This window comes from Pseudarthrobacter sp. NCCP-2145 (genome assembly GCF_023708005.1).
Classification (GTDB): Bacteria; Actinomycetota; Actinomycetes; order Actinomycetales; family Micrococcaceae; genus Arthrobacter; species Arthrobacter oxydans.
On record NZ_BRCG01000011.1, the window covers coordinates 1 to 57,671 of the forward strand.

The window sequence follows — 57,671 nt, forward strand, 5'->3', positions numbered from 1 at the left end:
GGGCCATGGTGTGTGCGTCGTAGGGGTGCCAGGTGGGGGCAGGGCTAGGGCAGCGTGAGGATTTCCGCGCCGGAGTCCATCACCAGCAGCGTGTGCTCGAACTGGGCAGTGCGCTTCCGGTCCTTGGTGACAACGGTCCAGTCATCGGCCCACATGTCCCATTCCACGGTGCCGAGGGTGAGCATCGGTTCAATGGTGAAGACCATGCCGGCCTCGATCACCGTGTTGTAGGCCGGTGCAGCGTCGTAGTGCGGAATGATGAGCCCGGTATGGAAGGCTTCGCCCACGCCGTGCCCGGTGAAATCACGGACAACACCATAGCCGAAGCGCTTGGCGTAGGACTGGATGGCCCTGCCGATGACATTGATTTCCCGTCCGGGAGCCACAGCCTTGATGGCCCGGTTCAGGGACTCCCGGGTGCGTTCCACCAGCAGCCGGGATTCCTCGTCCACGTCGCCCACCAGGAAGGTGTAGTTGGTGTCCCCGTGGACTCCGTTGATGAAGGCGGTGATGTCGATGTTGAGGATGTCCCCGTCCCGGACCACTGTGCTGTCCGGGATGCCATGGCAAATGACCTCGTTCAGGGAGGAGCACAGCGACTTGGGGAAGCCCCGGTAACCGAGGGTGGACGGGTAGGCGTGGTGGTCAAGGAGGAACTCGTGGCCCACTTTGTCCAGCTGGTCGGTGGTGACGCCGGGCTGGATGTGCTTGCCCACCTCCACGATGGCCTGTGCTGCGATCTTCCCCGCGATCCGGATCTTCTCGATTGTTTCCGGGGACTTGACCTCCGAACCGGTGAATTTCGCCGGTGCGGGCCTGCCGACGTACTCCGGCCGGGGGATGGACGCCGGGACGGGACGCTGCGGACCTATGGTTCCCGGGGTGAGGGTGCCGATGGGTGCAGTCGAGGCAAGGGAAGGCATAGATTGATCATATAAGGCAGTGCAGAACGCCTAACAACCGGAAGCCGCGCAGGGCCTGCGTAAGAATTTAAGTTACGCGGGTCACGCCGCAGCTTTCCCGCCGCCGGAACGAGGAGCAACGATGACTGAGTACTGGTACAACGTCAATACGCATGAGATCGAAGAGGACCGGCTGTCCGACTGGAGCCAGCTGATCGGACCGTACAAAACGCGGGAGGAAGCCGAACACGCGCTGGAGAAGGTGCGGGCCCGCAATGAGGCCTGGGAAAAGGACGACGACGACTGACCGTCGGGCGGGCAGGCCGGCCGGGTGCCGGCCCGCCTGTTCCGTCGGCGCCTTTTAGAACGAGTGTTCCGGCCCGGGGAACTGTCCTGACCTGACGTCATTGCCATACTGCGTGGCAGCGTCCAGCAGCGTGCTGCGCAGGTCTGCGTACTGCTTGACGAACTTGGCCATCCGCCCGCCCCGCAGCCCGGCCATGTCCTGCCACACGAGCACCTGTCCGGTTGTTTCCTTGCCCGCGCCGATGCCCACGGTGGGGACGGGAACAGCCGCGTCCACGGCAGCTGCCGTCCCGGCGGGGACCATCTCCATCAGCACGCAGAACGCGCCCGCCTCAGCGAGGGCGACTGCGTCGTCGATAAGGCGCTGCGCATCGTCGCCGCGGCCCTGCACGCGGTAACCGCCCAGGGCGTGCTCGCTCTGCGGGGTGAAACCGATATGTGCCATGACCGGAATGCCGGCCTGGACCATGGCCTTCACCGTGGGCGCATAGTAGGCGCCGCCCTCGATCTTGACGGCGTGCGCCAGGCCTTCCTTGAGGAACCTGACGCCGGCCCCGACTGCCTGTTCCGCGGACACCTCATAGCTGCCGAACGGCAGGTCGGCCACGATGAGAGCGCGCTTGGCGCTGCGTGCTACGGCACGGCAGAGAGGCAGCAGTTCGTCCACCGTGACGGGAAGGCTGGTCTCGTTGCCGAACACGTTGTTCGAGGCCGAGTCGCCGACCAGGAGAACCTCGATTCCGGCGGCGTCAAAGATTTCAGCCGTGTACTGCTCGTAGGCAGTCAGCATGGCGAACTTGGTACCGTCCCTCTTGGCCTGCTGCAGGTGGTGGATGCGCACCTTGGCCGGCTTCGGCTCTGCCGCAGCCGCAGGCGCAGCTGCCTGGCCCGGCCCGGTGCCGTAGGGGGCGGGGACGTCGGCGGACATGCTGGAATCGGAGCTGGTGCTTGAGGCCATGGCATGAGCGTAGTGGGGGAGCCGCTGTCCTAGCTACCGCGGACCGGAGGCTCCCCTGGTGATAAGGGTCATAGGGACCGGCCTGCGGCGGGTCCGGACGGTGCGCACAGCCCGGTTGCGCGGCTCAAATCCGGTGGCGGGGCGTTAACGCTGTGTTACGCGCGGCGCAGGCTTCAGCATCGGCGCCGAATGCTTAGTACAGTGTTGGTGAACTGCTGCCGGCTTCCCTTTACTGCGGGCCCGGAGCATGGACGTTGACCGGAGAAGAGGCCATCATGGACCGCCAGCAAGAGTTTGTCCTGCGCACAATCGAAGAGCGCGACGTACGTTTCGTGCGCCTGTGGTTCACCGACGTCGTGGGTTCGCTCAAGTCCGTGGCACTGGCCCCCGCAGAGGTTGAGGGTGCGTTCGAGGAAGGCCTGGGCTTCGACGGCTCCGCCATTGAAGGCCTGGCCCGGGTATTCGAGTCAGACATGCTGGCCCAGCCCGATCCCTCCACCTTCCAGATCCTGCCGTGGCGCGGGGAGACGGAACAGACCTCGCGCATGTTCTGCGATATCCTCACGCCGGACGGCGAACCGTCTGCCGCGGATCCCCGCAACGTCCTGAAGCGGACCCTCGCCAAGGCCGCCGACATGGGCTTCACCTGCTACACCCACCCCGAAATCGAGTTCTACCTCCTCAAGTCCCAGGAACCCGGCCCGGACGGCGCCCCCGTGCCCGTGGACGAGGGCGGCTATTTTGACCATGTTCCTGGCGGCGTGGCCCAGGACTTCCGCCGGACAGCTGTCACCATGCTCGAATCCGTGGGCATCTCCGTGGAATTCAGCCACCACGAGGCAGGCCCCGGCCAGAATGAAATCGACCTGCGCTACGCGGACGCCCTGCAGACCGCGGACAACATCATGACCTTCCGCACCGTCATCAAGGAGGTGGCTCTGCAGCAGGGCACCTATGCCACCTTCATGCCCAAGCCGTTCACCGCCCACCCGGGCTCCGGCATGCACACGCACTTCTCGCTGTTCGAAGGCGACACCAACGCGTTCTATGAGGCCGGCGCCGAATTCCAGCTCTCAAAGACCGCCCGCCAGTTCATCGCCGGCATCCTCAAGCACGCGCCCGAATTCACCGCAGTGACCAACCAGTTCGTTAACTCCTACAAGCGCCTCTGGGGCGGCGGAGAGGCTCCGAGCTACCTGAGCTGGGGCCACAACAACCGCTCAGCCCTGGTTCGGGTTCCGCTGTACAAGCCGGGCAAGGGCCAGTCCGCACGGATCGAGTACCGCGGCATCGACTCCGCGGCCAACCCCTACCTGGCCTACGCGGTCCTGCTCGGGGCCGGCCTGAAAGGCATCGAGGAAGGCTACGACCTCCCGGCCGCCGCCGAGGACGACGTATGGTCGCTGAGCTCGGCCGAACGTCGCGCCATGGGACACGATCCCCTCCCTGCCAGCCTGCATGACGCCATCCGGACCATGGAAGACTCTGAGCTCATGCCCCAGATCCTGGGAGAGCAGGTGTTTGAGCACTTCCTGCGCAACAAGCGTGCCGAGTGGCAGGACTACCGCCTGCAGGTGACGCCCTACGAGCTGCAGCGCAACCTCGGCATCCTCTAGGCTGCCGGCGTGAGCCTGGCACGCCGCCTCATTGCGGCCGGATTCAGCGACCTCGACAAGGGGGAGCGGTTCCTTGCTGCGCCGGAACTGGAAGGGCTGGACCAGGACAGGCTGTTTGCGGGCCTGCAGCTGGCAGCCAGCCCGGACACCGCGCTGCAGTCCCTGGTCCGCCTGATCGAAAAGCACCCGGCGCTCCGGGAACTGGCCGCCGCCGACCCCGACGCCAGCGAACCGATGTACCGCGTGCTGGGCGCATCCGAAGCCCTGGGGGAGTTCCTGATCCGGCATCCGGAACACCTGGAGGCCTTCCATGTCCGCGCCAGCCCCGAGCCGATGCAGGCCGATCCCGCCGCCCTGCGCGGGGTCCTCCTGCAGTCTGTGGGAGCCGACCCCCGCGCCGTCCGGCCCGTGGCAGCAAGCACCGGGAATGACGCCTATGCGGCGCTTCGCACGGCGTACCGCAGGGGCGTAGTGGACCTGGCCGTCAAGGACCTGTGCGCAGCCGATCCCCTGGACTTCCTCCCGTCAGCGGGGGCGGAGCTCGCGGACCTTGCCGGCGCAGCCATCGAAGCCGCGCTTGCCGTCTCGCGCGCAGAGGCGGTCGAGCAGTACGGCTCCGGGGACGTTGCCGACGTCGGCCTTGCCGTGATCGGGATGGGCAAGTGCGGCGCCCGCGAACTGAACTACATTTCCGACGTCGACGTCATCTACGTGGTGGACCCCGGCGCCCTCGATGACGCGAAGGCGAACACCATAGGAACAGCGCTGGCGAGCGGAATTTCCCGTGCCATTTCCTCCGTTGCCCGTGAACCGGGCCTGTGGGAGGTGGACGCGAACCTCCGGCCGGAAGGAAAGTCCGGGCCACTGGTCCGTACCCTGGCCTCGCACCAGACGTACTATGCCCGCTGGGCTGAAAGCTGGGAGTTCCAGGCGCTGCTGAAGGCCCGGACCATTGCCGGCGACGCCGACCTCGGCCGCCGCTACGAGGAAGCCGTGGCGCCGCTGATCTGGAGTTCGGCCAGCCGGGACGGATTCGTGGAATCGGTGCAGGCCATGCGCCGCCGGGTGACCGAACACATTCCGGCTGCGGAGGAGCAGCGGCAGATCAAGCTTGGCCGCGGCGGGCTGCGTGACGTCGAATTCACCGTGCAGCTGCTCCAGCTGGTCCACGGCAAGGCAGACGAAACATTACGGCGCCGGGACACCACCTCCGCCATCGCGGCCCTGTCCGCGGGGGGCTATATCGGCCGCTCGGACGCGGCCGCCTTCGACAACGCCTACCGCTACCTGCGCCTGCTGGAACACCGCATCCAGCTCTTCCAGCTGCGCAGGACGCACTTGATGCCCGTTGCCGAACCGGCGCTCAGGTCGCTGGCAAAAGCCGTGCTGGGCCCGTTCTCCAACGAGCGGCCCCATCCGGACGCCCTGCTGTCCACCTGGCAGAAGACCAAGCGCTCCGTCCGGGAATTGCACGAGCGCATCTTCTACCGCCCGCTGCTCAACACGGCGGCCAAGCTCAGCAGCGAAGACGCAAGGCTGACGCCGGAAGCAGCCGAGGGCCGCCTGGCTGCGCTGGGGTACCGGGACCCGAAGGGCGCCATGCGCCATATCGAGGCGCTGACCGCCGGGGTCAGCCGGCGCGCAGCCCTCCAGCGGCAGCTGCTGCCGATCCTGCTCGACTGGCTGGCTGAAGGCGTGGACGCGGACGCCGGGCTCCTTGCGTTCCGGCGCGTCAGCGAAGCCCTGGGAACCACGCACTGGTACCTGGGGATGCTCCGGGACTCCAATGCTGCCGCAGAGCGGCTGTGCCACATGCTGTCCAACTCACGGCTCATCGCGGATCTGCTGGAGGTTTCGCCCGAGTCCGTGGCCTGGCTGGGCCAGGACAAGGACCTGGCACCTGTGGGGTTCGATGCCCAGTGGCAGGAAATCACCTCCAAGATGTCTCGGCATGCGGATCCGGAAAGCGCCATGCGCCTCATCCGGCTGATCCGGCGTCGTGAAATCCTTCGGATCGCCATCGCCGATTCGGCCGGCCTGCTGGACCAGGACCAGGTGGGGAGGGCCCTGGCGGACACGGACAGGGCCGCGGTCCTGGGCGCCCTGCGCGTGGCGGAGGGCATCGTCTCCGCCAACGGGCCGCTGAAGACCACCGTGCTGGTGGTTGCCATGGGACGCCAGGGCGGCCGCGAGATCGGCTACGGTTCGGACGCGGATGTGATGTACGTGCACAGGGCCCTGCCCGGGTTCAGCCCCGAAGAAGCACAGGAGCAGGCCACCCGGATCGTCAACAAGGTTTCCACCCTGCTGACGCAGCCGTTGAAGCCGGCCATCATGGCCGAGCGGGTGCTCCAGATGGATGCGGACCTGCGCCCCGAGGGGAAGAACGGTGCCATGGTCCGTTCCCTCGACTCCTTTGCGGAATACTACCGGCGCTGGTCCCTTATCTGGGAGGCGCAGGCACTGCTCAGGGCCCGTCCCATGGCCGGCAATGACGACCTGGCCAAGGACTTCCTGGAACTCATCGACCCCATCAGGTATCCGGAATCGGTTGCGGAGACCGACGTGCGGGAAATCAGGCGGATCAAGGCGCGCGTGGAGTCCGAACGACTGCCCCGCGGCGCGGACCCCGCCCGCCACCTCAAGCTGGGCCGGGGCGGACTGAGCGACGTCGAATGGCTTGTGCAGCTCCTGCAGTTGCAGCACGCCGGCAGCCACCCGGAGCTGCGGACCACGTCCACCCTGGAAGCGCTGGATGCTGCCGCCCGGTCCGGCCTGCTCGCACGGGACGACGCCGGCCTGCTGGCCGCCGCCTGGCGTCTTGCAAGCCGGATCCGGTCCGCGAACGTCATCTGGAGCGGCAAGGCGTCGGACCTTCTGCCGTCGTCCCGGCGGGACCTGGAAGCTGTGGCCCGCTGGTGCGGGTACGAACCGGGACAGGCAGCGGCGCTGGAGGAGGATTACCTGCGGGTCAGCCGGCGGGCGAGGGCTGTCTTCGAGCGGGTCTTCTACGGCCAGTAGCCGGCAGGGGGCGGCAGGAAGCGGCTGACGCCTGTCAGGGTCCGGTGCTAGGTTGAGCGCATGGCAAGCCAACTCTTCCTCAACCTGCCCGTCCAGGACCTCCAACGCTCGGTCCGGTTCTTCACGGCCCTGGGCTTCACCTTCAACCCTGATTTCACGGACGAGAAGGCCACGTGCATGGTGGTCAACGAGAACGCGTACGTGATGCTCCTGGTGGAGGCGTACTTCAAGACCTTCACCACCAAGGAGGTCGCCGGCACCAGCGGTTCAGCGGAGGCAATCATCGCCTACTCCGTGGACAGCAGGGAGGCCGTGGACCAGGCAGTGCAGACTGCCCTGGCCAACGGCGGCTCGGCGTCCCAGGGTGCCCAGGACTACGGCTTCATGTACAACCACAGCTTCCAGGATCCGGACGGTCACCTTTGGGAGGTTTTCTGGATGGACCCGGCAGGCCCGCCGGCCGGCTCCCCTTCAGGCGAAGATCCTGCCGGACCGCAGTCCTGAACAGCATGGGCACGGGGGTCTGGCTGATTTCGCTCCAGGACCTCGACGACGACGCCCGCGCCATCCACCTCGAGGCAGTTGCCGGACTCGAAACGGGGCCGGGGCAGGACAGGTTTGTTGGCGATCCGCTCCGCATGGCACTGGCCGGACTCGCCGAGGAATCACGCCGGCCCTATGTGATCGAGTCCGCAGGCCGGGCCGTTGGTGTCCTGACCCTGCAGGCCGGGGCGGCGCGCCTGGCAGGCTGGCCGGACGACCACTCTGCGTGGCTCCTCAGGGGCTTCCTGATCGACAGGCGCGAACAGGGCAGGGGGCTCGGGCCGCTCGCGGCGGCCGCCGCTGTGTCCGCCGCCCAAAAACTCACCGCCAGGCACCAAACGGGGGAGGCCGGCGTCGTTCTTTCCGTCAATGAAGCGAACGCTGCGGGCCTGTCCGCCTACAACCGCGCCGGGTTCGTGGACCGGGGACAGTACATTGGCGGGCAGGCGGGTCCGCAGCGGATCATGTTCCACAGTTTTTGACCACAATGGCATAACAGGCGGCGGGCCGCATTGCGCTGAGAAAGCGATTGCCCGATCATGTGGAATGGCGGTGTTCTTCAACCTTGTTGGGGGGAGGGCTGAAACTGGTCTTCGTCCCGGGGGGCATTCGTCAGGGGGTCCGGCTCCCGGTCTCAGCACGTCTGGAGCCGGGCTCCCACCTTCGGGCCACACGCAAAAGGCGGCCACCGGTGAAGCGGTGGCCGCCTTTGGTGTCTCAGGAGACGGTGATGCTAGACGCCGTAGTAGAGCTCGAACTCGTAGGGGTTCGGGCGCAGGGACAGCGGGCGGATCTCGTTCTCGTACTTGTACTCGATCCAGGTGTCGATCAGGTCCTGGGTGAACACGCCACCGGCCTGCAGGAACTCGTTGTCCTCGCGCAGGGCCTCCAGTGCTTCCTCGAGGGTGCCCGGAGCCTTGGGAATGTCCTTGGCCTCTTCGGCGGGGAGCTCGTAGAGGTCCTTGTCGATCGGGGCCGGGGGCTCAATGCGGTTGCGGATGCCGTCGATGCCGGCCATCAGCTGGGCAGCGAACGCCAGGTACGGGTTGGAGGAGGGGTCCGGAGCGCGGAACTCGATGCGCTTGGCCTTGGGGTTGGAGCCCGTGATCGGGATGCGGATACCTGCGGAGCGGTTGCCCTGCGAGTAAACCATGTTGACCGGAGCTTCGAAGCCCTTGACCAGGCGGCGGTAGGAGTTCACCGTCGGGTTGGTGAAGGCCAGGACGGCGGAGGCGTGCTTGAGCAGGCCGCCAATGTACCAGCGGGCGGTGTCGGACAGGCCGGCGTAGCCCTTCTCGTCGTAGAACAGCGGCTCGCCGCCGTTCCACAGCGACTGGTGGCAGTGCATGCCGGAGCCGTTGTCGCCAAAGACCGGCTTGGGCATGAACGTTACGGACTTGCCCCAGGCGTCTGCGGTGTTCTTGATGACGTACTTGAACTTCTGCAGGTCATCGGCAGCGTGCGTCAGGGTGGTGAACTTGTAGTTGATCTCTGCCTGGCCGGCGGATCCAACTTCGTGGTGGCTGCGCTCGACCTCAAGGCCGGCCTCGTCCAGGGCGACACACATGGCGTCGCGCAGGTCAGCCTGCTTGTCGGTGGGGGAAACCGGGAAGTAACCGCCCTTGACGGGGGTCTTGTAACCCAGGTTTCCGCCTTCTTCCTCGCGGCCCGTGTTCCAGTGGGCTTCCTCGGAGTCGATCTTGTAGAAGCTGCCCTGGGGGGAGGACTGGTACTGCACATTGTCGAACACGAAGAACTCAGCTTCGGGAGCGAAGAACGCGGTATCGGCAATGCCGGTGGAGGCCAGGTAGGCTTCGGCCTTCTCGGCAACGCCGCGGGGGTCGCGGTGGTACGGATCGCCCGTACGGGGGTTGACGATGGAGAAGTTCAGCGCCAGCGTCTTCTCCATGCGGAAGGTGTCCAGGAACGCAGTGGTGACGTCCGGGATCAGCTGCATGTCAGATTCTGCAATGCCCTGGAAGCCGCGGATGGAGGATCCGTCGAAGAGCTGGCCGTTGACGAAGAAGTCAGCGTCAACGCTCTTGGCCGGCACGTTGAAGTGCTGCTGGACGCCGGGGAGGTCGGTGAAGCGGATATCGACGAATTTAATATCTTCGTCCTTGATGAACTTGAGGACTTCGTCCGCAGTCTTGAACATCTATGCTCCTAACGCATATGTAATATCTGGCTGGCAAGCCAGCTGATCCAGCGCAATCCGAAGCGCAGGGAAACGCAGTTTCCCTGCTGTAAGTACCCTGCTGGTGTTACCTGCCCTGTACTGCCCGCCGGCGGATTGCTTGAAACTGGTAACAGCCTATGGACGCGGCATTTCCCGTCCGTGTCCGCATTGTTTCGGGCAGGTTACATAGTGCCCTGATATGGCAACGCTATCTTCCGTCCACTCTGTGGTCTAACTCCATCCACAGTGTGGTCGGCGGGAAGTCGCTAAGCTTGGACCGTGGTAGATCGCAAAGACATCGGCTCCTGGCTCTCCGGCCCCGATACATCGGGCATTTCGAAATATCCGGGGGAGCGGCTGGGACTGCCCGAGTCGGGACCAGGCTCCATTGCGCGGGCGGGCCGCAGGATCGCGGCCATCATGATCGACTGGGGCGTCGCGCTCCTGATCAGCAACTTCGCTTTCGGAGGAGATCCGTGGGCCACCCTGGCGATCTTCGCCGTTGAACAGACCCTGCTGATAGGAACCCTGGGCTACAGCATCGGACACCGTGCCATGGGGATCCACGTGGTGAAGGCCGGCGGCGGGCCGGCCGGGCCGCTGGCGGCGCTGGTGAGGTCCCTGCTGCTTTGCCTGGTCATCCCCGCGGTAATTTTCGACCCCGACCACCGGGGCCTCCACGACAAGGCCATGGATACGCTGCTGGTGCGGCGCTAACGGCCGCAGCCCCGGACTTCCGGGCCCGAAGCGCCGCTAGACGGAGCTGGCTTCCCGGACTGCCGTGGTGTCCGGTGTCGGCGGGGTGGCGTCCAGGTAGTTCCGCTTGTCCGCCCAGCGCTCGAACAGGACCGTGGCGAACGGGAAAACGGCGGAGATGCCTGCGAACAGCGCCACGACGAAGGGCCACCGCTGCAGCCTCCAAAGCGCAAGGGCGGCAATGCCGTAGCCCACAAACAGTGCACCATGTATTGGTCCGGCAACCTGGACGCCTATTTCAGTGGTGCCGGCAATCCACTTGAAGTACATGCCGATAAGGAGCGCCGCCCAGCTGAAGGCTTCGGCGATGGCCAGGATCCGGAATGCGCGGATCACCGCTGTTTTCTTGAAGGTCACAATAACGTCCTCTCCTGCCGTGAAAGCGGCAAAGAAACGCCCCGGCTGCCGGCCGGAGCCGGAACCGGGGCAGGTTCAAAAACTAGCGTCCGCGGTTGGGACGCGCCTTGTAGGGGTCGATGCCCTTGGGGATCGGGAGGCGGTTGCCCAGTGAGGAGATGCGCTTGGACACTGCGTTCACCTCAAGCTTGGTCAGTTCCTTCTTGAGCTTGCCCATCTTCTTGGCCACCTCGCTGATGGGCACCTGGCCCTCGCCCCGGCCGCTTTCGATGACGTGGACGGTGACGTTCGGCAGGATGCGCGCAAGCCGTTTGCGTTCCGCGTCCAGAAGAGGCTTTACCCGGTGCGTAGGGCCTTCGCTGACAAGGACGACGCCGGGACGGCCGATGGCGCGGAAGACGGCGTCCTGCGTCCTTGGGTTGACGGCAACAGGCTGTTCCTCGGTGATCCAGCCGCGGCGGAGCGTTCCCAGTGCGGCGCCGGAAGCGCCGGGCTGGTTCTCGATCTGGGCGAATGCGGCGCGTTCTGCCCTGCGGGACAGGATGAACGTGGCGCCAAGCAGGCCCAGGGGGATGCCGATGATCAGGCCGGTGATCCAGTTTTCCAGCCAGAAGCCCACCAGGAAGCTGACAGCCACGACGCCAAGGAAAACCAGCAGCATCAGCCACGGGACCATGGGGTCATGACGGCGGGTCATGGTGAAGACTTCGCGGATCTGCTTGAGCCGGCTGGGCTTCTTGGCCTTCGCTTCTTTCGGCTTGCGGGAGAAGAGGCCACGCTTGACTGCGCTGGAGCCAGACGGAGTGGAGTTGCTGGAATCAGGGGATTTCGCCATAGTGCCTTAATTCTACGTGACCAAAGCCGCAGGGCCGGCACCGGATTATTCCTGTGCCGGCCCTGCGGGGACGCTGCGTTTTTTGGGGAACTGCAGATCAGTGGTGTGCTGCGATGAGTGAGCTGGCTTCCTGGCGGGTGCTGCCGGAGGACTCGATGTGGGCGAGTTCGGCGGGGATCTCCCAACCTTTCTTCCGCATCGCGGTGGCCCAGAGCCGCCCGGCGCGGTAGGAGGAACGGACCAGCGGCCCGGACATCACGCCGAGGAACCCGATCTCGGTGGCCTCGTCCTGGAGGTCCACGAATTCCTGCGGCTTGACCCACCGGTCCACCGGCAGGTGCCGCTCACTCGGGCGCAGGTACTGGGTGATGGTGATCAGGTCGCACCCGGCCTCGTGCAGGTCCCGCAGGGCCTCGGAGATCTCCTCGCGGGTTTCGCCCATGCCCAGGATCAGGTTGGACTTGGTGACCATGCCCAGGTTCCGGCCCTGCGTGATCACGTCCAGGGACCGCTCGTACCGGAACGCGGGCCGGATCCGCTTGAAGATCCGGGGCACGGTCTCGACGTTGTGCGCGAACACCTCGGGCCTGGAATCGCAGATGGCTTTGATGTGCCCGGGTTTGCCGGAGAAGTCCGGGATCAGCAGTTCCACCCCGGTGCCGGGGTTCAGTTCGTGGATCTTCCGGACCGTCTCGGCGTACAGCCACACGCCCTCGTCTTCGAGGTCGTCCCGGGCCACGCCGGTGACGGTGGCGTAACGCAGCTGCATCGCCTGCACGGACCGGGCCACCTTGGTGGGTTCGAACATGTCCACCGGGGAGGGCTTGCCGGTATCGATCTGGCAGAAATCACAGCGCCGGGTGCACTCGGACCCGCCGATCAGGAACGTGGCTTCCTTGTCCTCCCAGCACTCGAAAATGTTGGGGCAACCGGCCTCCTCACACACCGTGTGCAGGCCTTCTTTCTTGACCAGGTTCTTGAGCTGGACAAACTCCGGGCCCATCTGGACCTTCGCCTTGATCCACTCCGGCTTACGCTCCACCGGAACAGCAGAATTGCGCTGTTCAACGCGCAAAAGCTTCCGGCCTTCAGGTGCCAATGTCACAGTAGTGCTCCTTCGGGGGTAGCGACCAGGGCGTCTTCATTCTTGCGCAGTTCTTCTGTAATGCGGGCCACGAGGTCAGCCGGGGCGACGTCACGGCCCGTTTCCTGGGCGATGGTTGTCACGCCGGCGTCAGTGATGCCGCAGGCGATGATCTGGGAATAGGGGGCGAGGTCGTTGTTGCAGTTGATGGCGAACCCGTGCATGGTCACGCCCTCATGCACCCGAATGCCGATGGCGGCAATCTTCCGGTCCGGGCCCTTGCTGTCCGCGGTGATCCAGACTCCGGCCCTGCCCTTGATGCGGACTGCGGTGATTCCGTAATCGGCCAGCACCGCGATGATCACGGCTTCCAGGCGTTCCACATAGTCGCGGATGCCTGCCCGGTTTTTCAGTTTGATGATGGGGTATCCCACCAGCTGGCCGGGCCCGTGCCAGGTCAGCTTTCCGCCCCGGTCCACGGGGACCACCGGAGTGCCGTCGAAGGGCCGTTCATGATCCTCGGTCCGTTTGCCTGCGGTGTAGACCGCAGCGTGTTCCAGGAGGAGGACAGTGCTGGGGGCCATCCCCGCGACCACTTTGTCGTGGAGTTCGCTCTGGATCTGCCAGCCACGGGTGTAGTCGACAAAATCGGGAGCAAGACCCAGCTGTGAAAACTCAAGAGTCATGGCATCCAGCTTAGACCCCGCGGCGTCCCGTGCCCGGTTTAGTGTTGAAGCTCACCCACCTGCCGGAGGGACGTCACACGGAGCCTCCAGCGTGGCCGGGCGCTGCCGTGAAGCCTGTGGATAACTTCTGCACGGCGAAGAGGATTCGGCTAGACATGTCGTATGGAAATTTCGCAGGTGCCCGAGGTGCCGCCCGGGGTGCCCGGCTTCGCCGTGGGACGCATGCTGGGGCGCGGAGGGTGCGCGACGGTCTGGCTGGCCAGGGAAAACCGGACCGGGCGGGACTTTGCCCTCAAGTGCTTCCACCCCGGCACGGCCGGCCCAGCCGGTGGTGAACCGCTGACTGAGGACGCGGTCCGGCGCGAGGTCCGCATCCTGTCAGTCCTGGACCACCCGCACCTGGTCAAGGCACATGATGCCGTCCGGTTTCCAGGACAGCCCGAAGGCGGCACGGCCCTGGTGATGGATTATGCGCCGGGCGGGTCCCTGGCCGGCCTCATGGCCAGCCGCGGAAAGTTGAGCGTTGGCGAAACGGTCACGGTGCTGACACCCATCGCCCAGGCGCTGGGATACCTGCACAGCAAGGGATTCACCCATGCGGACGTCTCGCCGGGAAACGTCCTGTTCACCGGGCAGGGAAAACCCTTGCTGTCAGACGTCGGCATCGCGCGGATGCTGGGCGACCCCGGCCATGCAGCAGCGTCAGGAACACCGGGCTTCGTGGACCCGTCACCGGTGGACGCCGTGCGTGGCCTGCAGCCCGAAAGGGATGTCTATTCGACGGCGGCGCTGGGCTGGTTCTGCCTCACGGGCCAGGCTCCGCCCAGGACGTCGGGCCGGCCGCCGCTGCCGCTCCTGGTTCCGGATGTTCCGCGGGAGCTGGCCGCTGCACTGGAAGCAGGCCTGAACGAGGACCGGCGTGCCCGGCCCACCGCGGCGGCGCTGGCTACCGCCGTCTACCGCAGCGCGTCGCCCCGGCCACTGGACCTCGCCGCCTCCGTCCATCCCACGGTGATTCCGGAGCTGTTGACCCGCCGGCAGGACCCGGCACCATCCCGGCCCAGGGCAGCTGCGGAAAAGTACAAGGCCGCAGGAAGGTGGATCGCCACTGCCAGATGGTCCGGCCATTCCTTCGCCGGCCCGCGCATGCCGTTTCCACAGCCCGTCAACGAACGCCGCCCTTCCGGCGGGAAGCACGCCGGCCGAGCGGACGTTGGCAGCGCCCAAGCTGGCCCGGCAGATGTTGGCACAGCAGAAGTTGGCACAGCAGATACCGGCACGGCACGATCCAGCCCAACAGGTGGAGGTCCAGTACGATCCAGCCCGGCAGATGCGGGCGTGGCACATCCTGGCCCAACCCACCTCAGCAGGGGACGGCGCCGCTCACCCCTGCAGCGCCGCGCGCCACTGCTGCGAGGCTTCCTCCCTGCGGCCGCCGTGGTGGCGGCGGCCGTGGCATGGTGGCTTGCAGGGGCCGCAGAACTGCCTTTTAAGCCAGGTCCTGCGCCGGAGTCCGTCACGGTCCGGGAGTCCAGTGTTGGTCAGGAATCCGGCGGCGGATGGGCGCCCGACACTCCCTCGGGTGGGGCTGCGGAAAGTGAAGATGCAGCAAGTGGACCTGCTGCCAGCCCAGCAGCCCAGGACATCTCCGGCGCTCCCACCGAAATCGGCGGGAGCGAACAGGGAGCAGTGAAAAACGGCGGGGGCGACAACAGCGGTGGCCCTGCGGCTGCGGCCAGGCAGCAGGCGCGGGCGTCGGATCCCATCCAGGCTGTCCAGGGCCTCGCTGCCCTGCGGGACCTGGCCTTCAGCACGGGAGAGCTCGGGCTGCTCGACGAGGTTAACGCGGGAGGCTCCCCGGCAGCTGCCGCCGATGGGCGGACAGCCGAACGGCTTCGAAGCTCCGGCCACGTCCTCGCCGGGTTTTCCAGCACCCTTGCCGAGTTGCATCTGGAGGACGAAGCCACTGCCGCCCGCGCCCTGGTGCGGGTGCGCTCCAGTTCCTCCGCATATGAGGAGAAGGATGCCGGGGGCTCCGTCGTCGGGACGGGCCCGGCCACCACCAGCCGCCAGCTCCGACTGGTCCTCGTGACCGTGGGCGGCGCGTGGCGCATCAGCGAGATCCTTCCAGGGGACTGATCCCCACCTAGTCCTTGCCGGCAACCCACTGGGCGGCCTCTGCCACCGTGGGGTGCTGCCACGCGAAACCGGCCCCGAGGAGCACCGCCGGTTCCATGCGCTGGCTGGAAAGCAGGAGTTCCTCCGCCAGATCCCGCATCAGCAGCCGCAGCACAGGGGCGGGGACCCGCAGGGCCGCGGGCCGGTGCAGTGCACGCGCAATTTCCCCCACCAGCGTGCCCACGTCAGCCTGCTCGGGAGCGCACAGGTTCACTGGCCCGCTGACCCGTGACTCGAGCAGAAAGAGGAATGCCGCCGATACGTCCGGCAGGGTGACCCAGGGCCAGTACTGCCGGCCGCTCCCCAGCGGCCCGCCCAGGCCCAGCCGGATCAGGGGCAGCAGCCTGCCCAGCGCCCCGCCTGACCGGCTGAGGACAACGCCTGTCCGCGTTGTCACCACCCGCACCCCGTCCGGGGCCGAACGGGCTGCGTCCTCCCACTCAACGCAGATCCGCGACAAGGTTCCCGATCCCGGCGGTGCGGACTCACGGAGTACGGTGTTGCCGGCGTCGCCGTAATAGTTCGAGCCGGACTGGCTGATAAAGGCCGCCGGCGGGGAATCCAAGTGCCGCATCGCCTGCGTGAGGGTCCGCGTTGATCCAATCCGCGAGCTGAACAGCTCCTCCACCCGTTTGCGGGTCCAGGGCCGGTCCCCGATGCCGGCGCCGGAAAGGTTAACCACGGCATCCGCCCCGGCCAGGGCCTGCGGATCCAGGTCACCGGCCGCGGGATCCCACCTGACCTCGGACGCGGAGGCGGGGTCCCCCCTGACCAGGGACACGACGTCGTGGCCTGCCTTGGTGAAGGTTTCTGACATGGAAGTGCCGAGGAGCCCGGAGGCGCCGGCCATGACGATGCGCATGGTCCATCTCACCACGCCGCAGCGCCGGCGGCACCTCCCGACAGGCCGCAGGAGGGTTGACTATGATCGAACGATGACCTTTTCCAGCTACTTCCGTTTCCCGCATCTGCACGGCGATCTGGTCACTTTCGTGGCCGAGGACGACGTGTGGATCGCGCCCTTGGGCGGCGGCCGCGCCTGGCGCGTCTCGGCCCTCCAACTGCCCGCCCGCAACCCCCGGTTCACCCCCGACGGGAAGCGGCTGGTGTGGACGGTGGTCCAGGGAACGGCGCCGGAAGTGGTGTCGGCAGAAGTCGACGGCGGCGGGTACAGGCAGCTGACCTTCTTCGGCCACACCACAACGCGGGTCAAGGGATTCACTGCCAGCGGTTCAGTGGTGGTCACCAGCGCGTTCCGCCAGGCCGAAAGCAGGCACACGCACGCCTACAGCGTCCCGCTAGAGGGCGGCTGGGCCGAGGAACTCCCGTACGGGCCGGTTGAGTCCGTAGCCTTTGGTCCGGAGGTGGGCGACGAGCGGCCCGTGGTGGTGGGCAGCGTGCTGTCCCGCGAACCCGCCTGGTGGAAACGCTACCGCGGCGGCACCGCGGGGAAGCTGTGGATCGACGCCGACGGCAACGGGGAGTTTGAACGCCTGGTGCCGGAGCTTGACGGCAACCTTGCCGATCCCATGTGGGTGGACGGCCGGATCGCCTTCCTTTCGGACCACGAGGGCTACGGCAACCTCTATTCGGTCCTTCCCAGCGGAAAGGACCTGCGCCGCCACACGGACCACGAGGACTTCTACGTCCGGCATGCCGCCACCGACGGCAAACGGGTCATTTTCGAATCCGCCGGCGAGCTGTGGGTACTGCACGATCTCGGCTCCGACGCCGTTCGGCTGGACATCACCCTTGGCTCCGCCTCGCAGTCCAGGCGTCCTGCCCTGCTCAAGACCGCCAGGCACCTCGGTGCGGCAGTACCTGACACGACCGGTTCCGCCAGTGCAATCGAAGCCCACGGCACCATCCACTGGCTGCGCCACAAGGACGGGCCGTCCCGCATCATCGAGGCGACGCCGGGTGTCCGCGCCCGCCTGCCCCGGCCCCTGGGGGACGGTCGGATCGCCTACCTCGCAGACCACGGCAACGTCGAGGCGTTGTACATCAAGGACATCGCGGCTCCGGTGCCGCATGCCGGGCTTGGCGGCACGGAAGGGAGCGCGGGCCCGGGTGGCGCCGCAACCCGCAGCACGGCGGACGTTCCCACGCCGGTGGCCGCAGGAAAGGAAGAGACCGTAGTCCTGCCGCAGCCGGTCCCCGCTGCCGGTGCTGCCGCGCTGGCCGGGAACCCTGCGCTGGCCGGGAACGCCGTGCCGGCCCACGCCTCTGATGAGCAGGCCGACGTTGCTCCTGAAGCCGGCTCCTCCGCCGAAGCACAGGCACTTCCGGCAGCAACCCGCATCGACTTTCCCCGTCCGTCGCGTGCCAGCGCCCTGGAAGCCAGTCCTGACGGGCAACGGCTCGCCCTCGGCACGTCCTTCGGCGAGGTTTATGTGGCGGACACCCGCACAGGTGAACTGACGCTGGTGTCCAGCATTGGCGAGGGCACGGTTGCCGACCTCTCGTGGTCGGCGGACTCGCAGTGGCTCGTGTGGTCGGAACCGGTCACGTCCTTCGGTTCCCGCAGCCGGCTGCGGATGGCCAGCGTGGCAAAGCCGGGATCCGTCCCGGTGGATGTCACGGACGGCCGCTTCGGAGACAAGTCCCCGGTCTTTACCCCGGACGGGAAGTTCCTGGCGTTCCTGTCGAACCGCAGCTTCGACCCGGTGTACGACGGACATTCCTTCGACCTCTCCTTCCCCAGCCCCATCAAGCCGTACCTTGTGGCACTCGCGGCGGACACGCCGTCGCCCTTTGGTCCCGCGGTGGACTCCGATGCAGGGGAAGCTGCCGCCGCAGGGGGAGACGGGCAGGGCCCGGACGGGGAATCGGCAGCACCGGACGTTCGGGTGGACGCCGAGGGCCTGGCCCACCGGGTCATCACCGTTCCCGTGCCGCAGGGGAACTACACCTCACTGAAGGCAACTGAGGGGGCCCTGCTGTGGCTCGACTGGGCCCTCGCCGGGGTCACCGGCGACGGCAAGGCCAGCCAGGACGACAAGGACGCCCGCCCCAGCCTGGTCCGGTTCGACCTTGGACGGCGAAAGCAGGCCACCCTGGTGGACGCGCTGGACAGCTACCGGCTGTCAGGGGACCGCAGCAAGGTGGTGCTGGTCTCGGACAAGCAGGTCACCGTGGTGCCCGCAGATGCCAAGGCGGATGAGGAATCCGGGAAGCTGGTCAAGGTTGACCTCGGCCGGATCCGGGTCATGATGGAACCGCTCAGCGTATGGGGCCAGGCCTTCGACGAGGCGTGGCGGCTGCAGCGCGACTTCTTCTGGACCGAGGACATGGCCGGCCAGGACTGGGAATCCATCCACAAGCGCTACCGTCCCCTGGTGGAGCGCCTGGGCTCCCACGATGACCTGGTGGACCTCCTCTGGGAACTGCACGGCGAGCTGGGAACCTCGCACGCCTACGTCCGGCCGGCACTTGTCACGGAGAACGGCAGCCACGGCCAGGGCAGGCTGGGCGCCGACCTGGCCTACACGTCCGCCGGCTGGGAAATCACGCGGATCCTTGCCGGCGAGTCCTCCGACCCGCTGGCGACGTCGCCCCTGACCCGGCCCGGCGTCGGCGGCAAGGCGGGGGATATCCTGCTCGCCATCGACGGCGTGCCGCTCTCGGAAAGCGTCACCCCGGCCATGCAGCTTGTCGGAGCCGCAGGGCGCGCCGTCGAGCTGACCCTCCTGAACGGTGCTGCGCACGGAGCCGCAGCGGGCACCCAGCGCCGCGTCGCCGTCGTGCCCGTCAAGGACGAGGAGCGCCTCCGGTACCAGGAATGGGTGGCTTCGAACCGGCGGACCGTCCGTGAAGCGTCAGCGGGCACATTCGGCTACCTCCACATCCCGGACATGATGGCGAACGGCTGGGCACAGCTGCACCGGGACCTGGACACCGAAACTGCCCTGGACGGACTGATCGTCGATGTGCGGCGCAACCGCGGCGGGCACACCTCGCAGCTGGTGGCAGAGCTCATTGGACGCAAGGTCACGGGCTGGAGCATGCCCCGCGGCGAAAAGCCCCGGACATACCCCCACCATGCGCCGCGCGGTCCGGTGATCATCCTGGCCGATGAGTTTGCCGGCTCGGACGGGGACATCATCACGCAGGTGTCCAAGCTGAGGGGGATCGGGCCGGTCATCGGAACGCGCACGTGGGGCGGGGTGGTGGGCATCGACAACCGCTTCGCCCTGGCCGACGGCACCGGCGTGACGCAGCCGCGGTACGCCACCTGGTTCGGCGGCGGTGTGGGCTGGAGCGTGGAGAACTACGGGGTGGACCCGGACATCGAGGTCACGTTCCCGCCCCATGCCTATGCCGCGGGCCGGGACCCCCAGCTGGAGTACGGCATTGGTGCGCTGAAGGAAATGATCCAGGAACTGCCCACCGACCGTCCGCCGGCCCGCGAAGGCTACCGCCGGCTGCGTCCCGCCCCGCTGCCGGCACGCCGCCAGGGGAAGTAGCCCCAGCGGCAGAAGCCGCATCGGCAGTAGAACCGCAGCGCAGCAAAAAGCCCTGCCTGGCCGGAATGGCCAGGCAGGGCTTTTTTACTTTTGCCGGATCAGGACTCCAGGGTCGCATCCAGGGTGATGTCGATGCTGGCCAGGGCGCCGGACACGGGGCAGCCCACCTTGGCCTCGCCCGCGATCTTCTGGAACTCCTCCTCGGAAATGCCGGGGACCCGCGCTGACATGGTGAGGTGGCTGCCAGTGATTCCCGTGCCGGGAACAAACGTCACGTCTGCCTTGGTGCGGACTTCCTCAGGTGTGTGGCCCGCCTTATCGAGCTCGTTGCTGAAGGCCATGGAGAAGCACGCGGCGTGGGCTGCGGCGATGAGTTCCTCCGGGCTGGTCTTGCCGTTGGCCGCTTCGGTGCGGGCCTTCCAGGTGACATCGAACGTGCCCAGGCCTGAGGTGGCCAGGCTGGTGGTGCCGGCACCTTCCGTCAGGTTGCCGTTCCATACTGCGTTTGCCGAACGTGTTGCTGCCATGTTCACTCCTCAGGTCGATGTGTACCGGGGCAGGCCGCTGCCTGGACCCCGCCGTGTCCCATCCTAGGGACAACACCCGCGGCATGCACCGGCTGTCCGCTGTCAGAGGATTATGACCGGGGCATGAAACAACGACGGCGGCGCTCCCCGGGAGGGGAACGCCGCCGTCGTGGTTTTGGCCGGGGCTGCTACTGCCAGAGCGTCGCGATGGCGATGTTCAGCAGCGCGAGTCCGCCTACGCCGTGCGCCAGGCCTGCGCTGATCTCCTCGCCCTTCTTGTACTTGCGGCGGCCGATGAAGGCGAGCACGCCAACGGCCAGCGCCACAGCGAACTTAATGCCGAGCTTGAAATAGTTGGCGTCCATGTCCAGGGCCGGGATAAGCCCCATCAGTGCCACTCCGGTCAGCAGCTGGAGCATGGCGCCGTCGAACTGGCGGGGGTGGACGGTGGGCTTCTTCATCTGGCCGATCCAGATGCCGACGATCATGGCGGCGCCGACGATATGCAGGAAGACCACGATGTTATAGACGATGTTCATGGGACCAGTGTAGCCATTCGTTCTACCGGGCGTAGTAGCGGTTCGGGTGCGTGGTGCCCCGTCCGCATACTTTCCGGGCGGGAGCCTGAGCGTTAAACGACGACGGCGGTGCAGGCCGTCCGGGAGGTATCCCGCCGTTGCCTGCACCGCCGTCGTGTGCGTCCGGGTGTTACAGCCCCAGGTCCGCTTCGAAGGCGCCTTCTTCAAGGCGTGCCTTCAGGGTCTGGAGGAAACGGCCGGCGTCCGCGCCGTCCACCAGGCGGTGGTCGTACGTCAGGGAGAGGTACATCATGGAGCGGATGGCGATCGAATCGTCACCGTTCTCATCGGCCACCACCACGGCGCGCTTGACGATGGCGCCGGTGCCGAGGATGCCCACCTGCGGCTGGTTGATGATCGGGGTGTCGAACAGGGCCCCGACGGAGCCGATGTTGGTGATGCTGAATGTGCCGCCGGACAGCTCGTCCGGGCCGATCTTGCCGTCGCGGGTGCGGCCGGCAACGTCGGCGATCTTGCCCGCCAGTCCCGCAAGGTTCAGGCTGCCGGCGTCGGAGATGACCGGAACCAGCAGGCCCTTGTCAGTGTCGACGGCGATCGCCAGGTGCTCGGCGTTGTGGTAGGTGATCTCCTGCTTGTCCTCGTCGTAGGCAGCGTTCAGCTTGGGGTGCTGCTTGAGGGCCTCGGCGACAGCCTTGGCGATGAACGGCAGGAAGGTCAGCTTGACGCCGTTCTGTGCCTGGAAGGAGTTCTTGGCGCGGGCACGGAGCTTGGCGACCTTGGTCATGTCCACTTCGTGGACCTGGGTCAGCTGCGTGGAGACCTCGAGGGACTCGCGCATGCGGCGGGCGATGACCTGGCGGATGCGCGGGGCCTTCTGGGTGGTGCCGCGCAGCGAGGAAGCGGCCTGGCCCGCGGATGCGGAGGCTGCCGGGGCGGACGCTGCCGGAGCTGCGGGCGCGGCTGCGGGAGCTGCCTTTGCCTCGGCTGCGGCGATGACGTCCTGCTTGCGGATGCGGCCGCCGACGCCGGTGCCGGAGAGGGCGGTGATGTCCACGCCGTGCTGGTTGGCGAGCTTCCGGACCAGGGGAGTCACATAACCCGACTCGGATCCGCCTGCTGACGGTGCAGCTTCTTCGGACGCCGGTGCAGCAGCCTGGGGAGCCGGGGCAGCCTTGGGGGCTTCCTCCTTGGGTGCTTCCTGGGCGGGAGCGGCCTGCGGTGCGGGTGCTTCAGCCTTCGGTGCTTCGGCCTTGGGCTCTTCCTTGGCCGGTGCCTCGGTGGAGGGGGCCTCGGCCGGGGCGGCAGCAGCGCCTGAACCGATGACGGCAAGGACGGATCCAACCTCGGCGGTCTCATCCTCGTTGACGCGGATTTCCTGGAGGGTGCCGGCCACGGGGGAGGGAATTTCGGTGTCGACCTTGTCGGTGGAAACCTCCAGCAGGGGTTCGTCCACCTCCACGGCGTCGCCAACAGCCTTGAGCCAGCGGGTGACGGTACCTTCCGTGACGCTCTCACCGAGGGCCGGCAGGGTGACGTCGTGGCTTTCGCCGCCGGCGGCCGGCGCCTCAGGTGCGGACTTTTCCTGCGCAGGTGCCTCTGCGGGAGCGGGCGCCTCGGTGGACGGCGCTTCGGCGGGAGCCGGCGCTTCCTCGGCAGCAGGGGCCTCCTCGGCGGGAGCCTCTTCGGCGGGTGCGCCGCCCCCGGAGCCGTCCCCGATGCGGACCAGGGGAGCGCCGACCTCGGCGGTCTCGTCCTCGGCCACCAGGATTTCCTCAATCACGCCAGCTACAGGAGAGGGGATTTCAGTGTCTACTTTGTCGGTGGAGACTTCGAGCAGCGGCTCGTCCACCTCTACCCGGTCACCTACCTGCTTGAGCCAGCGGGTGACGGTTCCTTCGGTGACGCTCTCACCGAGGGCGGGCAAGTTAACGGATTCAGACATGTCGTCCCCGTTCTCCTTATTGATCTTTAGTGCGGATGATTGCTGCCGTTTGGCCAGCCTAGTGCACCCGGCATTCCGTGCCGGGTGCACCAGGCCCTTGGGTTTTGGGGAGACTAGCCGTGAAGCGGCTTGCCGGCGAGTGCCAGGTGGGCTTCGCCCAGGGACTCGTTCTGGGTGGGGTGGGCGTGGAGCAGCTGGGCCACATCCTCCGGGTAAGCTTCCCAGTTCACGATCAGCTGGGCCTCGCCCACCTGCTCGCCCATGCGCGCGCCGATCATGTGGACGCCCACCACGGGGCCGTCCTTCTGCCGGACCAGCTTGACCAGGCCGGAGGTGCCCAGGATGGAGCTCTTGCCGTTGCCTGCGAGGTTGTATTCCTGGGTCTGCACCTGGTCCTCGCCGAACTTCTCCTTGGCGGCCTTTTCGGTGTAGCCCACGGTAGCGATCTCCGGCTCGGAGTAGGTGACCTTGGGAATGTTGATGTCCTCGACCACCACAGGCTTCAGGCCGGCGATTTCCTCGGCCACGAAGATGCCCTGCTGGTAGCCGCGGTGCGCCAGCTGCACGCCGGGGACGATGTCGCCCACCGCGTAGATGTTGCCGACGCCCGTGTGGAGGCGCTCGTTGGTGATGACGAAGCCGCGGTCAATGGTGATGCCCGCTTCCTCGTATCCGAGGTTGGCGGTGACGGGGCCGCGGCCCACGGCAACCAGCAGCAGGTCGGCCTCGAACGTCTTGCCGTCCACCAGGGTGACCTTGACGCCGTCGTCGTTCTGCTCGACGCCCTGGAAGAACACGCCGGTGGAGAACTTGATGCCGCGCTTTTTGAAGGCGCGCTCGAAGTTCTTCACGATGGTGGCGTCCTCGTTGGGAACCAGCGAGGGCAGGCCCTCCACGATGGTGACGTCGACGCCGAAGGACTTCCACACAGAGGCGAACTCGACGCCGATGACGCCGCCGCCCAGGATGATGGCGCTCTTGGGGATGAAGTCCATGGTCAGGGCCTGGTCGGAGGTGATGACCTTGCCGCCGAGCTCCAGGCCGGGCAGGGTGCGCGAGTAGGAACCCGTGGCCAGGACGATGTTCTTGCCCTTGTACGCGGTGCCGTTCACCACGACGGTGTCGGTGCCCTGGAGCTTGCCTTCACCTTCGATGACGGTGATGCCCTTGGACTTGATGAGTCCCTGAAGGCCCTTGTACTTGCCGGCGATGATGCCGTCCTTGTACGCGTTGACGGCGTTGATGTCGATGCTGTCAAGGGTGACGTTCACGCCGTACTTGGCGGAGTCACGGGCGTGGTCGGCCAGTTCCGCGGAGTGCAGGAGGGCCTTGGTGGGGATGCAGCCGTTGTGGAGGCAGGTGCCGCCCAGCTTGGCCTTCTCCACGAGGCCGACGGTGAGGCCAAGCTGTACTGCCCGGAGCGCGGCGGCGTATCCGCCGCTGCCGCCACCGAGTACCAGGATGTCGAATTCTTGCGCAGTTGCCTGATCGGCCACTTAAACGCTCCCTCGCGTGAACGATGACGCGATCCTGCGCATCATCTGGTCTTGGAACTTGCACTGCCGTGATTATGCCAGCAGGCCAATTCTCTTGCATTTGTGACTACCGTGGTTCACCTTAGCGAACCACTTATCCATGCTCCACCCTGGCACCACGTTTGTGGAGCGCTTGTGTCGAGTGTCACGCGGCTTTGTGGCACAGGGATCACCGGTCCCGCAAAGCCGCGTGACAGCACGCCGGAGGCCGCCAAAGGGTCAGGCGGCAGCCAGGATGTCCTCCACGTACGCCACCAGGGTCCGGACGGTGCAGCCCGTTCCCTGCTTGTGCGTGTAGCCGTACGGGCTCCCGTTATTAAAGGACGGCCCGGCGATGTCGATGTGGGCCCAGGGGATCTGTTCCCCGTCCTTGCCCTTACCCACGAACTCGCGGAGGAAAACGGCGGCGGTCATCATGCCGCCGTGGCGTTCGCCGATGTTGGCGAGGTCGGCGACCTGCGAATCCAGGCTGGGCCGCAGTTCCTCGGGCAGCGGCATGGGCCACACGAGTTCACCGGCCCGGTCCGCTGCCGCCTTGAGCGGGCCCGTCACGCTCTCGGATCCCATGACGCCGGCTGTCCGGTTGCCCAGGGCGATCAGCTGCGCCCCGGTGAGCGTGGCAACGTCGATGATGGCGTCGGGGTATTCGCGGCTCGCGGCCACGATGCCGTCGGCCATGACCAGCCGCCCCTCGGCGTCGGTGTTCAGGACCTCAACGGTCTTGCCCCCGAACATGGTGAGGACGTCGGCGGGGCGGGAGGCGGCGCCGGAGGGCATGTTCTCGGCGATGCAGAGCCAGGCGGTGGCCTTGACCGGCAGGCCGAGTCCCGCGAGGGCCAGGACAGTGTTAAGGACGACGGCGGCCCCCGCCATGTCGCTCTTCATGTCGCCCATGCCCAGGGCCGGCTTGATGGAGATGCCGCCGGTGTCGAACGTGATGCCCTTGCCGACCAGCGCGATCTTCGAGGTTGCCTTGGCAGGGGAGTACTCCACCTTGACCAGGCGGGGCTGGCGTGCCGAGCCCTTGCCCACGCCCATGATGCCGCCGAAGCCTTCCTTCTCGAGTCGCTTCTCGTCCCAGACGGTCACTTTGACGGGCAGCCCCTTGGCGAGGTCCTTCGCGGCGTCAGCGAAGGTTTCCGGGTAGAGGTGGCTGGGCGGCTGGTTGACCAGGGACCGGGTGGCGTTGACCGCCCTGCCGATCAGCGTGGCGCGCTTGAGGACCTCGTCCAGTTCCTTCTGGCCGGCCAGTTCAGTGAAGATCACGGCATTGCGGACGGGGTCCTTCAGGCCGTCCTTGGAGGACCGGAACTCGCTGAAGGAATAGGCGCCCAGCGCGGCACCTTCGGCTACGGCCTCAACGTCGGCGAGGGACGCCGTCGGGAATGCCAGGGCAACCGTGGCCAGGCCGGCGAGCTGGCGGACGGCGGAGCCTGCTGCCCGCCGCAGGGCTTCCCCTGCCAGTGGCTCGGTGGCTGATACCTTGCCCACCCCGGCGAGGACCAAAACGCCCGCGCCGGTCTCGGGAAGGCCCGGCAGGCGCACCAGCTGGTCCGCTGAGCCCGTAATGCCGAGGGCCTTCAGGGAATCGGCCAGCGCCTCGGCGGACCGGGCGGTCAGCGGGTTGTCCAGGAGGACGGGTCCGTCCGCACCCTGCCCCACACCTATGACGACGGCGTCACTGGGGCTTTTCTTCAGGTCCCGCGAGAGGGTACTAAGGTTGATTTCAGTATTCTTGACCACGCGGATCAGTCCTCGATTCTCGAAAGATGTTCGGGCAGGGGTGCATGTTCGGCGCTCTGCCATGGTTGCCCGGGTACCGCCGTTCGGAACGCAGTCCGGGTGCCTGCGGGCCCGTCTGGCAGGCCAGTTCCGATCGTAGCCCGTCCGTGTCTGAGCTGGTGAATTCCGTGAGAGGTGCGCCACAGCCGGCGCCGGAATGCCCCGCTGCCCCCGGGCGTTGTAAAGAATGTCCACCCGCACCTGTGAAAGGAACATGCCGTGCTTGAACGGATCTCCGGCTCCCTGCTGGACCCCGATGCGCTCTATGCGAGCAACATTGAGCTGTTCCACAGCCCTGAACTCCGCGGGCTGAACCTGGTGATGGGCTTCACCGGGTTTGCCGACGCAGGCCACGTGGTGAAGCAGATCAATGCCGAACTGCTGGATTCCCTCGACGCCGAGCCGGTGGCGGTTTTTGATGCGGACCAGCTTATTGACTACCGCTCGCGCCGGCCGCACCTGACGTTCGTGGAGGACCACCTCCAGGATTACCAGGAACCCCGGCTGGCCCTGTACCGGCTGAAGGACGGGCTGGGTAAGCCCTTCCTGCTCCTGGCGGGCTTCGAACCTGACCTGCAGTGGGAGAGGTTCGCACGGGCCGTGGTGGGCATCGTGGAGAAGCTGGATGTGAACCTGGTGACCTGGATCCACTCCATCCCCATGCCCGTTCCCCACACCAGGCCGGTGGGTGTGACGGTGCACGGTAACCGTCCTGACCTGATCGAGGGCATCTCGGTGTGGAAGCCCACCGTGGAGGTCCCCGCCGCCGTAGGCCACATCCTGGAACTCCGCCTCGTGGAGGCAGGACGCAATGTTGCCGGCTATGTCATCCATGTGCCGCACTACCTGGCCGAGGCGGAATACCCCACCGCCGCCGTCGCAGGCCTTGAATACCTCGGTGCCGCCACATCACTGATGCTGCCATCGGACAGGCTCCGGGAAGCAGGCCGTGAGGTAAGCCGCCAGATCGCGGAACAGATCGACGCCTCCGAGGACGTCCAGCAGGTGGTGTCGCGGCTGGAGGCCCGCTACGACGAAAAGGCCGAGGGCACGGTCCGCCGGTCGCTCCTGGCGGACGAGAACGACGAGCTGCCCAACGCCGACGATCTCGGCGCTGCCGTGGAGGCCTACCTGGCCCGGGAGAACCCCGGCAAGTAAGGGCCCCGGCGGGCGCCCGGGCATAATGAAGGAGTGACTGCACCCCGCGCCTGGCTTATCTGGACCATCGGAATATTCGGGTACCTGGTGGCCGTGGCGCAGCGCACGTCCTTTGGCGTGGTGGGGCTGGAAGCCACCGAGAGGTTCCAGGCCAGCGCGTCAGCGATCTCCTTCTTCACTGTCCTTCAGCTCCTTGTCTACGCGGGGCTCCAGATTCCCGTAGGGCTTCTGGTGGACAGGTTTGGCTCCCGTGCCATGATCGCCGGCGGCGCAGTCCTCATGGGCCTGGGCCAGCTCCAGCTCGCCTTTGCAGACAGCATTCCCGGGGGAGTGGCCGGCCGGGTCCTGGTGGGCGCCGGGGACGCCATGACGTTCATTTCCGTGATCCGGCTGATTCCGCTCTGGTTCGCTCCTGCCCGGGTTCCACTGGTGACGCAGCTGACGGGCATGTCCGGCCAGCTCGGCCAGCTGTTCAGCGTTATCCCCTTCGCCTTCGTCCTGCATCTCGCGGGCTGGACCCCGGCGTTCCTTATGCTTGCCGGGATGTCAGCCCTCGCCGTCGTCCTGACGCTGGTGCTGCTGCAGGACGTCCCGCCGGGAACCGCCCGCCCGCAGGCCCAGCAGGGGCTGCGGGCTACCGGGTCCTCGCTGGCCCGGGCCTGGCGCCAGCCGGGGACCCGCCTGGGGCTCTGGAGCCACTTCACCATCCAGTTCAGCGGCACCGTGTTCGCCATGACCTGGGGCTACCCGTTCCTGCTCTCCGGCCAGGGCCTGGACGCAGGAACGGTGGCGGCCCTGATGGCCCTCTACGTCGCCGCCGGGATGGCGGTGGGGCCCTTCATCGGACGCTTCGTCTCCCGCCATCCGTTACGGCGTTCCACCATGGTCCTGCTCATCGCCGGCGCAACCGCGGCAGCGTGGGCCGCCGTCCTGCTGACCCCCGGCCGTGCTCCGCTGTGGCTGCTGGCCGGTCTCGTGGTGGTGCTGGCCGTCGGCGGTCCGGGGTCCATGATTGGCTTCGACTTTGCCCGCACCTTCAACCCTGCGCACCGGATCGGGACGGCCACGGGCATCGTCAACGTGGGCGGGTTCATCGCCGCCCTGGTGGCGATCTTCCTGATCGGGCTCGTGCTGGACATCCTGTTTGCCAGCGGGTTCTCCCAGGGCGTCCTCTACGGCCTGGATCCTTTCCGGATCGCCCTGAGCGTCCAGTTCCTGCTGCTGGGGTTCGGGGCGGCAGCCATGCTCGTGTGCCGGCGCAAGGTGCGGCGGCAGATGGCCGCCCAGGGTGTGGTGGTGCCGCCGCTGCGCAGCGCGCTGGCCCGGCAGCGGCGCGAGAACCTTGCGCGGCGGCGCGGGTCTTCGATCCCCGATGAGTGACGCTGGTCCTCCACTGGCACTGATCCTCCACAGGCCCGGTTTCCGCACATAGCCGCTGTCCGTTCTTATCGGGAGCCGGCGGGGGGCGGATGCTGGAGCCATGACTTCTCCAGACCACCTGACAGTCCGCAGCCCCGAAGACATCCTCGGCTTCATCCCGCACTCGCTCGGATACTGGCCGGCGCAGAGCCTGGTGGCGATGACCCTGCAGGGTACGAGGCTTGGCGCTACCCTCCGGCTGGACCTCCCGGGACGCGAGGTCCTGGCCGCACCGGCCAAATTCCTGCAGGCCGTCCGGCGCTACCTGGCGGCGGACAAGGAAGCTGACGGCACCTTGCTGGCTTTCTTCACCAGCAACGGCAGCGCGTCGTCGCCGTCCCCGTACGACGGTCTGCTGGCCGGCCTGGACTCCATGCTGGAAGACGCCGGGATGCCGGTCCGGGAAGCCTGGTATGTCGGTGATGATTTCTGGCGCGAGGCCTGGTGCCTGGATGTTTCGTGCTGCCCGCTCCCCGGCCGGCCGGTGCAGCAGATCCGTGACAGCACCTTGAACACCGAGATGGTCTACCGCGGAAGCAGCGTTGGCCCGCAGCCGGAGGAGCAGGCACCCGCGCTTCCGGTTTCCAGCCTCTACCTCGCTGCCGTCAGGGAAGCTGAAACCGCGTGGTCCGCGCAACTGGACCTTCGCCGGGCAAGCAGGCAGCAGTTCGACTCGGTCCTCAGGCTCTGGCTGGATCTGCTGGACCGCCCGCTGAAGGAAGCCTGGCTGCCCGAGGCGGATCGCGACGGATTCCTGCGCGCCTCGCTGTTGGTCCCCGCGTACCGGGATGCTGTCCTGATGATGGCGGCAGCCGGTGCACAAGCTGCCCGGGCCGGTGCCGGGCAGTTGGGGCTCTTCCGGGATGAATGCCTCCTGGCCCCTGTGGCGCCCCAGGCCTTCCCGGGGACCGGGGCATGCGCGGATGGACTGCAGGGCGCTGCGGCGGAGACAGGACCGCCGAAGGAAGGACCGCCCGGTGCAGGAATCCCGGGCTACGGGGACGTCCTGATGGGCGTGGCCCCGGCCGTCCCGGACTGGGAACGGCTCAACGCCCTGGACCTGGCCCTTGGGCAGCTTGCCGCAGCCGGCGGCCGGGCGGCGGCTGCATCGTTCACGGGAAGGGGCTGGATCGCCTGGTGCCGCGGCCGCGGCTCCTACTCGGCGGCCTATCTCCGGCAGGCCCTTGACGCGGAACCCGGGTACCGCCTGGCGGAACTGCTGCTGGAACTGGTCCGGCGCGGAACACTTTGCGGCTGGGCGGCACGGAAGGAGGCTGCCTGGCAGAAGTTCGGCCCGGACGCGGCGTGACCGCTGCCGGGGTCCGGGGGAGCGGCGGCAGACGGGGCCGGACGGCGGGGACACCCGGCGGTGGCGAATGACGGGGAGGCCCGATTCGGGGAAAACATGAGACAATGGAGGCCGAGACCCGGTTGGGTCCGTGTATTGAGCGCACAGGAGTGGACCCTGCGGGGAACATAACAGCGGCTCCGGCAGTTGTCTTAACAGACTCTGCCGGCCGTGGTGGCGCTTGGTTTTCACCACGGACTTGACAGGGTCATAGTGGTGTTGCCCGTATGGTGATTCCACAGACCACCGCTAGAAAGGTTTTCTGTGACCCCGTCTTCCACGAAGAAGGACCCCGCCGCCCAGGACGAACTGTCCGCCGAGGAGAAGCAGGCTGCGACCAACGCCAAGCGTGCAGCTACGCGGGCAGCCAACAAGGCGTCGGCCGGTGCGGCTGCAGCGGACGGCAAGCCCGAGCCCAAGAAGCGCGGCCCCAAGCCCGGTGCGAAGGCAGCAGCCGCAAAGTCCGCTGCCGGTGACACCGACGACGCTGAAGAAGTCGAGGAAGACCTCGACGACATCGTCCTCGAAGGACCTGAAGTCATCGAGGAGGACGCCGAGGCCGATCCCGCCAAGGCAGTTGCCGGCTCCGGCAAGGGCTTCGTCTACTCGGACGCTGACGACGACGACGCGCCTGTCCAGCAGGTCATGTCCGCCGGAGCCACGGCCGACCCCGTCAAGGACTACCTGAAGCAAATCGGTAAGGTGGCACTGCTCAACGCCGAGCAGGAAGTGGACCTTGCCCTCCGGATCGAAGCCGGACTGTTCGCCGAAGAGAAGATCAACGCGGACGACGGTTCCATGGATCCGAAGTACAAGCGCGAGCTTGAATTCATCATCCATGACGGCAAGCGCGCCAAGAACCACCTCCTCGAAGCCAACCTTCGCCTGGTGGTCTCGCTGGCCAAGCGCTACACCGGACGCGGCATGCTGTTCCTGGACCTGATCCAGGAAGGCAACCTGGGCCTCATCCGTGCGGTGGAGAAGTTCGACTACACCAAGGGCTTCAAGTTCTCCACCTACGCCACCTGGTGGATCCGGCAGGCGATCACCCGTGCCATGGCGGACCAGGCCCGCACCATCCGTATTCCGGTCCACATGGTCGAAGTCATCAACAAACTGGCACGCGTCCAGCGCCAGATGCTCCAGGACCTCGGCCGCGAACCTACGCCCGAAGAGCTCGCGCTTGAACTCGACATGACCCCCGAAAAGGTTGTGGAAGTCCAGAAGTACGGCCGTGAGCCCATCTCGCTGCACACGCCCCTGGGCGAGGACGGCGACTCCGAGTTCGGTGACCTGATCGAGGACTCCGAGGCCGTTGTTCCCGCGGACGCCGTGAGCTTCACGCTCCTCCAGGAACAGCTGCACTCCGTCCTGGACACCCTGTCCGAGCGCGAAGCCGGGGTTGTGGCCATGCGCTTCGGCCTGACCGACGGACAGCCGAAGACTTTAGACGAAATCGGCAAGGTCTACGGAGTGACGCGTGAGCGCATCCGCCAGATCGAATCGAAGACGATGTCCAAGCTCCGCCACCCCTCGCGGTCGCAGGTACTCCGGGACTACCTCGACTAAAAGCAGGATGAGCTGGAAAAGCGGCCCGCCCGCTGCCGTGCCCTCGCGGGTGTGGCAGCGGGCGGGCCGCTTTTGCCGTTCCCGGCAGGACGCGCGGGCTGGGACTGGCCGGCCGGAACGGTGCCCCCCAATGGCGCCGGGCCGGGGATTAAAGAGGGACGCGGCTTAAAAGAATTGGGACCCCACCTTCCGGTGGGGTCCCAACAGCTTTGGGGAAGCTAGTCGATTTCTACGGCTGCCTTCTCATGAAGCTTGCCCGTCTCATCGTGCCAGTCGGAGCTCAAGGGTTTCAGAGTCGCCTCGACTGCGCGGGCGTGGTGGCCACAGAAGAGCAGCTCACCGCCGGAGGACTCCAATACAGCCCGGACATAGGCCTGAGCTCCGCAACGGTCGCACCGGTCCAGTGCATTGAGTGTGCGGTCTGCCACTGCTGTTGTCATGTCGGCCTCCTTAGTAGATCAGTACGTCTATATAACCAGCATTCGTAACAAAACCATCGCAAGGATGGGGCAAGTTCGCTGTGCGCGTATCCGCAATGTTGGCTCAAGAACGCCCCAGCAGCCTGCGCGGGTACCGACGTGGCGCGGTCCACACCCCCCGCCAGGTGTGGCAGCCGGACCGCGGGCGCCGCGCCGACTACCCTAGAGGAAGCGATCCCAGCCCGCTGTTTTACGTCCCTGAAGGAGCTCATCACCAGTGGCACCAAGTTCTGATTACACTGCCCGGCACCTGTCTGTACTGGAAGGCCTGGAGGCCGTCCGCAAGCGCCCGGGCATGTACATCGGTTCCACCGACTCCCGCGGCCTCATGCACTGCCTCTGGGAAATCATCGACAATTCCGTCGACGAGGCGCTGGCCGGGTTCGGCCACGACATCAAAATCATCCTGCACGCGGACAACTCCGTGGAGATCCACGACGACGGCCGCGGCATTCCCATCGACAAGGAACCCAAGACCGGCCTGACGGGCGTGGAGGTTGTCTTCACCAAACTGCACGCCGGCGGCAAGTTCGGCGGCGGCTCCTACACCGCCTCGGGCGGCCTGCACGGAGTGGGTGCGTCCGTGGTCAATGCCCTGTCCTCGCGCCTCGACGTCGAAGTGGACCGGGGCGGGAAGACCTACAAGATGTCGTTCCGCCGCGGCGAACCCGGTCGGTTCAAGGACACCGGCTCCAAGACGGACCCCGCCGCGCCCTTCACCCCGTTCGTTGACGACTCGGTCCTGGACATCGCCGGCAAGGCCAAGCGCGGCGTCACGGGAACCCGGATCCGCTACTGGGCCGACCGGCAGATCTTCACCCCGGACGCCAAGTTCTCCTACGAGGAACTGGCCGCCCGCGCCCGGCAGACCTCCTTCCTGGTCCCGGGCCTCAAGCTGACCGTGCGGGATGAGCGGAGGGTTCCGGGTACCCCCGGCGAGGCGGGCGTCCACGAAGAGGTGTTCCACCACGACGGCGGCATCTCCGAATTCGTCGAATTCCTCGCCGCTGACCCGGCAGTCACCGATGTGTGGCGGCTGCATGGCTCCGGAAAGTTCAAGGAGACCGTTCCCGTCCTGGACGAGCGCGGCCACAGCCAGCTTGCCGAGGTGGAGCGGGACTGTGAAGTGGATGTCGCCCTGCGCTGGGGGATCGGCTACGACAGCACGGTCCGCAGCTTCGTGAACATCATTTCCACGCCCAAGGGCGGAACCCACCAGTCCGGGTTTGAACAGGCCCTGGTGAAGACGTTCCGCAAAGCCGTGGAAAACAACGCCCGCAAGCTCAAGGCCGGGAATGACAAGATCGAAAAGGACGACATCTTCGCCGGGCTGACGGCCGTCCTGACAGTGCGGCTGGCGGAGCCGCAGTTCGAAGGCCAGACCAAGGAAATCCTGGGCACATCAGCCGTCCGCGCCATTGTTGCCAAGGTGGTGGAGCGGGAGATCGGCGCCAAGCTCAGCTCCGCGAACCGCAATGACAAGGCCCAGTCCGCCCTGCTGCTCGAAAAAATCGTCAACGAGATGAAGTCCCGCATCTCTGCCCGCGTGCACAAGGAGACCCAACGGCGCAAGAACGCGCTGGAAACCTCCTCCATGCCCACCAAGCTGGCCGACTGCCGCACGGACGACGTCGCACGCTCCGAACTGTTCATTGTGGAAGGCGACTCGGCGCTCGGAACCGCCAAGCTGGCCAGGTCCTCCGACTTCCAGGCGCTGCTGCCCATCCGCGGCAAGATCCTCAATGTCCAGAAGGCCTCGGTGGGGGACATGCTCTCCAATGCCGAGTGCGCTGCCCTGATCCAGGTGGTGGGGGCCGGGTCCGGGCGCAGCTTCGACCTCTCTGCCGCCCGCTACGGCAAGGTCATCCTGATGACTGACGCCGACGTGGACGGCGCGCACATCCGCACCCTGCTGCTGACCCTCTTCTTCCGCTACATGCGGCCCATGATCCTGGAGGGCCGGGTGTTCGCGGCGGTTCCGCCGCTGCACCGGGTGGAGGTCATCAACGCCGGCCAAAAGGCCAACGAGATGATCTACACCTACTCCGAGGCCGAACTCCACGTCCTGCTGGCCCGCCTGGCCAAGGAGGGCAAGCGGTACAAGGAGCCCATCCAGCGGTACAAGGGCCTGGGGGAGATGGACGCCGAACAGCTGGCGGAAACCACCATGGACCCGCGGCACCGTACCCTGCGCAAGGTAGGGATCGAAAACGCGCAGCAGGCAGAGGAGATCTTCGACCTCCTGATGGGCTCGGACGTGTCCCCGCGCAAGGACTTCATCATCGCCGGCGCCGCCAGCCTGGACCGGGAACGCATCGACGCCTGACGGCAGAAGGCAGCGGGCAGGCCGCGGAGGCCACAGGCATCCTGTGCCGCAGGCGTCGGGGCAGCAAAGGGAGGACGACGGCGGGACTCAGCCCAGCAGGCCGGGCACCACGAGCAGGGCGGTGGGCAGGGCAAGGAGCAGCACGGATCCCGCCACGACCATGCTGCGGATGGGTGCCGGCAGTTCGGGCCGGGGCGAGAGCAGCCGGCTGACCCGTGAGGCGGTGGTCCGGGCAGAGTCCGCGCCGGACGTGCCGGCGGCGGCGTCAAGGCCGGAAAGCGCCAGGCTGGAGGCCTCCGGGCGGAGATCCGCGCCGCCGCTGGTTCCGACCGACCCGCTGGCCACAATGGCGATGGCCTTGATCAGCGTTGCCTTGCTTTCGGTCTTGAGCGCGACGTCGTCGGCCAGCATCTCGATCAGGGAGTTCACCGATTCCTGCGCGAGGCGGGTGGTTGGCAGCCAGGGCAGCGCCTGCCGCCAGGCGGCGAAAGCCCACAGCAGCAGGTGGTGGCGCTGGCTGAGGTGGGCGTTCTCATGGATCAGGACCGCACGGAGTTCTGCGGGCTCCAGGGCCGCCATGAGGCCATCAGAGAGGACTGTCACCGACCGGGCGCCGCCGGGAAGGCAGTAAGCCACGGGGGAGTTGTGGCTGATGACCAGGGTTCCCGTCCCCTCAGCGGACGGCGAGGCCAGCAGGGACAGCAGTTCGCGGTGCCGCCGCCGCTGGCGCTCAATCTTGTAGTAGGTCAGCAGCAGGGTGAACACCAGGTGGGCGGTGAGCAGCGCTGCTGCGGACAGGGCGAAAATATGCCAGAAACCCAGGGCCGTGGTGGGGGCGTTGTAGAGCACCATGCCGGCCAGCGCCCGCAGGCCTGCGATCAGGTTGTCCCCGATCGGTTCCAGGCCATACACGAGCATTGCGCCGATCATGGACAGCCCGCCGGCCAGCGCTATCGCCTGCCACAGGATCATGGCGGTGAAGGGTGAGCGGGCGGGCCACTGCGCGCGTGAGAGGAGGACAGGCACCGGCCACGCCAGGACTATCGCAAGGACCGCCAGCAGGTACGAGGCCCAGAACATGGTCCGCTAGAGGTGGCCAAGCAGTTTGCGCAGAGTCTCGGCTTCACCCTCGGATACGGACCCGATAAAACGGGCCAGCACTGCTTCGCGGTCCGGAGCCGACCCCAGTACCTCGTGCATCAGCTCGGCGGTGTGGTCCTCGCGGCTGGACACTGCCTGGTAGCGGTGCGGACGGGTGCCGCGTTCGCGCTCCACCAGGCCCTTCTTCTCCAGCCGCGACAGTACGGTGAGCACGGTGGTCACGGCGAGCTCCTTGCCCTCGTGGCCGGCAGCACCGTCCTGGCCGGCCGAGGTCTGCGCGAGCCTGTCCCGCAGCGTGTTGGCTGTGGCTGCTTCCTGGCCCGCCCAGAGCAGATCCATCACTGCCCGTTCCAGTTCACCAAGACTAGCCATTGCACTTTTCCTTTGTTTCCCCGCGCCACCGCCGCCGGGCGGAAGTGGCTGCATGCTGTGTTTGAACTACAACCTCCAATTTACCCGGTTTTCCCAAGACTTTCTACGTTGGGTAGAACACGTGGCGTGACGTGGCCCTTGCCTGCCGACCCCGGGCAGTGGAAGCTGGTTTTTACACCGCCGCCGCCGTTGTTCTACACTCGGTAGAAGTTGAGTTCTACAAAACGTAGAAGATCTGCATTCGCTGACACGAGGGACCGCCTTGGACGCTATGGACGCGCTGGAAATCGCACGCTGGCAATTCGGGATCACCACCGTTTACCACTTCATGATGGTTCCGCTGACCATCGGCCTTGGCCTGGTTGTCGCAGTCATGCAGACGGCGTGGCACCGCACGGGCAATCCCGAGTACCTCCGGATGACCAAGTTCTGGGGAAAGCTGTTCCTTATTAACTTCATCATGGGGGTGGCCACCGGCATCGTCCAGGAGTTCCAGTTCGGGATGGCCTGGAGCGAATACAGCCGGTTCGTGGGCGATGTCTTCGGCGCGCCCCTGGCCCTGGAAGCGCTGCTGGCGTTCTTCGTCGAATCCACCTTCCTGGGACTGTGGATCTTCGGCTGGAAGCAGCTCAAGCCCGGCATCCACCTGGCGTGCCTGTGGATCGCTGTGATCGGGTCGATTTTCTCCGCGTACTTCATCATCGTGGCCAACAGCTGGATGCAGCATCCCGTGGGCGTGGAGATGATCGACGGCCGGCCCGTCATGACCGACGCCTGGGCGGTCTTCACCAACAACACCGCGCTCGTTGCCGTTCCGCACACCCTCTTCGGTGCCCTCGCCGTTGCCGGCGGCTTCCTGCTGGGCATCGCCTGGTACCACCTCTGGCGCAGGCGGCGCGACGGCGTCGACACGGTCGGCGCCGACGGCAGGGTCATCCCGGGCGAATCGGCGGATATCCCCGGCCGGGACCGCGACGACCACAAAGTCTGGCTCCGGTCCCTGCGGATCGGCGCGGTGGTGGCCATGATCTCCTTCGCCGGCACCGCCCTCACCGGGGATCTCCAGGGCAAGCTGATGTTCGAGCAGCAGCCCATGAAGATGGCCGCAGCGGAAGCCGCCTGCCATGACGGCACCGGGTTCTCCGTCCTGAGCATCGGCAACCTTGGTTCGCAGAACTGCGACGACATCGTTGCCCTCATTGAGGTCCCCGGCATCCTCTCCTACCTGGCGAAGGGCGACTTCACCACCGAAGTCCAGGGCGTCAACAGCCTCCTGCCGCAGTACAAGGAGGCCTACGGGACCCACCTTCCGGACAATCCCATCTACGGCGAACGCGCGGGCCAGGAGATCGACTACCTTCCCGTCATGGAGGTCACCTACTGGGGTTTCCGCATGATGATCGGCTTCGGCGGGCTCGCGGCCCTCGCCGCCCTCGTTGCGCTGTGGATCACCCGGAAGGGCACCGTCCCCGAATCCCGCTGGCTCATGCGGCTCGCCGTCTTCGGCATCCTGGCCCCCTTCGGTGCCAACGCGGCCGGCTGGATCTTCACCGAGATGGGCCGCCAGCCGTTCGTCGTCGCTCCCAACCCGGATCCCAGCGGCATCGACCAGGTGTTCATGTTCACGGCGGCGGCGGTATCACCCGGTGTCTCTGCCGGGGAGCTGCTGGCCTCGCTGGTCACCCTGACGGCGGTCTACGCAGTCCTGCTGGTGGTTGAGGTCAAGCTGCTGGTGAAGTACATCCGCGGCGGAGTGGTCTCCGCCATGCCTGAGCTGGTCCATGCACCGGCCGACGAAAATGAGGACGCCACCCCCGGATCCGGTGGACCGGGCGGCGGCAAACCCGGCGACGACGTCCTGGCGTTCGCCTACTAAGCCGCGCACGAAGAGCAGAGGAAATACACACATGGAACTGCTGCCAACCGTCTGGTTCATCGCCATCGCGGTGCTGTGGACCGGGTACCTCTTCCTGGAGGGCTTCGACCTCGGCGTCGGGATGCTCATGAAGCTTTTCGCCCGCAACAACACGGAGCGCCGCGTCCTGCTCAACACCATCGGACCCGTCTGGGACGGCAACGAGGTATGGCTCCTGACGGCCGGCGGCGCCACGTTCGCCGCCTTCCCGCTCTGGTACGCCTCCCTGTTCTCGGCCCTCTACCTTCCGCTGCTGGTGGTGCTCGTTGCCCTGATTTTCCGGGCGGTGGCGTTCGAGTACCGGGGCAAGGTGGACACGGACCGGTGGCGTGCCCGCTGGGACTGGGCCATCGCGCTGGGATCCTTCTTCGCGGCCTTCGGCGTGGGTGCCGCGCTGGCGCTCACCACCACCGGCCTGCCGCTGAACGCCAATGGCGACCGAGAGGGAGGCCCGCTGGCCTGGTTCAGCGGATACGCCGTCCTGGGCGGCCTCGCCGTCGTGGGTTTCTCGCTGATCCACGCGCTGGCTTTCCTGGCCCTGAAGACCGACGGCGACGTGCGGCACCGGGCACGGACATGGTTCGTGCGCCTGCTGCCCGTCCTGCTCCTGCCCATCGCGGGGTGGGCACTGAGCATCCAGTTCCTGGAAGGGAAGCCCTGGACCTGGGCCCTTGTCCTGGTGGCTGTCGCCGCCGCCGCAGCGGCCTGGGTGTGGGCCCGCCGGGGAGCGGAAGGCAAGGCCTTTTCCGCCCTTGGAGCTTTCCTGGCACTGGGTTCGGCATCGATCTTCGCGGCCGTGTTCCCGGTGGTGCTGCCCTCCACCCTCAACGAGGCCTATGACCTCACCATCTCCAACGCGTCCTCCTCCGACTACACCCTGGGGCTCATGAGCATCGTGGCGGCCTTCGGCCTTCCCCTTGTCATTGCCTACCAGGCCTGGACCTACTGGGTGTTCCGCCGCCGGGTCAGTGCAGCGCACATCCCGGAGGCCCACAGCTTCCTGCCGGCCATCGCCGCCAGGGCTTTCACAACGAAGGGCTGACATGCGGCCAAGTTTCCCTCCCGGCCCGGCCACCCGCTCCGCCGTCTACCTGCTGGGACTGCTGGCAGCCCTGAAGGCCCTGTCGCTGGTCCTGATGGGCCAGGCCGTGGCCTCGGTGCTGGCCGGACTGGTGGCGGGGGACCAAAACTGGGCAGGCCAGGTTGTGTTGGGACTGGCGGGCGTGGTCCTGCGGTCACTGACCGTCTGGGCACAGGCCGTCGCTGCCCGGCGCGCGGCCCTTGGCATCAAGGAGGAGCTGCGTGCCGGGCTGCTCGAACGGGCGCTGCGCAACGGCGCCCGGGGAACCGGCCCTGCCGACGGCGGGCTCGCCGTCCTGGCAACCCGTGGACTGGATGCGCTGGACAACTACTACACCCAGTTCCTCCCGGCACTGGTGAACTGCGCGGCGATCCCGCTGCTGCTGGGAGCACGGATCCTCTTCGCGGACTGGGTCAGCGCGGTGGTGATTGTCCTGACCGTACCGCTGGTGCCGCTGTTCATGGTGCTCATTGGCCGGTACACCGAAGACAACGTCCGCGAAGCGCAGGCGGCCCTCGGCAGGCTGTCCGCCCACATGCTGGAGCTGGCAAAAGGCCTGCCGGTCCTGGTGGGGCTCGGGCGGGCCACGGCGCAGCGCAAGGCCCTGGAGGAGATCTCCGAGGAATATCGCACCCGCACCATGGGAACCCTCCGCACCGCATTCCTCTCAGCGCTGGCGCTGGAACTGATCGCCACCATCTCCGTCGCGGTGGTGGCCGTGTTCATCGGCGTCCGGCTGGTGCACGGGGACATGCCGCTCGAAGCCGGCCTGCTGGCACTGATCCTGGCCCCGGACTGCTATCTCCCGCTGCGTGAACTGGGCACCGCCCACCACGCCAGCGACGACGGGCGGGTGGCCCTCGCGGAAACCACCGCGGTTACGGAGGCCCCCGAACCCCGGCCGCTCCCGGCAACCCGGGCGGGACGGCCCGGTGCCCCGGTCTCCGTCACGGACCTCACCGTAGGCTACAGCGGAAGGTCGGGCCCCGCCGTCGGCCCGCTCACCTTCACCGCGCCGCAAGGCAGGATCACCGCCCTGGACGGAGCCAGCGGCGCAGGAAAGAGCACAGTCCTCGGCGTGCTGGCGGGAACCATCGGGGACGGAGCCGGCACCACGGTCACCGGCACCCTCCAGGGCATCGACCGCAGCGCGCTGGCCTGGGTGCCGCAGCATCCGGTCATGCTCGCCGAAACTGTCCTGGAGGAGGTGGTCCTGTACCTCTCCGGTGAAATCGAGGGCTCCCGCGGCCACGCCGGCGTGGAAGCGGCCGCACGCTCCTGCCTGGCCCGGGCCGCTGCCGGCCACCTGGCCCACCAGCACCCCGCAGAGCTGAGCCCCGGCGAGCTGCGGAGGGTGGCACTCGCCAGGGGGCTGGCCCGGATCGAGGCAGGGGCCACAGTACTGCTGCTCGATGAACCCACCGCGCACCTGGACGACGCCTCGGCCATGGTGGTGGAAGATGCGATCCGCCGCCTGCGCGGACGCGTCACCGTGATCCTCGTGGCGCACAACGGGCGCACCCGCAACCTCGCTGACCACCTGGTGCCGGTGAGTGCGTACGCAGAGCCAGTCCAGGCAGAGCCAGCCCGGGCAGGGGAACCAGGCATGCGGCCCGGGGTGCTGGCCACAGCCGCAGCGCCGGGACAGGCCGCGCTGCAGCAGCCCGGGCCGAAACCACGGGGTGCCGTGGACGTCGCAGCGGACGACTGGCCGGCCTCCGCTGCTGCCCCGGCTGCAAACGCCAGTGCCGGCGCACCCTCCCGCAGGGCCGCAGGCACCCGCCAGACAACCCGGCTCCTCGCGGCGCTCCTGGCGCCGGTCCGCGGCAAGTTCGCAGCGGCTGCCGTCGTGGGCACCCTGGCGGCCGTCTTCGCCGTCGCCCTGTCCGGCCTGTCCGGCTGGCTGATCATCCGTGCCAGCGAGCAGCCGCCCATCCTGTACCTGCTGACGGCCATTGTTGGCGTGCGGTTCTTCGGGATCGGGCGGGCCGTGCTGCGCTACTGCGAGCGGCTCCTGCTCCACGACGCCGTGTTTGCCGCCCTCACCCGCCTCCGGGGGCGGCTCTGGGAGTCCCTGAGCCGCAGGGCCCTCGCCCTCCGCCGGCTGCTGCAGGGCGGCAACGTCCTCGGGACGGTCATTGACGACGTCGATACCGTCCGGGACCTCCTGCCGAGGGTTGCGCTGCCGCCGGTGACGGCGCTCGCTGTCTCCGCCTTGGCCCTGGCCACCACCTGGCTGCTGGTGCCGGACGCGGTCCCGGCTGTCCTGGCCGCCGCCGCAGCGAGCCTGCTCCTTGCCCCGGCCGTGGCGCTGTGGGCCGACCGGAAATCGGCCAGCGCCGAGCAGGTCCTGAGGTCCGGGGTCCTGCGCCGGATTTCCGCAGCCCTCGATGCCCGCGCCGAGCTGCATGCCAACGGCGTTGCCGCCCCGGTGCTGGCCGGACTGCGCGCCCAGGACCGCAGCGCCACCCGCGCGTCCCAGCGGTCAGCGTGGGCAGACGGACTGGGGCACGCGGTCACCACCGCCTCCTGCTGCGCGGCTGCCTTCGCAGCTGCCTGGCTGGCCGCTCCCGCCGTGCTCGGCGGCCGGCTGGCCCCGGCGACGGCGGCGGTGGTCGTGCTGATGCTCCTCGCACTGGTGGAGCCCTACGCGGCCATGACGACGGCGGTGCGCCAGTTCCCCGCGCTACGGACAGTCATGCGGCGCGTATCCGCCTCGGGCGCCCTGGACGCCGGCACCGCGGGCCCCGAAGGCACCCCAGCCGACGGCCTGCACAAGGTGCCTGCCCGCCAGGCCGGTGCTCCCGGCGTCGAACTCGTTGACCTCGCGGTGGCGTGGCCGGGCGGTGCTCCGGTGTTTTCCGGGATCAACGCCGTTGCGGAGCCAGGCAGGTGGCTGGCCGTCACGGGACCGTCCGGTTCCGGAAAGTCCACCCTGCTCTCGGTCCTGCTCGGCTTCCTCCCCGCAGCAGCCGGGTCAGCCCGGGTGACCGGCCGGGCCGCCTGGTGTCCGCAGGAGGCCCACCTCTTCGACTCGACCATCCGCGGGAACCTGCTGCTGGGCAGGCCCCCCGCGAACGGCCCGGCCGGAGAGGGCGGGCTGATGGAGGTGCTGGAGTCCGTGGGACTGGCGGGCCTGGTGGAGCGCCTGCCCGCCGGGCTGGACACCAGGATCGGTCCGGGCGGGGCCTTCCTGAGCGGGGGAGAGCGCCAGCGCCTGGCCGTGGCGCGCACGCTGATGACGGGCGCGGAGGTGATCCTGCTGGATGAACCCACAGCGCACCTGGATGCTGTATCGGCAGAGGCCATGCTGGCCGACCTGCGCGCGGGACTCGGCAACCGGACCGTGGTGCTGGTGACCCACAACCCGGCTGACATCCACCCGCAGGATGCGAGGCTGGTGCTGGCCGGATCCGGGAACGCCGGAGGTGCAGGACGCAACGGTGCGCCGGCGTATGCCGCGGTGGCGGAAGGTGCTCAGCCGTCCACGTCGTGAAGGTGGTGGACGACGTCGTGCAGGAAGTACTGGGCCAGCGTCAGGACGGTGAACTCCGAGCCATTGCTGCGCAGCCCTTTCCTTCCCCACTCTGATTCGCGGACCCTGGCAAAGGACTCCGCCGCCTGCTTTCCCTCAGCCGTCAGCTCTGCGCTGACCACTGCCGGATCGGCGTTGGCGTAGTCCTTGTCGATAGCCGTCTGGTCCTGGTCCCAGTTCTCGAACCGTGCGTCATCCGATTCGAGCATGAGGTTCAGCCGCTGGTCGAAAAGGCTGAAGACGTCCCGGACGTGGCAGGCATACTCCAGCGCGGACCAGGTGTGCCCATTGGGGCGCTCGGCCACGTCCGGCCTGCGCAGGACGGCCCGCCAGCGGGGCAGCATGTTGTCGATGCTCCCCGGGACGGTGGACGGGGTTACCGTTGCGGCGTCGAACGAACACTCGGGGCAGGGACGCGTCAGGACCCAGGTCCAGTCCTTCTCATCAGGAACGATAGGCATGCATGCAGTCTAGGCCGGATCAGGCCGCCTGGCCGGGATCAGGCCACGCCATGGCGGGACCCACCACGTCCACCGGCTGCGACAACGGGACACCGGAACCGTCCCGCCGGCCGTGCTCCTGCGGCAACGATCTGGCGACCCCCGCAGCCGAGGCGGCCTTGGCCGGGCCGTGCCCCGCCCAGGCCAGCAGCAGCGTGTCCTCGCCCTTCAGGAAGCGGTGTGCCCGCACGCCGGCTGTTGCACGGCCCTTCACGGGGTACTCGGAGAACGCCGTGACCTTGGCCGTGCCGGGGGCGGTCCCGGGTAGGGCGCCCGTTGTCCCGGCGATGGTCACCACCACGGCGGCCTCGTCCCCGGGCTGGACCGCGCCGAAGAACAGCACCCGGTCACCGGCCGCCAGCTTGATTCCCGCCATGCCGCCGGCTGTCCGCCCCTGGGGGCGCACGCTCGCGGCTCCAAACTTCAGCAGCTGGGCCTGGCTGGTCAGGAACACCAGCTCAGCATCATCGGCTCCCGCCGGCGCCACATTGACCACGAAGTCCTTGTCCTTGAGGGCAATGACGTCCCAGTCTTCCCGGTTCAGGGGGTAGTCCGGCTGCACCCGCTTCACCACGCCCTGGGAAGTGCCGATGGCCAGCACTTCGTCCAGCGGCACGAACGCCACCAGGGTTTCCCCCTTGAGCAGGGTAAGGAAATCCTTGGCCGGAACCCCGCCGGCGAGGTTGGGCAGGCCGGACATGGGCGGCAGCACCGGCATGTCCATCACCTGGAGGCGCAGCATCCGCCCCAGGGAGGTGACCGCCGCGATCTCGCCGCGCGCGGAGGTCCTGACCACGGACGTGAACACGTCATGTTTTGCCCGGGGTCCCGCCTCGGCCAGCGGTTCCTGGTTGCTGGTGCGGGCCACCTGTCCGGAGGCGGTCAGGATGGCCCAGCAGGGGTCGTCGGCGATTTCCAGGGCCAGCGGCGCTGCCTTGCCCTTCTTCCCGGCGGCGAGGGCAAGGTCGGCGGCCACGGTCGGTGCCACGGCCTCGGATTCGAGGAGGACGGTGCGCCGGGGAGTGCCATGCTCCTCGGCAATCTCTCCCAGCTCGTCGGACACCAGGGTCCGGAGCCGCTCCTCGGAGCCCAGGATCGCCTCGAGCTCCGCGATCTCGCGGCGCAGCTCGTCCTGCTCCTTCTCCAGCTCGATCCGGGAGTACTTGGTCAGCTGGCGCAGCCGGAGCTCCAGGATGTAATTCGCCTGGATCTCCGTGAGGTCATAGATGGACATCAGGCGAGCCCTGGCGGCGGCTGCCTCGTCCGAGGAGCGGATGATCTGGATGACCTCGTCAATGTCCACAATGGCGATGAGGAGGCCCTCCACCAGGTGGAGGCGGTCCTTCTTCCTGCCCAGCCGGAACACCGTCCGGCGGCGGACCACGTCGATCCGGTGGTTGACGTACACAGTCAGCAGCTGCACCAGGCCCAGGGTCTGCGGCTGACCGTCCACCAGGGTGACGTTGTTGATGCCGAAGGAGTCCTCCATCGGCGAGTAGCGGTACAGCTGCTGGAGCACCGCGTTGGGGTTGAAGCCGTTCTTGAGCTCGATGACCAGGCGCAGTCCGTGCTTGCGGTCGGTCAGGTCCACGATGTCGCTGATGCCGGTCAGCTTCTTGGCGTTGACGGCGTCCTTGATCTTCTCGATGACCTTTTCCGGGCCCACCATGTAGGGGAGTTCGGTGACCACCAGGCCGGTCCGACGCGCGGACAGCTGTTCCACCTCCACCTTGGCCCGCGTCTTGAAGGACCCCCGCCCCGTGGCGTAGGCGTCGCGGATGCCGTCCAGCCCCACGATCCGGCCGCCGCTGGGCAGGTCGGGACCCGGAACGAAGCGCATGAGGTCATCCAGTGTGGCGTTCGGGTGGGCAATCAGGTGCCGGGCGGCGGAAATGACTTCCACCAGGTTGTGCGGGGCCATGTTGGTGGCCATGCCCACGGCGATGCCGGTGGCGCCGTTGACCAGCAGGTTGGGGAACGCGGCCGGAAGCACATCCGGCTGGGTCAGCTGGTTGTCGTAGTTGGGGACGAAGTCCACCACGTCTTCGTCGAGGTGGTTGGTCAGCGTCAGGGCAGCCGCCGCAAGCCGCGCTTCCGTGTACCGCGGAGCCGCAGGGCCGTCGTCGAGCGATCCGAAGTTGCCGTGCCCGTCAATCAGGGGCAGCCGCAGCGAGAAGTCCTGTGCCATGCGCACCATGGCGTCGTAGATGGCGGTGTCGCCGTGCGGGTGGAGCTTGCCCATGACCTCGCCCACTACGCGGGCGCTTTTCACATGGCCGCGGTCCGGGCGCAGGCCCATGTCGCTCATCATGTACAGGATGCGCCGCTGCACCGGCTTGAGCCCGTCGCGGGCGTCCGGAAGCGCCCGGGAGTAGATCACCGAATACGCGTACTCCAGGAAGGAACCTTCCATTTCGGAGGTGACATCGATGTCCACGATGTTCTCCGTGTAGGGGGTGGTGTCTTCGGGAGGGGCTGAACTTTGGCGGCGGGCCATGGGGTTGGTGGATCCTTCTGCAGAGCGGTGCAATGGTTTGTTGGCCGCAGGCGGCAGTGCTGCGGGAGTTTTTGGCTAGGCTAAGCCTATGGTGGAACAGCCCGTGGACGGCGAATATCCGGAACATTGGGAAGCCGATGTCGTGCTCCGGGACGGCGGGACGGCACATCTGCGCCCCATCCACCCCTCGGACGCGGACGCTGTCCAGAAGTTCCACATGGGACAGTCGCAGAATTCAATCTACATGCGCTTCTTTGCGTTCAAGGCCAAGCTTTCGAGCAAGGAACTCAAGCGGTTCACCGAGGTGGACTACCGGGACCGGGTGGCGTTCGTCATCACCATTGGCGGTGAAATCGTAGGGATCGGCCGGTACGACCGGCTGGACGACCCCACCGAAGCCGAAGTGGCGTTCAACATCGCCGATTCGCACCAGGGGAGGGGAATCGGCTCCATCCTGCTCGAACACCTCGCCGCCGCAGCCCACGAGAACGGGATCCGCCGCTTCAGCGCGGAGGTGCTGCCGGAAAACCGCAAGATGCTGATGGTCTTCTCCGACGCCGGCTATGACGTCAAACGGCATTTCGACGACGGCGTCGTCAGCCTTGAGTTCAACATCGACCCCACCGAAAAATCCCGGGCCGTGATGGAATCCCGCGAGCACCGCGCGGAGGCGAGGAGCGTCCGCGACCTGCTGACGCCGTTGTCCATTGCCGTCATCGGGGCCAGCCGCAAGTGGGGGACGGTGGGCTACCAGCTGCTGGAGCACATCATCGAAGGCGGCTTCCCCGGGCCCGTGTTTGCCATCAATCCCGAGGCCCTGGAACTGGCCGGCATGATCTCCTTCGGCAAGCTCTCCGAGGTTCCTGGACCTGTGCAGCTGGCCGTTATTGCCGTCCCCTACGAGGAAGTGCCCGCCGTCGTCGCCGACTGTGCGGCGGCGGGAGTGAAGGGCCTGGTGATCGCGTCGGCAGGCTTCGCGGACGACGGCGAACGCGGCCTCATGAGGCAGCGCGACCTGGTGCGGCAGGCACGCGCCAACGGGATGCGGGTGATCGGGCCTGCGTCCCTGGGGATCGTGAACACCCATCCGGCCGTCTCGCTGAACGCCTCGATGGCGCCCACGCTGCCGCTGCGCGGCGGGCTGGGGCTGTTCTCCCAGTCAGCGGCCATCGGCGTCTCGCTCTACGCCGCCTCCAGCAGGCGGCGGCTGGGACTGTCCACCTTCCTCTCCGCCGGTAACCGCGCGGATGTGTCAGGCAACGACATGATGCAGTACTGGGAGGACGACGCCGATACCTCCGCCGTGGGCCTGTACCTGGAATCGATCGGCAACCCGCGCAAGTTCTCCCGGCTGGCACGAAGGCTGGCGCGCATCAAGCCGGTCATTGTGGCCAAGTCCGATGCCATGGGGCTGCGGCTGCCGCCCGGCCACGCCGTGCGCACCACGCAGGCACCCGCAGGTGCGCTTGATGCGATGCTCCGCCAGTCCGGCGTCATCCGGGTGGAAACCATAGAGCAGCTTGTGGACGTGGCGCAGGTGGTCTCCAACCAGCCCCTGCCTGCCGGGCCGGGGCTGGCCATCTTCAGCAACTCCCAGGCCCTCGGAAAAGTGGTGGCGGACAGCGCGTCGTCCCATGGGCTTGACGTCGCCCGGCTGGTGACCGGCGTGGACCTCGACGCCGGCCAGTCGGTTGCCCTTCCCGCCCTGCGTTCGTCCCTGCTCGCCGCCCTCGAGTCCGACGCCGTCCATGGGGCCGTCGCCGCGGTGCTGCCCGCGCGCGGGCTTACAGTCGACAGCATTGCCGAGGTCCTGGCCGAATGCTCGGTGAAGGCGGGAAAACCCGTGGTGGCCGCGTTCACGGGGATCCTGGATCCCTCGGTCTATGTCGAGGGCATGGTGGGGTCCGCGGAGCAGGCTGTCCCCTGCTTCTCCAACCCGGGGGCTGCGGTGGCCGCGCTCGCCGCCGTCGTGCGGTACTCGGAGTGGGTGTCGCGCGACCATGGGCACTTCGTTGAGCCGGAAGGCTGCGATCCGCAGCGTGCACGGGCCGAGCTGGAGGGCCTCCTCCGCGACGTGAAAGGGGAGCAGCTCAAGCAGCTGGACCCGGCGGCCACGCGCTCCCTGCTGGGCCATTACGGCATCACCGTGCTGCCTTCGGTTGGCTTCGACACCCCGGACCAGGCGGTTGAGGCGGCGGACATGCTGGGGTGGCCGGTGGCGCTGAAGACCACCGACCCCACGCTGCGGCACCGGCTGGACCTCGGGGGAGTCCGCCTTGATATCCAGGACGCCGAGTCCTTGCGCCTGAACGTCCTGCAGATGCGCCGGACCCTGTCCCGTTACGGCGACCCGGCACTGGAGGTGCAGAGCATGGCGCCGGTGGGGCAGGCCTGTACCTTCCGGGCCATTGAGGACCCGCTCCTGGGCCCGGTGATCTCGTTCGGCCTGGCCGGGGACGCCGTCAACCTGCTGGACGACTGGGCGCACCGGGTGCCGCCCCTGTCCGCCGCAGACGTGCACGACTTCATCCGCGGGCCGCGGGCAGCCCGGAAGCTGTTCGGCTACCAGGGCCTGCCGGCCGTGGACGTGGCCGCCCTTGAGGACCTGGCCGGCAGGCTTGCCTGGCTCAAGGACAGCCACCCGGAAATCGCGCTGGTGGAATTCAACCCGGTGCTGTGCGGCGTGTCCGGGGCGGTGATCCTCGCCGCGGATGTCCGGATCGGCAACGCGGCCCAGCGCACCGACAGCGCCCGCCGGGCCATGCTGGGCTGACGCGGTTAGCAATGTGGCGGGCCGATCTGTGAAAATGGGGGAATGAGCTCACAGCCTCCCGCGTCGGCGCCCGAAACGCCCGGCAATGAAAACCAGGCAGTCCGCCACAGCTCACACAGCCACAGTGCCCAGGGCCAAAGCCTTGACGGCGCACTCCAGAAGGCGGGTTTTTACCCGCGCCTGGTGGCTGACGTGGTGGACGACGCACTGGACGGCCGCGAGTGCGTCGCCCACCTGGTGCACCTGGAAACCCACTTCGACCGTGCCGAGGTGCGCCGCCACATCACCGTGCTGGTGCTGACCGCGGACATGCTGGTGATCACCCACGTGGACGACCAGCAGCTCGATGAGGCGGGTGAGCAAATCGTGGCACAGATCTCCACCGAGTCCGTGCCCGTGGCCCAAATTCGCTCCGTGGTCCTCAGCTACATGTACGCCCAGCCGCAGGACTACAAGCCTTCAGACCCGGTCCGCGAGGTAACGCTGTCCATCGCCTGGTCCGGCGGCCAGCGGCTGGACATGGGCCCCGCCAGCTGCGGTGATCCCCAGTGCGAGGCTGACCACGGGTACAGCGGCACCATTGCGCAGGAAGACATCGTCCTGCGGATCAGCGCCGAGGCGGACGGATTACAGGCCGTCCAGGACGCCAAGCTTTTTGCCCGCGCCCTCCGCGCCGTGAACACAGGCTCTGCCGCCCCGGCGCCCCACATCCCGTCACTCCCGGCCCGGCCGCGTTCAGGCGTGTTCGGAAACCGCCTCAGCCGCGGGCACCAGCAGCGCTGAGATGCCGGACGAACGACGAACAAACAGCAACGTCCCACCCGCCGGCATCGTCCCGCCAACCCCCGCCAGCGGCGTTCCTGCTCCGGCCGGTGCCCCGGCCGTCCGTCCGGCCAAAGCGCCGGACCTGCCGTCCGCTCCCGCCTACGGCCGGCGTTCCGTGGCGGACGTGTTGACCAGCGCCGCGGCCAGCCTGGGCCTCGACGGGTTCACCAACATCCTTGGCCTTCCCGCGGCGTCCCGCGTGTGCGTCGTCGTCGCCGACGGCCTTGGCCGGAACCTCCTGAAGCAGAAGTCTGCCCACACCCCCTTCCTGCGCTCCGTGATCCAGGCAGGCCAGGGCGCCGTTCCGGTGTGGCTTGATTCGGCGTTCCCTTCCACCACGGCCGCCGCGCTGGCCAGTTTCGGCACGGGCCTGCCCCCGGGCCAGCACGGCCTGGTGGGCTACGACGTGCTGGATCCTGAGCAGGACAAAGTGGTCAACCTTCTTGGCAACTGGGACCCCGGGGTTGACCCGCTGGCATGGCAGCCGTTCCCCACAGTGCTGGAACGCGCTGCCGGCCAGGCCGCAGTGACCACTGTCAGCCTTCCCCAGTTCGGGGACTCACCCATGACCCGCGCCGCCCTCCGCGGCGGCAACTTCATGCCCGCCACCACCTCCCACGCCCGGACTGCCGCTGCCGCCGAAGCGCTGGCAGCGCCCGGGCCCGGCCTGATGTACTTCTACGTCAACGAGCTGGATAAGGCCGGGCACCGCTACGGCTGCCAGTCGCCGGAGTGGGAACACCAGCTGGAAGAGCTGGACGCCGTGATGAAGCGCCTGAATTCCTCCCTGCCGGCAGGCACCAGCATCCTGCTGACGGCGGACCACGGCATGCTCGACGTACCGGAGCAGCAGCGCCTCGATTTCTCGGCGGATCCGCAGCTGGTGGAGGGAGTACGCCATACGGCCGGCGAACCGCGGATGGTGCATCTGTACCTGGATGACGCATCCGACGCCGGTGCGCGGGAGCGGCTCCTCGCCGCCTGGCGCGGCCGCTTCGGTAACCGCATCTGGGCGTTCACCAGGGAAGACGCCATAGCCGCGGGGCTTTTCGGTCCGGTCCGGCCCGCCGTCGAGGGCAGGATCGGCGACGTGATGATTGCGGCCCGCGACGAGCTCGCCCTCTACGACACGAGGCGGGTCCGCCCCACCGCGATGGAGGTCGTGGGCCAGCACGGATCGCTGACCAAGGCCGAGCGGGAAGTTCCGCTCCTGTACTTCACAGCCGGCGGCAGGAGTGCCCGCCGTGGCTGAGCTCGTCTTCTTCTCCGGCACTATGGACTGCGGCAAGTCCACCCTCGCGCTGCAGATGGACCACAACCACCGGGTCCGTGGCCGGGGCGGCGTCCGGTTCAGCCGCAACGACCGCGCCGGCGAGTCCCGTATCTCCAGCCGGCTTGGACTGGAAACCGACGCCGTGGAAGTAGTGGACGGAACGGATTTCTGGGAGGAAGTCATGCGGCGGCGCACCCTGGGCCAGCGCGTGGACTACCTGATCTGCGATGAAGCCCAGTTCTACACGCCTGAGCAGGTGGAGCAGCTGGCGAAAGTCGTGGACGAGATCGACGTGGACGTTTTTGCCTTCGGCATCACCGCTGACTTCCGCACCCGGCTGTTCCCCGGCTCCCAGCGGCTGATCGAACTCGCGGACCGGGTGCAGGTCCTGCAGGTGGAAGCCCTGTGCTGGTGCGGCCGCCGGGCAACGCACAACGCGCGCACGGTCGACGGCGTCATGGTCACCGAGGGCGCGCAGGTTGTTGTCGGCGACGTGGACATGGCCGTGGACGGCCCGGCTGCCACGGCGGCAGGCCACGTCCCCGTGGTGGGATACGAGACGCTGTGCCGCCGCCATTTCATGCGCCGCGTCACGGCACATGGTGCCAACCTCATGGCCGAGCAGGACCAGCTGCTGCCGTTCGAGGTGGATGCGTGCCTGTGGCGGGGCACCGGCGGGACCGGTACGGACGCCTAGGGACAGTCCTTCGTTTCATTGCCGGCCGCGCCGGCCCGGTAGTCGGCGGCCGGCCCGGGCGTCAGTCCCCGCGGGTGCCGAAGACGATCTCGTCCCAGGACGGGACGCTGGAGCGCTTGGGCCTGGCAGGCTGGCGCTCGGGAGATCCCGCCTCCGGCAGCTGGCCGGTGGCGGGGGAGGAGTCGTCGTTCCGGGACGAATGCCGCTTAGGGGCACCGCCCAGCAATTCGTCCAGTCCCGCGCCACTGGCTGTGCCGTTCCCGTTGCCCTGTGCCGCGTCCGCTGCCGCGTCGCCGGAGGCCCGCTGCGGTGAAGCCACGATGGTGATCTCCCGGGTGTCCGTGCTGACGCCATTGTGCAGCCGCAGGTTCTCATCGGCGGGGTCGTGCTGGGGCGGAAGGAGGCTGAGCCGGGACAGCATGGACGGCCGGGCATCCCGCCGGCGGACGAAGGAGTCGCCCTGGGCAGCAGGAGCGTCGGTACGGTCCGGTTCCTGTCCGGCGTCGTGTTCTTCCGTTTCCGGGGTGATCTCCGAGGGCCGGGGGTGGGCGGCAGGAACACCGTTGGTCAGGAGCAGTGCCAGGGCGTCGTCAGAATCCTCATCCACGCCAAGCCGCTGGCCCCGGCGCGAGCGCAGCATGTCCAGGAGGCCGTCGGATTCCTTGTCCTTGCCGGCTGCCTGGCCGGCGGTGCCGCCCTGGTTGCCGGGAGCGGAGTCGGCATCGGTCTCAAAATCAAAGGGCCGGTCGGAGACGGCGGACAACCTCCGGGCCGGTACCGGTCCGTCCAGGGGCTCCAACTCACTGAGTTGCTGGGCCCAGCGGTTGGCGTTATGCAGGGACTTCCGGGCCGGGCTGAAGGTCCACAGCGCGGGCGGCTCCTCGCCGATTCCCGGTGCGCCGCCGTTCTTCGCCTCGAAGGTGGCAGACACAGTCCAGGTCCCGTCCTGGCGGCGCCATGAATCCCACTCCACGGATGCGGGGTCGATGCCATGCGCGGAAAGCCGGTGCGCCACCATCTCGCCCAACGTTGCCGGGTTGTCACCGAATGCTGAACGGTAGATGTCGTGCCCGGGCGAAGGCGCGGCCACTTCCACCTTGCGGGCCTGCTGGGCCACGTACTCCCGTTCGGCCAGGACCGGGCCCTCGTACCGTTCAACCTTGGCCAGCGGCAGCCCGGAAGCCTCGGCGACATCCGCCGCTGTGGCTCCGGCCCTGATCCGGGCCTGGATATCCCGCGGGGACATGGGAATGGCAGGCCGCTCGACCCGCGGCTTAACCGCGGACCTGCTGGCCGTCCTCAGCGCTTCATCGATCGGCAGCTGGAACATCTCGCCGCCGGCCCCGCTCAACAGGAGGTGAGTCCCGTCGTCGTGTACGCCTACAAGCCGTAGATCCTGCATACAAATCCTCCACCCTGGCATTGCTATCACTCGAAACTTTGCCATCCGGGGGCCGGGTTTTGGCTCAAGGGGCAGGGCGCGCCGCGATTTTCCGGGAGATCCGGGCAAATAGGGCCTGCAGGCTAGTGCCTGGAGAGGGCTGCCGTCAGCTCATCGGGCCTGCGGGTGGAGGTCAGCCAGTACGGCGTCGGGTCGGATGGATCCGTGATCTCAACCTTGACCACCGGATCGATCCAGCCCCTGATGCAGAGGTAGGCCAGCCCGTTCAGCCGGGTGCCGCGTTCCGCCGTCGCTTCCCCGCCCCGGAACGGCTGGACGGCGCCCACAAAGCGGCGCTCGATGGTGGCCCGCCCCACGGTGAGTGTTTTCCGGGTCACCACGATGGTCGGGGTGGAAAGGACCAGGAGTACGGCAATGATGGCAAAGAGCACCACTGCAGCAGTGTATCCGGCGGCCGCGCTGATGGGGGCGAAGACCAGGATTCCAGCGCCGGAAACGCCTGCTGCAATGATCCAGATCCATGCGTTCGGCCACAGCTTCTCGCGATAGATCACGGCAGCCTCTGCGGCGGGAGTGCTGGGAACGGACGCGGCGGAACTGGATTCGGGCATGGACCAAGCTTTCCACCTTTCCCTGGCTATTTCATCCCGGCCGGTGCCGTCCCGCGCCGGGAGGTCCGGCCCGGCAGGTTGTCCACAGTGGGCAGCCGCCCGCGGCCTAGGTCCCATCCGCGGGCGCGGGTTAGAGTGAGTGACTGTGACTGATCAATCCGCAGCAGTAGACACATTTCCCCCGGCCCCGCCTGCCGGGGATGAGCCCCTCGCCTCGGCCCCTACCCTGCAGGTCCAGCTGAAGATGCTGGACCCGGGCCTGGAGGCGCCGTCCTACGCGCACCCGGGCGACGCCGGCGCTGACCTCCGTGCCAGGGAAGACGTTGTCCTGCAGCCGGGAGAGCGCAAGCTCGTCCCCACGGGAGTGGCGATTGCCCTGCCGGAGGGATTCGTGGCCCTTATCCACCCCCGCTCCGGACTGGCCACCAGGCACGGGCTGACCATCGTCAACGCCCCGGGAACTGTGGACGCCGGGTACCGCGGGGAAATAGCAGTCACCCTGCTGAACACCGATGCCACCCAGCCCATTGAGCTGCACCGCGGCGATAGAATTGCCCAGATGGTGATCCAGCGTGTTGAGTACGCCCAGTTCATCCCCGTCAACGAATTGAGCGGATCCGTGCGCGGCACCGGAGGATTCGGGTCCACCGGCGGGTTCAAGCGGCCCGGGGCCTGAAGCAAGCATTTTTCCGTTCCGGCAGGCCCTTTGCCGGCAGGCGGCAGAGCACGACGGCGGGACCCCCTCAGGGCCGGACCGGCACATTTCACAACTAAGGAGACACCCTCATGGTCTTTGGGCTCGGCAGGAAAGCCAAGAAGGACGAAGCATCCGAACCGGATGACTCCCTGACCACCGCGGAGTCCCCGGAGGACGCTGCGGCAGGCTCCGGTGTCCGCGCCAACGGACCGCTTGATGAATCGGAAATCACCAGCCGCGACGGCTACGTGGACCTCGGCGCGCTGCTGATCGCCCCCAGCGATGGCCTGCAGTTGCGCCTCGAGGTTGAGGAAGCCACCCAGCGCGTGGTGGCCGTTACCTTGGATCTCAACGGATCGAGCCTGCAGCTCCAGGCATTCGCCGCCCCCAAGACCGAAGGCCTGTGGGACGAAATCCGAGAGCAGATCGGCCAGTCCGTCGGGGCGCAGGGCGGCCAGGTCGAGGAAATTGAGGGCAGCTTCGGCACTGAACTCGTGGCGAAACTCCCGGCCGGGCTCCCTGACGGCAGCCAGGGGTACCGGGTGGCGCGTTTCGTAGGCGTTGACGGGCCCCGCTGGTTCCTCCGTGGCGTGCTGGGCGGCCCTGCGGCCCTGGAACGTGCCGCTGCCGAGCCGCTGGAAGCCCTCTTCAGGCAGGTCGTGGTGATCCGGGGCGGCAGCCCCATGCCGCCGCGGGACCTGCTGCAGCTCCGCCTGCCCAAGGACGCAGCCGCCACCCCGCCGCCGTCCGCCGCCCCGCAGCCCGCTCCGGCGCAGCCCGCCCCCGCGCTCCAGGAGCCGGAACGCGGTCCGGAAACCACACAGATTGGCTGATCCTGCACCGGACGGCGTGCCCCGGCACGCCGGCACGCTCCCCATCAGCCAGCTCCCGGAGAAGGGACGTGTCACCTGCCAGGGGCGCATCGAATCGGTGACTTTCCTCCCGGCAGACCAGGCTGCCGCCTTCAGCGCCATGGTTTCCGACGCCGAGCCGGGGAAAGCCTCCGCCCAGCCCGGTGCACGGCGCGGAAGGCTCCGCGTTGTGTGGCTGGGGCGCCGGCGCGTGCCGGGCATTGAAGCCGGCGCTGAGATCCGGCTGGACGGAATGCTTTCCACGAACAACGGGCTGCCCACCATGTTCAACCCACGCTACGAAATACTGTCCCGCCAGGAGAACGAATGACCGCGCCCCAGCCCGACCCCTCCGCCGGATCCCAGGGGCCGGATACTCCCGGCCACGCAGGAACGCCGGGCCCGGCGCAGGAACCTTCCCCCATGGCGGGCCTGGCAGCGGAATATGCCGCCAAGGCGGGACTGCACCGGACCCACGACGGACGCGTCGACGTCCTCCGGAGCGCAGGCGGGATCCAGGGCATTGCCGAAAGCATCGCTCCGGGACTCGTCTTCCTCATGGCCTTCACCGTCACCCGGGAACTGACGCTGTCCCTTGTGGCGGCCCTTGCCGCGGCCGCCGTCTTCACAGTGGTCCGGCTGGTCCAGCGCAAGCCCCTGACGCAGGCACTCGCCGGCGTGGTGGGCGTGGGCATCTCGGCCTGGCTGGCCAACACCACCGGCAAGGCGGAGGACTTCTACCTGCCCGGCTTCTTCACCAACGCCGGGTACATCCTGGCGATGGTTCTGTCCATTTTCCTCAAATGGCCGGTGGCGGGCCTGCTCTTCGGATTCATCCGGAACGAAGGCCTCGACTGGCGCAAGGACCCGGCGCGGGTCAAGGCCTACCAGCTGGGCACGTGGATCATCGTTGCGGTCCTTGCGCTCCGGCTGGCGGTACAGGTTCCGCTCTACCTCATGGGTCCGGACGGACTTGCTGCCCTTGCCACCACCCGGCTCATCATGGGCGCGCCGCTGTACATCCTCGGCGTCTGGATCGCCTGGCTTGTCACCCGGCCGGCCCCGGCCCAGCCCACGCCGGAGTCCCAGCCGAAGGACGGCCCGGCCGCGGCAGACTAGCCGTCGAACCCGTCATCCTCCGGGCCCTGCTGCTCCAGGTGTCCCGCCTCGTCAGAGGGCCTGGGCTGCGGCGGTTCCGAGGAGTCGGTGGAGAGCAGTGCGCGCAGCTCGTCCTCGGCGGCGATAGTCGTTACGAAGAACAGCTCGTCGCCGCCGTCGATCACGTCGTCACGGCTCGGCGTGATGGGGGCGTGGTCCCGAAGGATAGCCACCAGCGTGGAGTCCTCCGGCCACTGGATCTGGCCCACGGTGCTGCCGATAACGTGCGAATCGTGCGGGACGGTGAACTCCACCAGGGAGGACACGCCGGTTTGGAGCGTCAGCAGCCGGACAAGGTCGCCGATCTCCACGGCTTCCTCCACCAGGGCAGTCATGAGCTGGGGCGTGTTGACGGCAACGTCCACGCCCCAGGAATCATTGAACATCCAGTCATTCTTGGGGTTGTTGACCCGCCCCACGGTGCGCCCCACCCCGAACTCCGTCTTGGCCAGCAGCGAGACCACCAGGTTGACCTTGTCGTCACCGGTGGCCGACACCACGACGTCCGCGTCCTCAACCTTGGCCCCCTGGAGCGTGCTCAGCTCGCAGGCGTCGCCCACCAGCCAGTGTGCCCCCCGCAAGCCGCTCCGTCCGATCACTTCCGGCTTGAGGTCGATGAGGAGGATCTCATGCTTGTGCGCCAGCAGTTCCCTGGCGATGGACGATCCGACGCTTCCCGCGCCAACGATAACGACTTTCACTGGGACTCCTTGGCAGGGGCTTTGGCCAGGATCTGGGCGACCTGTGAGCTGCGGTCCACCTGGAGCATGGCGTGCACGGTGTCGCCGTCCTGGTACGCCGTACCGGCGGCCGGCAGGATTCCCTCACCGAAGCGGGTCAGGTACGCCACCCGGATATCGGCGGCTTTTTCGATGCTGCTGACCGGGTGCCCGATCCACCCGGCGTCGAGGTCCAGTTCGGCCAGCACCAGACGGCCGGAGGGCTCCCGGAAATCACCGGCGAGATGCTGTTCGGGCAGGATGCGCCGGAGCACCTGGTCTGCGCTCCAGCGGACCGCCGCTACAGTGGGAATGCCCAGGCGCTGGTAGATCTCGGCACGGCCGGGATCGTAGATCCGGGCAACAACGTGGGGGACGTGGAACGTTTCCCGCGCCACGCGGGTAGCAAGGATGTTGGAGTTGTCACCGCTGGACACCGCCGCGAACGCGTACGCTTCAGCGACCCCCGCCTGCTTCATGGTGTCCCGGTCGAAGCCGACACCGGTGACCTTGCGGCCCGTGAACCCCTGCCGAAGCCGCCGAAAGGCACGGTCGTCCTGGTCGATGATGGCCACAGAGTGCCCGGCGTCCTCCAGCGTGTGTGCCAGCGTCGCCCCCACCCGGCCACATCCCATGATCACGAAATGCGCCACGGTGTTTCTCCTCTGTAATCCTGTCAAGGTCCTGCTGCTAGAACTCTACCGCCAGCGTCCGGGCTGCAGCCGCCCGCCGCCCGTCATGACATCGTCCGGGAATCAGACTAGCTTTGTGGGGTGCTGACAATATTGAACGCCGCCAAGCGTGTGCTGGTGGGCCGGCCATTCCGAAATGACCGGCTGGCCCATACGCTGCTTCCCAAGCGGATCGCACTTCCTGTCTTCGCTTCCGACGCCCTCTCTTCCGTGGCGTACGCACCCGATGAGATCCTGCTCACCCTGGCGCTGGCGGGTGTCAGCGCGGTGGCGTTCTCGCCCTGGGTGGGCCTGGCCGTCATGGTGGTCCTGCTCACCGTTGTGGCGTCCTACCGGCAAAACGTCCACGCCTACCCATCCGGCGGCGGCGACTACGAGATCGCCGGCGAAAACCTCGGCAAGTACGCCGGCCTCACCGTGGCCTCTGCGCTGCTGGTGGACTACGTCCTCACCGTCGCGGT

Annotated in this window: 47 protein-coding genes (1 of these 47 running past the window's edge); 25 read left to right on the top strand and 22 right to left on the bottom strand. The window is 67.4% G+C overall.

Going from position 1 to position 57,671, the window contains the following annotated elements:
* Positions 1–44: 44 nt before the first annotated feature.
* Positions 45–923, bottom strand: coding sequence for a type I methionyl aminopeptidase (map, locus tag NFU08_RS10970; protein ID WP_251423187.1), 879 nt, complete (start codon positions 921–923; stop codon positions 45–47).
* Positions 924–1,044: 121 nt separating this feature from the next.
* Between map and NFU08_RS10975 the strand changes: the two genes are divergently transcribed.
* Positions 1,045–1,209 (top strand): SPOR domain-containing protein, encoded by a 165-nt coding sequence (locus NFU08_RS10975; protein WP_188732230.1) that lies wholly within the window; start codon positions 1,045–1,047, stop codon positions 1,207–1,209.
* 54 nt (positions 1,210–1,263) lie between these two features.
* On the opposite strand, the gene panB is transcribed toward NFU08_RS10975, so the two are convergent.
* Positions 1,264–2,166: a 3-methyl-2-oxobutanoate hydroxymethyltransferase gene (gene panB / locus NFU08_RS10980; RefSeq protein WP_174177024.1), complete on the bottom strand. Its 903-nt coding sequence runs from the start codon at positions 2,164–2,166 to the stop codon at positions 1,264–1,266.
* 275 nt (positions 2,167–2,441) lie between these two features.
* Between panB and glnA (NFU08_RS10985) the strand changes: the two genes are divergently transcribed.
* Genes glnA (NFU08_RS10985) through NFU08_RS11000 form a run of 4 tightly spaced genes read left to right on the top strand, consistent with a single transcriptional unit; the run spans position 2,442 to position 7,828 of the window.
* Positions 2,442–3,782: a type I glutamate--ammonia ligase gene (gene glnA, locus NFU08_RS10985; protein WP_066280551.1), complete on the top strand. Its 1,341-nt coding sequence runs from the start codon at positions 2,442–2,444 to the stop codon at positions 3,780–3,782.
* 9 nt (positions 3,783–3,791) lie between these two features.
* On the top strand, positions 3,792–6,803 hold the full coding sequence (locus NFU08_RS10990; RefSeq protein WP_251423191.1) for a bifunctional [glutamine synthetase] adenylyltransferase/[glutamine synthetase]-adenylyl-L-tyrosine phosphorylase: 3,012 nt from the start codon (positions 3,792–3,794) through the stop codon (positions 6,801–6,803).
* A 60-nt stretch (positions 6,804–6,863) separates the two neighbouring features.
* A complete protein-coding gene (locus tag NFU08_RS10995) occupies positions 6,864–7,307 on the top strand; it encodes a VOC family protein (protein WP_251423194.1) in 444 nt (147 codons plus the stop codon).
* A gap of 5 nt (positions 7,308–7,312) precedes the next feature.
* Positions 7,313–7,828: a GNAT family N-acetyltransferase gene (locus NFU08_RS11000; protein WP_251423197.1), complete on the top strand. Its 516-nt coding sequence runs from the start codon at positions 7,313–7,315 to the stop codon at positions 7,826–7,828.
* Positions 7,829–8,079: 251 nt separating this feature from the next.
* Here the strand turns inward: NFU08_RS11000 and glnA (NFU08_RS11005) are convergent, their stop codons facing one another.
* On the bottom strand, positions 8,080–9,504 hold the full coding sequence (gene glnA / locus NFU08_RS11005; protein ID WP_174177032.1) for a type I glutamate--ammonia ligase: 1,425 nt from the start codon (positions 9,502–9,504) through the stop codon (positions 8,080–8,082).
* A gap of 300 nt (positions 9,505–9,804) precedes the next feature.
* On the opposite strand from glnA (NFU08_RS11005), the gene NFU08_RS11010 reads away from it, so the two are divergent.
* Positions 9,805–10,242: an RDD family protein gene (locus NFU08_RS11010; RefSeq protein ID WP_174177034.1), complete on the top strand. Its 438-nt coding sequence runs from the start codon at positions 9,805–9,807 to the stop codon at positions 10,240–10,242.
* 36 nt (positions 10,243–10,278) lie between these two features.
* On the opposite strand, the gene NFU08_RS11015 is transcribed toward NFU08_RS11010, so the two are convergent.
* The 4 genes from NFU08_RS11015 to lipB form a co-directional block, all read right to left on the bottom strand.
* Entirely contained in the window at positions 10,279–10,638 is a 360-nt protein-coding gene (locus NFU08_RS11015; RefSeq protein WP_251423199.1) for a DUF3817 domain-containing protein, read from the bottom strand.
* Between the two features lie 82 nt (positions 10,639–10,720).
* Positions 10,721–11,473 carry a DUF4191 domain-containing protein gene (locus NFU08_RS11020; protein ID WP_174177038.1) on the bottom strand — a complete coding sequence of 251 codons (753 nt, stop codon included), beginning with the start codon at positions 11,471–11,473 and terminating at the stop codon, positions 10,721–10,723.
* 97 nt (positions 11,474–11,570) lie between these two features.
* Positions 11,571–12,578, bottom strand: a complete 1,008-nt coding sequence (lipA, locus tag NFU08_RS11025) for a lipoyl synthase (RefSeq protein WP_174177040.1) — start codon at positions 12,576–12,578, stop codon at positions 11,571–11,573.
* Positions 12,575–13,243 (bottom strand): lipoyl(octanoyl) transferase LipB, encoded by a 669-nt coding sequence (gene lipB / locus NFU08_RS11030; protein WP_174177042.1) that lies wholly within the window; start codon positions 13,241–13,243, stop codon positions 12,575–12,577. Before lipB ends, lipA begins: the two co-directional genes overlap by 4 nt.
* A 162-nt stretch (positions 13,244–13,405) precedes the next feature.
* Between lipB and NFU08_RS11035 the strand changes: the two genes are divergently transcribed.
* Positions 13,406–15,382, top strand: a complete 1,977-nt coding sequence (locus NFU08_RS11035) for a serine/threonine-protein kinase (RefSeq protein WP_251423201.1) — start codon at positions 13,406–13,408, stop codon at positions 15,380–15,382.
* A gap of 7 nt (positions 15,383–15,389) precedes the next feature.
* Here the strand turns inward: NFU08_RS11035 and NFU08_RS11040 are convergent, their stop codons facing one another.
* Entirely contained in the window at positions 15,390–16,283 is an 894-nt protein-coding gene (locus tag NFU08_RS11040) for a TIGR01777 family oxidoreductase (RefSeq protein ID WP_251423204.1), read from the bottom strand.
* A 73-nt stretch (positions 16,284–16,356) separates the two neighbouring features.
* On the opposite strand from NFU08_RS11040, the gene NFU08_RS11045 reads away from it, so the two are divergent.
* Positions 16,357–19,887, top strand: a complete 3,531-nt coding sequence (locus NFU08_RS11045) for a S41 family peptidase (RefSeq protein ID WP_251423207.1) — start codon at positions 16,357–16,359, stop codon at positions 19,885–19,887.
* Positions 19,888–19,985: 98 nt separating this feature from the next.
* Here NFU08_RS11045 and NFU08_RS11050 read toward each other — a convergent pair whose 3' ends face one another.
* The 5 genes from NFU08_RS11050 to NFU08_RS11070 all read right to left on the bottom strand — a co-directional run bounded on the left by NFU08_RS11050 (position 19,986) and on the right by NFU08_RS11070 (position 26,173).
* Complete coding sequence (locus NFU08_RS11050) at positions 19,986–20,414, bottom strand: OsmC family protein (protein WP_104187558.1); 429 nt, start codon at positions 20,412–20,414, stop codon at positions 19,986–19,988.
* Positions 20,415–20,602: 188 nt separating this feature from the next.
* A complete protein-coding gene (locus NFU08_RS11055; protein WP_174177049.1) occupies positions 20,603–20,953 on the bottom strand; it encodes a hypothetical protein in 351 nt (116 codons plus the stop codon).
* A gap of 169 nt (positions 20,954–21,122) precedes the next feature.
* Complete coding sequence (gene sucB, locus NFU08_RS11060) at positions 21,123–22,895, bottom strand: 2-oxoglutarate dehydrogenase, E2 component, dihydrolipoamide succinyltransferase (RefSeq protein WP_251423210.1); 1,773 nt, start codon at positions 22,893–22,895, stop codon at positions 21,123–21,125.
* A gap of 113 nt (positions 22,896–23,008) precedes the next feature.
* Entirely contained in the window at positions 23,009–24,391 is a 1,383-nt protein-coding gene (lpdA, locus tag NFU08_RS11065; RefSeq protein ID WP_066275209.1) for a dihydrolipoyl dehydrogenase, read from the bottom strand.
* Between the two features lie 258 nt (positions 24,392–24,649).
* Positions 24,650–26,173: a leucyl aminopeptidase gene (locus tag NFU08_RS11070; RefSeq protein WP_251423213.1), complete on the bottom strand. Its 1,524-nt coding sequence runs from the start codon at positions 26,171–26,173 to the stop codon at positions 24,650–24,652.
* Between the two features lie 258 nt (positions 26,174–26,431).
* Between NFU08_RS11070 and NFU08_RS11075 the strand changes: the two genes are divergently transcribed.
* The 4 genes from NFU08_RS11075 (at position 26,432) to NFU08_RS11090 (ending at position 31,706) form a co-directional block, all read left to right on the top strand.
* Positions 26,432–27,370 carry a proteasome assembly chaperone family protein gene (locus NFU08_RS11075; RefSeq protein WP_251423217.1) on the top strand — a complete coding sequence of 313 codons (939 nt, stop codon included), beginning with the start codon at positions 26,432–26,434 and terminating at the stop codon, positions 27,368–27,370.
* 33 nt (positions 27,371–27,403) lie between these two features.
* Entirely contained in the window at positions 27,404–28,750 is a 1,347-nt protein-coding gene (locus NFU08_RS11080; RefSeq protein WP_251423220.1) for a nitrate/nitrite transporter, read from the top strand.
* A 100-nt stretch (positions 28,751–28,850) separates the two neighbouring features.
* Positions 28,851–30,098, top strand: coding sequence for a DUF4192 family protein (locus tag NFU08_RS11085; protein ID WP_251423223.1), 1,248 nt, complete (start codon positions 28,851–28,853; stop codon positions 30,096–30,098).
* Positions 30,099–30,401: 303 nt separating this feature from the next.
* Positions 30,402–31,706, top strand: a complete 1,305-nt coding sequence (locus tag NFU08_RS11090; protein WP_066275225.1) for an RNA polymerase sigma factor — start codon at positions 30,402–30,404, stop codon at positions 31,704–31,706.
* Positions 31,707–31,924: 218 nt separating this feature from the next.
* On the opposite strand, the gene NFU08_RS11095 is transcribed toward NFU08_RS11090, so the two are convergent.
* A complete protein-coding gene (locus NFU08_RS11095) occupies positions 31,925–32,146 on the bottom strand; it encodes a hypothetical protein (RefSeq protein ID WP_251423226.1) in 222 nt (73 codons plus the stop codon).
* Between the two features lie 256 nt (positions 32,147–32,402).
* Here NFU08_RS11095 and NFU08_RS11100 point away from each other — a divergent pair, with 256 nt between their 5' ends.
* Complete coding sequence (locus NFU08_RS11100) at positions 32,403–34,511, top strand: type IIA DNA topoisomerase subunit B (RefSeq protein ID WP_174177062.1); 2,109 nt, start codon at positions 32,403–32,405, stop codon at positions 34,509–34,511.
* A gap of 87 nt (positions 34,512–34,598) precedes the next feature.
* Here the strand turns inward: NFU08_RS11100 and NFU08_RS11105 are convergent, their stop codons facing one another.
* A complete protein-coding gene (locus NFU08_RS11105; protein ID WP_251423229.1) occupies positions 34,599–35,591 on the bottom strand; it encodes a M56 family metallopeptidase in 993 nt (330 codons plus the stop codon).
* 6 nt (positions 35,592–35,597) lie between these two features.
* Entirely contained in the window at positions 35,598–35,984 is a 387-nt protein-coding gene (locus NFU08_RS11110; protein ID WP_174177066.1) for a BlaI/MecI/CopY family transcriptional regulator, read from the bottom strand.
* 271 nt (positions 35,985–36,255) lie between these two features.
* Here NFU08_RS11110 and NFU08_RS11115 point away from each other — a divergent pair, with 271 nt between their 5' ends.
* From NFU08_RS11115 to cydD, 3 genes are read left to right on the top strand one after another with little or no spacing between them, the layout of a single operon-like run.
* Positions 36,256–37,860, top strand: a complete 1,605-nt coding sequence (locus NFU08_RS11115; RefSeq protein WP_251423457.1) for a cytochrome ubiquinol oxidase subunit I — start codon at positions 36,256–36,258, stop codon at positions 37,858–37,860.
* Positions 37,861–37,891: 31 nt separating this feature from the next.
* Positions 37,892–38,941 carry a cytochrome d ubiquinol oxidase subunit II gene (gene cydB, locus NFU08_RS11120; protein WP_174177068.1) on the top strand — a complete coding sequence of 350 codons (1,050 nt, stop codon included), beginning with the start codon at positions 37,892–37,894 and terminating at the stop codon, positions 38,939–38,941.
* Between the two features lies 1 nt (position 38,942).
* On the top strand, positions 38,943–42,476 hold the full coding sequence (gene cydD, locus NFU08_RS11125) for a thiol reductant ABC exporter subunit CydD (protein ID WP_251423232.1): 3,534 nt from the start codon (positions 38,943–38,945) through the stop codon (positions 42,474–42,476).
* Here the strand turns inward: cydD and NFU08_RS11130 are convergent.
* Both NFU08_RS11130 and NFU08_RS11135 read right to left on the bottom strand, forming a co-directional pair.
* Positions 42,458–42,976 (bottom strand): DinB family protein, encoded by a 519-nt coding sequence (locus tag NFU08_RS11130; protein ID WP_174177072.1) that lies wholly within the window; start codon positions 42,974–42,976, stop codon positions 42,458–42,460. The genes cydD and NFU08_RS11130 overlap by 19 nt on opposite strands.
* A 19-nt stretch (positions 42,977–42,995) precedes the next feature.
* A complete protein-coding gene (locus NFU08_RS11135) occupies positions 42,996–45,512 on the bottom strand; it encodes a DNA topoisomerase (ATP-hydrolyzing) subunit A (protein ID WP_251423234.1) in 2,517 nt (838 codons plus the stop codon).
* 88 nt (positions 45,513–45,600) lie between these two features.
* Here NFU08_RS11135 and NFU08_RS11140 point away from each other — a divergent pair, with 88 nt between their 5' ends.
* The 4 genes from NFU08_RS11140 to NFU08_RS11155 are packed head-to-tail and all read left to right on the top strand — an operon-like array spanning position 45,601 to position 51,080.
* Positions 45,601–48,285 (top strand): bifunctional GNAT family N-acetyltransferase/acetate--CoA ligase family protein, encoded by a 2,685-nt coding sequence (locus tag NFU08_RS11140; RefSeq protein ID WP_251423237.1) that lies wholly within the window; start codon positions 45,601–45,603, stop codon positions 48,283–48,285.
* A 42-nt stretch (positions 48,286–48,327) separates the two neighbouring features.
* On the top strand, positions 48,328–49,068 hold the full coding sequence (locus tag NFU08_RS11145) for a DUF5998 family protein (protein ID WP_174177078.1): 741 nt from the start codon (positions 48,328–48,330) through the stop codon (positions 49,066–49,068).
* A gap of 1 nt (position 49,069) precedes the next feature.
* Entirely contained in the window at positions 49,070–50,362 is a 1,293-nt protein-coding gene (locus tag NFU08_RS11150) for an alkaline phosphatase family protein (protein ID WP_251423240.1), read from the top strand.
* The gene (locus NFU08_RS11155) at positions 50,355–51,080 is read left to right on the top strand and encodes a thymidine kinase (protein ID WP_251423243.1); all 726 of its coding nucleotides are present in this window, start codon (positions 50,355–50,357) and stop codon (positions 51,078–51,080) included. The genes NFU08_RS11150 and NFU08_RS11155 overlap by 8 nt, the downstream gene beginning before the upstream one ends.
* Before the next feature lie 61 nt (positions 51,081–51,141).
* On the opposite strand, the gene sepH is transcribed toward NFU08_RS11155, so the two are convergent.
* Positions 51,142–52,482 (bottom strand): septation protein SepH, encoded by a 1,341-nt coding sequence (gene sepH / locus NFU08_RS11160; RefSeq protein WP_251423246.1) that lies wholly within the window; start codon positions 52,480–52,482, stop codon positions 51,142–51,144.
* A gap of 122 nt (positions 52,483–52,604) precedes the next feature.
* Positions 52,605–53,093, bottom strand: a complete 489-nt coding sequence (locus tag NFU08_RS11165) for a DUF3093 domain-containing protein (RefSeq protein ID WP_251423249.1) — start codon at positions 53,091–53,093, stop codon at positions 52,605–52,607.
* Positions 53,094–53,238: 145 nt separating this feature from the next.
* On the opposite strand from NFU08_RS11165, the gene dut reads away from it, so the two are divergent.
* From dut to NFU08_RS11185, 4 genes are all read left to right on the top strand, one after another.
* Positions 53,239–53,769: a dUTP diphosphatase gene (dut, locus tag NFU08_RS11170; RefSeq protein ID WP_066275258.1), complete on the top strand. Its 531-nt coding sequence runs from the start codon at positions 53,239–53,241 to the stop codon at positions 53,767–53,769.
* A 110-nt stretch (positions 53,770–53,879) separates the two neighbouring features.
* Positions 53,880–54,623, top strand: a complete 744-nt coding sequence (locus NFU08_RS11175; protein ID WP_251423252.1) for a DUF3710 domain-containing protein — start codon at positions 53,880–53,882, stop codon at positions 54,621–54,623.
* Positions 54,616–54,972, top strand: a complete 357-nt coding sequence (locus tag NFU08_RS11180; protein WP_251423255.1) for a hypothetical protein — start codon at positions 54,616–54,618, stop codon at positions 54,970–54,972. The genes NFU08_RS11175 and NFU08_RS11180 overlap by 8 nt, the downstream gene beginning before the upstream one ends.
* Entirely contained in the window at positions 54,969–55,760 is a 792-nt protein-coding gene (locus tag NFU08_RS11185) for a DUF3159 domain-containing protein (RefSeq protein WP_251423258.1), read from the top strand. Before NFU08_RS11180 ends, NFU08_RS11185 begins: the two co-directional genes overlap by 4 nt.
* On the opposite strand, the gene NFU08_RS11190 is transcribed toward NFU08_RS11185, so the two are convergent.
* Together NFU08_RS11190 and NFU08_RS11195 are read right to left on the bottom strand one after the other, a co-directional pair.
* Positions 55,757–56,500 carry a TrkA family potassium uptake protein gene (locus tag NFU08_RS11190; protein WP_251423261.1) on the bottom strand — a complete coding sequence of 248 codons (744 nt, stop codon included), beginning with the start codon at positions 56,498–56,500 and terminating at the stop codon, positions 55,757–55,759. The genes NFU08_RS11185 and NFU08_RS11190 overlap by 4 nt on opposite strands.
* Positions 56,497–57,171, bottom strand: a complete 675-nt coding sequence (locus tag NFU08_RS11195; protein ID WP_066275267.1) for a TrkA family potassium uptake protein — start codon at positions 57,169–57,171, stop codon at positions 56,497–56,499. Before NFU08_RS11195 ends, NFU08_RS11190 begins: the two co-directional genes overlap by 4 nt.
* Positions 57,172–57,291: 120 nt before the next feature.
* On the opposite strand from NFU08_RS11195, the gene NFU08_RS11200 reads away from it, so the two are divergent.
* On the top strand, positions 57,292–57,671 hold the 5' end (the start) of the coding sequence (locus NFU08_RS11200) for an APC family permease (RefSeq protein ID WP_251423264.1). Its footprint extends 1,597 nt past the window's final position; only the first 380 of its 1,977 coding nucleotides appear in the window; the start codon lies at positions 57,292–57,294; the stop codon falls past the right edge of the window.

Bases quoted from the DNA above. Each gene is read 5' to 3' on its own strand.
- map (WP_251423187.1), bottom strand. From the start codon at position 923: ATGCCTTCCCTTGCCTCGACTGCACCCATCGGCACCCTCACCCCGGGA.
- NFU08_RS10975 (WP_188732230.1), top strand. From the start codon at position 1,045: ATGACTGAGTACTGGTACAACGTCAATACGCATGAGATCGAAGAGGAC.
- panB (WP_174177024.1), bottom strand. From the start codon at position 2,166: ATGGCCTCAAGCACCAGCTCCGATTCCAGCATGTCCGCCGACGTCCCC.
- glnA (WP_066280551.1), top strand. From the start codon at position 2,442: ATGGACCGCCAGCAAGAGTTTGTCCTGCGCACAATCGAAGAGCGCGAC.
- NFU08_RS10995 (WP_251423194.1), top strand. From the start codon at position 6,864: ATGGCAAGCCAACTCTTCCTCAACCTGCCCGTCCAGGACCTCCAACGC.
- NFU08_RS11000 (WP_251423197.1), top strand. From the start codon at position 7,313: ATGGGCACGGGGGTCTGGCTGATTTCGCTCCAGGACCTCGACGACGAC.
- glnA (WP_174177032.1), bottom strand. From the start codon at position 9,504: ATGTTCAAGACTGCGGACGAAGTCCTCAAGTTCATCAAGGACGAAGAT.
- NFU08_RS11020 (WP_174177038.1), bottom strand. From the start codon at position 11,473: ATGGCGAAATCCCCTGATTCCAGCAACTCCACTCCGTCTGGCTCCAGC.
- lipB (WP_174177042.1), bottom strand. From the start codon at position 13,243: ATGACTCTTGAGTTTTCACAGCTGGGTCTTGCTCCCGATTTTGTCGAC.
- NFU08_RS11035 (WP_251423201.1), top strand. From the start codon at position 13,406: ATGGAAATTTCGCAGGTGCCCGAGGTGCCGCCCGGGGTGCCCGGCTTC.
- NFU08_RS11040 (WP_251423204.1), bottom strand. From the start codon at position 16,283: ATGCGCATCGTCATGGCCGGCGCCTCCGGGCTCCTCGGCACTTCCATG.
- NFU08_RS11045 (WP_251423207.1), top strand. From the start codon at position 16,357: ATGACCTTTTCCAGCTACTTCCGTTTCCCGCATCTGCACGGCGATCTG.
- NFU08_RS11050 (WP_104187558.1), bottom strand. From the start codon at position 20,414: ATGGCAGCAACACGTTCGGCAAACGCAGTATGGAACGGCAACCTGACG.
- NFU08_RS11055 (WP_174177049.1), bottom strand. From the start codon at position 20,953: ATGAACATCGTCTATAACATCGTGGTCTTCCTGCATATCGTCGGCGCC.
- sucB (WP_251423210.1), bottom strand. From the start codon at position 22,895: ATGTCTGAATCCGTTAACTTGCCCGCCCTCGGTGAGAGCGTCACCGAA.
- NFU08_RS11085 (WP_251423223.1), top strand. From the start codon at position 28,851: ATGACTTCTCCAGACCACCTGACAGTCCGCAGCCCCGAAGACATCCTC.
- NFU08_RS11095 (WP_251423226.1), bottom strand. From the start codon at position 32,146: ATGACAACAGCAGTGGCAGACCGCACACTCAATGCACTGGACCGGTGC.
- NFU08_RS11105 (WP_251423229.1), bottom strand. From the start codon at position 35,591: ATGTTCTGGGCCTCGTACCTGCTGGCGGTCCTTGCGATAGTCCTGGCG.
- NFU08_RS11110 (WP_174177066.1), bottom strand. From the start codon at position 35,984: ATGGCTAGTCTTGGTGAACTGGAACGGGCAGTGATGGATCTGCTCTGG.
- NFU08_RS11115 (WP_251423457.1), top strand. From the start codon at position 36,256: ATGGACGCGCTGGAAATCGCACGCTGGCAATTCGGGATCACCACCGTT.
- cydB (WP_174177068.1), top strand. From the start codon at position 37,892: ATGGAACTGCTGCCAACCGTCTGGTTCATCGCCATCGCGGTGCTGTGG.
- cydD (WP_251423232.1), top strand. From the start codon at position 38,943: ATGCGGCCAAGTTTCCCTCCCGGCCCGGCCACCCGCTCCGCCGTCTAC.
- NFU08_RS11130 (WP_174177072.1), bottom strand. From the start codon at position 42,976: ATGCCTATCGTTCCTGATGAGAAGGACTGGACCTGGGTCCTGACGCGT.
- NFU08_RS11135 (WP_251423234.1), bottom strand. From the start codon at position 45,512: ATGGCCCGCCGCCAAAGTTCAGCCCCTCCCGAAGACACCACCCCCTAC.
- NFU08_RS11140 (WP_251423237.1), top strand. From the start codon at position 45,601: ATGGTGGAACAGCCCGTGGACGGCGAATATCCGGAACATTGGGAAGCC.
- NFU08_RS11145 (WP_174177078.1), top strand. From the start codon at position 48,328: ATGAGCTCACAGCCTCCCGCGTCGGCGCCCGAAACGCCCGGCAATGAA.
- NFU08_RS11150 (WP_251423240.1), top strand. From the start codon at position 49,070: ATGCCGGACGAACGACGAACAAACAGCAACGTCCCACCCGCCGGCATC.
- sepH (WP_251423246.1), bottom strand. From the start codon at position 52,482: ATGCAGGATCTACGGCTTGTAGGCGTACACGACGACGGGACTCACCTC.
- NFU08_RS11165 (WP_251423249.1), bottom strand. From the start codon at position 53,093: ATGCCCGAATCCAGTTCCGCCGCGTCCGTTCCCAGCACTCCCGCCGCA.
- NFU08_RS11175 (WP_251423252.1), top strand. From the start codon at position 53,880: ATGGTCTTTGGGCTCGGCAGGAAAGCCAAGAAGGACGAAGCATCCGAA.
- NFU08_RS11185 (WP_251423258.1), top strand. From the start codon at position 54,969: ATGACCGCGCCCCAGCCCGACCCCTCCGCCGGATCCCAGGGGCCGGAT.